We start from the raw sequence: 57671 nt of genomic DNA, 5'->3' as shown, positions 1-57671 counted from the left end.
CAGGAAGTTATTTTTGTTCATAAGGAAGATACCGAAGAAAGTTTGCAGCAAAAGATACATGAGGTTGAGCATAGGCTGTTAATTCGTGTGTTACAGGGTCTTAGCGAAGAATCCCAGTTAGGGATTTAAGGTAAGGGGAATCTAAACTAGCCAAACAGCGAGGCAAGCAACATAAGTAGAGCGTTCTCCTTCAGGATGAAGGAAAACGCTTTTTCGTGTTTGATTCGCAGCAAGGTGAGAACGACCCCAAACACCCAAAAGTATCTTTCCGCGACTTTCCCGCTCACCAACTGTTTGCCTTATTCATATGATAGAGCAAGTGGGCACGCACACAAGGAGGCGAACAACTGGAATGGCGGATATCGTATCCAATTTGCTTAGCAAGCTTAGTGAGCGAACAGGAAGAGAGTGGAGCATTCATGACATATATCGATTGGCGCAAAAGCTACCTGAAGTAAATAGTAAAAATATAACTTCAGTGCTAAATGAGATATCTGACATGGGATTGAACGTGTCCCAAGAGGCACGTGATCAGGTATTAAATAAAGTCAAAAACAAGGATTACACCGGTATTAAAAATGAAGTGCTAAATCACCCTGTTGAAGAGGTGGAATCACCTATCGAATGTAGTCTGGATAAGAAAGAAAAAAAAGCAAAGAACAAATCAAGTAAAAGAACAAAAGGAGAATATGCAAAGGTACCTTTGCATAAAAAATCAAGCAAAAGCTCTAAAAGTCTCTATCATAGTCTAAAAAAACTAAGCAATAAAAAAGGGAAAAAGAAGCGTGTATAAAATAAAAGAAAACCGTACAGCCCACATATGGGAGGTACGGTTATTCCCAGCAACAGTTCCTATAACGTATCCATTACCTCAGATAAGTTCTCTGCTGAATGTGCAACATGAGAAACAGCTTGATTCATTTCTTCAATGACGCGTGAAAAAGTGACAAGCTCTTGTTCAATCAGGTTGCTACGTTCCTTACTAATACTGACAGCTTTTTGGATATTGGCAAAAAAGCAGGTTATTTCGCTCATCGAAGACGTAGAGGATACAATCAATTCTTCTACACGGTCGAGAAGCGAAGACACTCTGGAGGTTTGATTATGTGTTTGCTCAATCAATTGAGTTACACCAGAGACCGACTTTTTCGTTTGTTCCGCGAGCTTGCGCACCTCATCTGCAACCACAGCAAAGCCTCTCCCTTGTTCACCAGCACGCGCTGCCTCGATGGCCGCATTTAAGGCGAGGAGATTGGTTTGTTCGGCGATACCCGTTACTACACTAACGATGCCTCGAATTTGCTCTGAAGTATTTTCCAGAGCTTTCATTTCAACGGAGATTTCTTTCATACTAGACTGAAGCAGATCAAATTGGCTAACCTGCTCGTCAAGCTTGGTGGTACCCTCTATGGACAAATTTTGTGCTTCAATAGAAGAAGCTGTTCCTTGCTTCGCATGAATCACAAATTCCCCAGCTTGGGCACTCAGCTCCTCGACAGAAGCGCTAGTTTCCTCAGAGATTGCAGCTAGTTCCTGAGCGGATTGGTTGACTTTTTCTCGGACAATCACTTTCTTATCTTCTTCTAAGCTACGTAAACGGTTGATCTCATCCTGGTACGCCTCCAGCACGATTTGCTGTTCGATACTTAATAACTTGGTAATGGCTTTTACTGATTTATGGTAATCAGATTTACTGTCTATATGTATGTCTAGCATATTGAACAACGAGATTGATAAATCCTGAAAGGCACATAAATACCATTTTGGTAGCAAACCAATTTTAACATGAGCGATTGCAATGCGCTTACGCTGTTGTAGGAAGTTCTCATCTATAATGCCGTTAAACAATTGTAAAATATGAGTACGCAGTGTTGCTTTTAAACGGTCAATGGAGCTGTGGCGTTCAATGATAACCATCAAGGAAGGCTCGTGCTTCAGATTCTTGTAAAATTGATCTACCATCTCATCGATATGCTGTTCAACGAGTGGCTGGAGACAGCGGGCAATTCGAAGATCGGATTCGGAAAGTTGAATCATTTCCAATTGTTTCACGACATCGGAATGTTTTGGCACGTTTAGAGATACATTCTTGGCATGCGCTTGCTCATCTAGTGAGAACGCTTTCTTGTTGTGGTTAGAACCAAAAAATACGGAAAAAGGTTTTGCGCACATGAAATACCCCCCGGAATAATGAGACAGCAGTTTTTGATCTGATTGTCCGTTGCAATCTCTTTTGATTGTAATATATATATTATAAAATAAGTGACCCCCATCATATAGAACTATACTAGCTACTATATAAAATTAATATATCCACTAGTTATATCGGTTCCTTTTTTGTAAAAAGTAAGGTGTTTATACAGTTTCAGTATTTTATTTGTAAATAAGAATGTCAAGTGGTCGTGAGGTGAGAACAGTGAACTCGTTTTGGCGATTTATTGCTTCCTATTTTGTTGCCACACTGATATGGGTGCTGATGTGGAATAACGCTGAGGGAATGGTACCTTCTATACAAGTAGCATGGTTTACCATCGGTGTTGTAGTTGGATCTATTTTAGTCATGAATGTAAAAAACACATCTCCAAGAAACCAACAAATCCTTTATCTGTTACTCGGATGGCTGAGTATTTATGCAACCATTCATTTATTCGAATGGAAGGTAAAGATGATAACCATGGCCTTTTGATGGCAAAGAAAAATCTGTTAGCACTTTTTGGATTCCTTTTTTTGCCTATCGATTACAAGTGCGAGGAAGGCTAGAACAGAGCTGATGAGACTAAGTATAGCAGCCCAAAATGCTAAATTATCTGACGAAACACCAAGATCCCCCACTAAATCGGATATTGCTGGCATGACTCCCCTCCTCTCCGACGACTTAATAATCAGTTTATGTTGACATACGTGACAAGGGACTAGGCAGGTATCTGCACTGTAGATTAGGATGTAGAAAAACGTGATTGAGCCATATCATGTATAAGAGATGAGTTGTACACATGATTTCCGATAATGCTTTGTTGGGCGGCTTGGTACATGCTATAGGCTACTTCTTCTGCAGGGATAGCACGATACGTTGCTAAGGGACCAATCAACAAGGGAGAGAGAAAAGGAACAAGCTTACCTGCCAAATGTTCGGAAATTCGATACTCATCACGTTTACCTAGTAATAAGGAAGGACGAAAGAACAAGGCAGTAGGCAATTGTAGATTTGCAATATCTCGTTCCAGCTTCCCTTTTATTTGATTGTAAAAGAAAAGCGAGTTTGCATTAGCACCTAAAGCAGAAACCAGTAGAAATTTTTCAGCGCCTTGTTGTTTAGCTAGGCCTGCCATAGCCAGTGGATATTCATAGTCAACTCGCTGAAATTGTTTCTTACTTTTTGCCTTTTTTCGTGTGGTGCCAAGACAGCAATAGATATCCGTAGATGAGAAAAGCGAGTCATATTGATCCAGATTTTCAAAAGAAAGAACAGCTTGTTCAAGTTTCGGATGATCAATTGGTAGCGCCTTTCGCCCAATCGCATAAATACGTTCGTATTCGGGAGCTTCTAATAAAAAAGTGAGTAAATGTCCTCCTACCAGTCCGCTTGCACCCGCAAGAAGGGCTGTTTTCTTTTGGAGCATGTCAACAATCCTTTCTGACTTATTCAATCTTTCTTATTATCTCCTATTTTTGCCAGAAAAAAAAGAACATCATGACAGAAAGTAATTAGAAAGTAAATAAAAGGTAATAGGCTATTTGAGCAGTAAAAATGTTGAAAAAAACGTACATTTATAATATGATTAGCATGAAATGTTCGTGTTAAACGAGTAATTACATGTCAGGAGGTTCTTTCCGTGGGGAAAAAGAGAGCACTGATTAGCGTATCTAACAAAACAGGCGTGGTGGAATTTGCAAGCCAGCTTGTCGAGCTAGGTTTTGAGGTCATTTCAACTGGAGGTACAGCGACTCTTTTAGCTGATGCAGGAGTTAAGGTAACAGGAATATCGGAGGTAACCCAATTTCCAGAAATGATGGACGGTCGGGTAAAAACCCTGCACCCAGCTATTCACAGTGGTTTGCTCGCGGTTCGCGATAATGAAGAGCACGCGGAGCAAATGGCGGCCCAAGGTTTTGAATATATTGATATCGTAGCGGTTAATCTTTATCCGTTTAAGGAAACAATTTCTCGTCCAGATGTCAGCTATGAGGACGCGATTGAAAATATTGATATTGGCGGGCCAACTATGCTGCGCTCGGCTGCAAAGAACCATGCATACGTGACTGTAGTTGTTGATGCTAATGACTATGAGCTTGTGTTGAATGAAATCCGCGAACAACAAAACACCAGTTTAGAAACGCGCAAACGCCTAGCAGCTAAAGTATTTCGTCATACGGCTGCCTATGATTCTCTCATTTCACGCTATTTAAGCGAACAAACAGGCGAGGAATTGCCAGAGAGCTTTACGGTTACCTATGAAAAGGCTCAGGAGCTTCGCTATGGAGAAAACCCTCATCAGAAGGCAGCATTTTATCGAGATGCTTTGTCCACTAGCGGCAATATCGCTTCGTGCAAACAACTTCACGGCAAAGAACTTTCCTATAATAATATTAACGATGCTAATGCTGCATTGGCTATATTGGCTGAATTCAGCGAGCCAGCAGCGGTTGCAGTAAAACATACCAATCCATGTGGGGTAGGTGTGGGAGTGACCATTCAGCAGGCTTATCAAAAAGCGTATGATGCTGATCCCGTCTCTATTTTTGGTGGGATTGTAGCGGTGAATCGCCCGATTGATCGTGAAACAGCTTTACTACTAAAAGAGGTATTCTTAGAAATCATTATTGCCCCAGCTTTTGAACCAGAGGCGTTGGCTGTTTTGCAGGAAAAGAAAAATGTACGTTTACTTCAGATGGACGAGATAGCCTCTACTGAGCATAAAGGTGCATTAGGTTCTGCTTATCAAATCACTTCTGTGCATGGTGGAGCGCTTGTGCAGGAATGGGATCGCAAATCCCTTGACCCTACTGCTATAATGGTCGTAACTGAACGTTCACCAAGTGAAGAAGAGCTAACTCAGCTAGAGTTTGCTTGGAAGGTGGTCAAACACGTTAAGTCCAATGCGATCGTTCTAGCTAAATCAGATAAAACTATCGGAGTTGGTGCGGGGCAGATGAACAGAGTAGGTTCAGCCCAAATTGCAATCACACAAGCTGGAGAAGAAGCTAAGGGAGCAGTTCTTGCCTCAGATGCATTTTTCCCAATGTCTGATACAGTAGAAGCAGCAGCTCAAGCAGGAATTACAGCTATTATTCAGCCTGGTGGCTCTATTCGAGACCAAGAATCGATCGATGCGTGCAATCGTCATGGCATTGCTATGATTTTCACAGGTGTCCGTCATTTTAAACATTAAGGGGAGGACAAATAGAATGAAAGTTTTGGTAGTAGGCAGCGGGGGAAGGGAACACACCCTCGTGTGGAAACTGGCACAAAGCCCTAAAGTGCAGAAAATATTCTGCGCTCCGGGTAATGGTGGAACCGCTGCTCTGGTGCAAAACGTTCCGATCCAGGTGACAGATTATGCGGCACTGGCACAGTTTGCGAAAGACGAGGAAATTGATGTTACCATTGTAGGTCCTGAAGATCCGCTTTTAGGAGGAATTGTAGATTTCTTTACTCTGCGTAATCTACCTATATATGGTCCAAGTGCAAAAGCCGCAAAGCTGGAAGGCAGCAAATCCTTTGCTAAATGTCTGATGAAAAAATATAAGATTCCAACTGCGGAATATGAATCTTTCCTCGATTTTGAATCTGCTATCGCTTATGTAAGAGAAAAAGGGGCTCCTATTGTTGTTAAAGCGGACGGTCTGGCACAAGGAAAAGGTGTCATTCTAGCTTTTAGCCTAGAGGAAGCAGAAGAAGCAATCCGTCAGATCATGCAGGATAGTAAGTTTGGTCAAGCTGGAAGTCGCGTTGTTATTGAAGAGTTTATGCGCGGGGAAGAATTGACGTTGCTCTCCTTTATTGATGGAGAGACTGTTAAGCCAATGATTCCTTCTCAGGATCATAAGACGGTATTTGACGGAGATAAAGGGCCGAATACCGGCGGCATGGGGGCTTATGCTCCTGTACCTCAAGTAAAGAATAGCGATCTACAGCATATCATAGATAAGATTGTTCAACCGATGGCGTCTGCTATGGTAAAGGAAGGTATCCCGTTTCGAGGTGTTTTGTACACGGGATTGATGCTTACCGAGGATGGTCCTAAGGTTGTTGAATTTAATGCCAGATTCGGTGATCCAGAAACACAGGTCATTCTGCCTTTATTGGAAACGGATTTAGTGGAGATTGTGATGGCCACAATAAATGGAACCTTGGCTGATTTAGATATCAAATGGAGTAAGCAGAGTGCGGTTACAGTTGTTATGGCTTCACCAGGATATCCGGGAGATTATCCTAAGGGAGCTGTCATAAGTGGTCTGGATGTACCTGTAGCTGATTCGCCTCAAGGAGACAGACAGGAAATGGTGTTCCATGCTGGTACAAAGCAGGAAGCTGGTCATTTTGTAACAAATGGTGGACGGGTGCTTGCCGTAACTGCTTTAGACGACTCCTTGCAACTAGCCAAAGAAAAAGCATACCAGGCTGTAACCAATATTTCCTTTACGGGTGCACATTATCGTAGAGATATTGCTGATAAAGCTTTTAAAAAGGTATAGACAGTCAGAGAGAATAAGTAGTCTGGATTGAACAAACAAAAGGGATTGGGCCTCTGTGGCCTGATCCCTTTCGTTTGATTTCACTTAGCATCATGATTAGACGCATTTTTATTCTTTGCTTGATCATGGTGTGAGTCTTCTTGCTGGGTAGATGGTTGAAGAGATGCTTGCTCACCTTGTTTTTCGCTTTCTACAAAGCTTTCGAATGCCTTGCGAGCAAGCTCTTCAACTTGCGTGTTTTCAGCGTTATGGTTTGTTGCCTGCTCATTCTGAGAATTTGCTTGGGTATGATCTGTGGAGGTTCGCTTGGTTACTCGGTTTTTCATCGACGACGTAGCTTCTCTAGTCTTGTTGTAAAGCGAAAGACCAGTTGGAATAATTTTATCCATCGCTTGACGTATTACATCCTCTTTTCTGGTACTGATACCAAACATCAAGAGGATTGGACAAAAGCGCGTGATTCCCTCAGCTACCTTCATAGCAGACCAAAGCAGAAGACCATAAGGTTTTTTACGATAACGATGATTTGACATTTTGCTAATAGCGCACCCTAAACCGATTAGCCCCAAGGTTATACGAATATAGGCGTCCAGCCTACCAACATTCTTTTTCATGCTCATCCAGCCTCCTTCCTCGTGTTAGTTTGTGTTGAGAAGCGATCGTCCACCCAAGGAAAAAATGGCAGAAAAGCAGGGATCCATGAGTGAGTCATATAAGTAGTAAATAACGATGCTAACAAGAGAGGAGAGGGAATGAGTGAGGGCAAGGAAACTAACAGAAATGGCTTACAAACAAATGATTCGTACTGCAAAAGGACTTGAAGCTGCTAGTGTGTGGATTACTGGAGGTACCATATTAGATGTATATACGAAGTCTTGGCGCCAAGCAGACATAGTCTTGTCCGGGGAGCGAATTGCTTATGTGGGAGAAAAAGCACCATTCGTAAATCAGGATACAATTTGTATAAATGCAAAAGACAAATATATCGTCCCGGGATACATCGAACCGCATGCCCATCCTTTTCAATGGTATAATCCGTTCACCTTAGCTGATTATGCATTGCAGACAGGGACCACGACGATGGTAAGTGATAGCTTGTTCTTATTTCAATTGTTGCCCTATGATAAGCTGTCTTCGCTTTTAGATGAGATAAATAAGCATCCCGTGAAGCAATTTTTTTGGGCTAGGCTGGATTCACAAACGCTGCCTGATCCAGAAGGAGTATTTCAGCGAGAAAGAATAAAGGAGCTATTAGATCATCCTCTAGTGATCCAGGCTGGAGAATTAACGGATTGGAGAGGAATATTGGATGAGCGAGAAGAGCTGTTAGAAGGAATGCGCTATGCTCTGGATTTGGGTAAACGAATAGAGGGTCACCATCCAGGGGCTTCTTATCAAACATTGGCTTTAGCGGCCGCTCATGGTGTAGGAGCTTGTCATGAAAGTATGACGGCCGACGAGCTGCTGCATCGCTTGCAAGTGGGGATGTATGCTACACTCCGCCATTCCTCCATTCGGCCCGATCTGCCCAAACTGATTAAAGAATGGAAGCAATTAGGCTTACCTTGGTCGCCTCGCATGATGCTTACCTCAGATGGAGCTACAGCGCCGATGCTTCGAAACGGAGTGATGGACTACACGATCCGAGTTGCGATTGAGGCCGGTATGCCTATGGAGGAGGCCTACGTAATGGCAACATTAAATCCTGCTACTTATTACCAAATGGATACGGAAATAGGTGGGATTGCTCCTGGACGTGTGGCTGATATATTGCTGCTTACAGAAAGAAGTAATCCAACGCCAGAAACGGTTATCGCAAATGGTCTTCTGATCTCTGAGGAGGGACAAGCTAAAGCAAAGATACCAAAAAGGCAACTAAGTGAGTTTATTTCTATTGGCTCCACCATGGAAGAAACGGTGTCTGATCATTGGTTTTTGTTTCCAGAGCAAGAACAAGAGCAAGCCCTTCACTTAGATTCTCTCCCTGTCATCTGTATGATGAATTCAGTTATTAGCAAATTAGATACAACAACTGTTATTCATAATTGGGAGGAGCTTATACAAATACCGGATGCGATGCTTGCAGTCTTAATTGACCCCAAGACGAAACAACTCACAAAGGCCATTTTACGAGGATTTGCTGTTGAGCTAGAAGCATTAGCGACCACCTTCCATGCATCCACAGAATTTCTCGTATTAGGTCGTAATCCGCAAGCGATGAAAGCGGCCCTTCAGGAGATCGCAGCATCAAAAGGAGGAGTGGCAATCATTGAAAAGGGAGAAGTGTTATTTCATATGCCCCTGCCTATAGGCGGGAAAATGACAGATGAACCGATGGAGCTTGTCATGGAAAAAAGCGAGCTTTTTACCATATTAATGAGAGAACGTGGCTATCGTTTTGATGATCCAATTTATTCCTTATTATTTTTTACCGCTACCCATTTACCCTTTGTTCGTTTTACTAAGGCTGGAATGTATGAAGTGAAGACAGGTACTATGATTTATCCTGCTAGTCCGATCTAAAAGTTTGGCTGATAGGTTATCAATAAAGCTTCTATTCCTTATTGATATGTGTAAAATAGTACCAATGGCGCGGTAAAATCGCTTCGATAAAAATTATTTTTTTCTTGTAAATTTTCTGAGTTATTTTACAATAAAAAATAATCATTAACACAAAACGAATCTTTCTACCCTATAGTTGTCAAAATCCTGACGATCTGAGAATAAACTGATTTAGTTGAAAGAAGAAAAATAAGGGGGATTTGATTCCATGAACAAGAAAGCTAGCATGGGACTCTTGACCGCCATATTGATTACTGGATTAGCTTTATCAGGCTGTGCAGGGGCAGGCCAAGGCACCGGAAAAGAGGTAATAAAAATAGCTACCCAAAGCCCGCTATCTGGTGCATACGCAAACATTGGAGACGCGATTAAACAGGGTGCAGGGTACGCCCTGCAGGAGCAGAAGGAAGAATTTGCGAAAATGGGATTCGATCTACAGCTCTTTCCACAGGATGATCAGGCTGATCCCAAACAGGGTGTTACCAATGCCCAGCTACTGGTTGCCAACAAGGACGTACTGGGAGTGATCGGTCACTACAATACCGGTGTTGCTGTTCCGTCCTCTTCTAAGTATGAAGCTGGCAAACTGGTCATGGTCTCTCCCGCTAACACAGGCACCAATCTTACTGAAGAAGGGAAGAAGACAGTCCATCGCATTTGCGCACGCAATGATGCACAAGGCCCCGCAGCAGCTAGATATGCCAAAAATACGCTTGGCGTAAAAACCGCATTCATTATTACGGATAAGACGGCGTATGGTACAGGATTAACTGACCAAGTAAAAGCTCAATTTGAAAAGGATGGGGTGGAAATACTTGGTTTCGAAGGCATTACTGTAGGGGAAAAGGATTATAGTGCTGTGGTTAATCAAGTAGTTACAAGCAAACCAGACCTAGTTTTCTTTGGAGGGATTTATTCGGAAGGAGGTCTGTTATTTAAGCAGGCTCGTGATAAAGGGTATCAGGGCATATTTATGGGCGGGGATGGAATTGATTCCTCAGAATTAGTGACGATTGCTGGCAGTGCTGCTGAAGGAGTGATCTATACATCGGCAGCAGGCGACGTTACCCAAACTGCTGAAGGCAAAAAATGGGCTGAAGCTTATGAAAAGGCAACTAATAAAAAGCTAGAAGCCTATTCCGTTTACGGATATGATGCGATGAAGGTATTACTGCATGGCCTAAAAAACGCTATTAAGGCAAATGGAAATAAGAAGCCTAGCAGAGAGCAAGTATTAGACGCAGTTCATAAAACGAAAGACTTTCAAGGTCAATTTACCAAAGTCACCTTTACAGAAAAAGGAGACAATGAATTCGCTCAGATATTCGTTTACAAATTTGAAAACGGCAAAGCCACGTATGTAGGCAAAGTAGAGTAGTAATTACAAAGGACGCTTTCTACCGTTGTAGTAAGGGGACGACACATAGAAGCGCCCTTCTTTTGTGAATGATTGAGGAAAAGCCCTATTTGCTTTTAGGGAAAATGATCTGCATTTACAGTAAAAATAAAAATATAAAGAAATGAGGAATGTACATGTGGCAGATCCTACCTCAAGTTTTGGTCGACGGACTTACCCTCGGCTTCATGTATGCAGTTGTAGCCTTGGGTTACACAATGGTTTATGGAATCTTGGAATTTATTAACTTTTCCCACGGAGAAATTTTTATGGTGGGAGCCTTTGTCGGAACAGAAGTGCTTCTGATTATGGATGCTAACGGTGTATTGCAAGGAATGAATCCATTTTTAGCTCTTTTTCTTGCTCTCATTATCAGTATGATCGTAACCGGTTTATTGGGTGTGGGGATTGAACGGGTTGCTTATCGACCTCTACGTAATGCCCCGCGGCTGGTTCCGTTGATATCTGCTATTGGTGTGTCCTTCTTCTTGCAGGATATCGTTCGTTTTGCAGAAGCGCTTCATCGGGATACCTTTTATTTAACAGGACCAATTTTATTCCCTGGAAAAATTGATATCGGAATTGCCCAAGTTCCCTCCAAAGCTGTCATTGTTGTTATCGTAGCTATCGTAATGATGATTACATTAACCTTTTTTATTAATAAGACAAAATGGGGTATCGCGATGCGTGCCGTTTCACAGGATCAATCCACAGCATCACTTATGACCATAAATGTGGACAAAGTTATCATGCTAACCTTCCTTATTGGCTCAAGCTTAGGTGGAGCAACAGGTGTGTTGTTTGCACAAAACTATGGAACGATTGATCCTTTCATTGGATTCATTTTGGGCATGAAAGCTTTTACGGCTGCTATATTAGGCGGGATTGGCAACCTTAGAGGGGCGATGCTGGGCGGAGTGCTTCTTGGTTTGGTTGAGTCGTTGGCTGGTGCATATATGGGGCCGTTAACAGGAGGAGCCTTCGGTGGAGAGTATAAGGATGTCATCGGGTTTGCCATTCTCATTCTAGTGCTTCTGTTCAAACCAGAGGGTCTGCTTGGAGAAGCCGTAAAAGAGAAAGTGTAGGTGAAAGAAATGGGAACTCTTAAAAATGTGCTAGCAAAGGAAAAACCAATCCCGCTTCTTCTTACGCTGGTGTGGATTGTAGCATGCTCTGTAGCGCTTTATTTATTACAGCAATCGGTAACAAGCTTTGTGGGGCTCATTTTTTCCGTATTGCTCATTTACTACACGAATACGAATAAATGGATACAAGTGTTTTTAGGGGTGTTCGTGCTGTTCGGTCTTATTCCATTACTAGCTTATGATAACAGCTATTATATGGAAGTGGCGACCAATATCGGCATTTATGTAGCGATGGCGCTTGGCTTAAACATTGTGGTTGGATTTGCAGGATTATTGGATTTAGGCTATATTGCTTTTTTTGCCGCTGGAGCATATGCATACGGCATATTTGCTACCGCACAGGCTAATCATTTTATTCCGGGAGATTTGTTCCCGTTAAGTGGAGAGTGGTTTTGGGCATTTTTAGTGGTTGGTTTGCTGGTTGCAGCTATTTTTGGAATTCTGCTAGGACTCCCCGTTCTCCGTGTAAAAGGAGATTATCTAGCCATTGTTACCTTAGGGTTTGGTGAAATTATCAGAATAATCTTTAATAATTTAGATAAGCCAATCAATATAACAAATGGACCTCAGGGGATAACGTCTATTAATGCCCCGCAAATATTGGGTGAACCATTTTCTGATGCTTTTCATTTCTATTTTATTGTCCTCGTGGTGATTTTATTGATTGTATTTGCCAACATTCGCTTGGAGCATTCCAAACTAGGGCGGGCTTGGATTGCGATTCGTGAAGATGAGCTGGCAGCGCAGTCTATGGGCATTTCTCTGTTAAAAACGAAACTAGCGGCATTTGCTACAGGAGCATCCTTTGCAGGGGTAGTGGGAGTTATCTTTGCGGCAAAGCAAACCTTTGTTGATCCTACCTCCTTTACATTGATGGAGTCATTTAGCATCTTGGTAATGGTTATTTTAGGTGGGAGCGGCAGCATTCCCGGCGTTATTTTAGGTGCAACGTTTGTTACACTGCTACAGGTTCAAATTTTAAAAGAGTTATCTAATTATTTACATGAGCTATCTCAGGCAGGAATCCTGTATCTACCCAGTCAGCTAGACCCGTCTAAGCTACAGCGGATGGTGTTTGGAATTCTACTGGTATTAGCGGCTCTCTATCGTCCAAACGGATTAATTCCAGCAAAAAGAAGGAAAGAAAATATGGAGTCCATTAAAAATCACGCTCAGGTTGAACAAAGGCAGGGCATTCTTGCTAAGCTGACTGGACGAAACAAAGCAGGCTAGAGGAGGGAGTAGCATGGCATTGCTAGAAGCGAGACATTTAACCAAGAAATTCGGTGGTCTGGTAGCTAATGAAGACGTGTCGATTGATATTGAAAAAGGAAGCATCACGGCAGTCATCGGTCCAAATGGGGCAGGTAAAACCACCTTTTTTAATATGGTGACAGGCTTTTACGAGCCAGACGAGGGGGATGTTGTACTAAATGGAAAGAGCATTAAAGGCCTTCAACCTGATCAAATAGCAACCCAAGGCATTACACGGACGTTTCAAAATGTCAGACTGTTCAAACAAATGACAGCGTTAGAGAACGTAATGATTGGGCAGCATGGACGTCTCCAAGCAGGTCTTCTGGGAATTTTGTTTCATTCAAAACGAGTGCGGGAAGAAGAGGAACGAGCACGGATTGAAGCTTATCAAATTCTTGAATATGTAGGGATTGAACAGATTGCTAATGAAACCGCGGGAAGCTTGCCGTATGGATTGCAGCGCCGGCTAGAGATCGCTAGGGCCTTAGCTACGAACCCTCAGATCATTTTGTTAGATGAGCCAGCGGCAGGAATGAATCCAAGAGAGACGGTGGAAATGACAGACTTCATACGCCAGCTCAAACGCGAATTAGAATTAACCATTATTTTAATCGAACATGATATGAAGCTGGTTATGGGACTGTCCGAGTATATTCATGTTCTGGATTACGGAAGGAAGATTGCGGAGGGTACTCCAGACGATATCAGAACAAATCCAAAGGTAATTGAGGCGTATCTGGGCAAGAGCGCAACAGAAGCTTCGTAGGAGGGAAGAGCGATGGCATTATTGGAATTGAAGGAGGTTCATACCTATTACGGTGGCATCCATGCGTTAAAAGGTCTAAGTATTACGGTAGAGCAGGGAGAAGTTGTAACTCTTATAGGCTCTAATGGAGCTGGAAAATCAACTACCTTAAAAGCCATATGTGGTCAAGTACGTACCAAAGAAGGCCAAGTGTTATTGAACGGGCAAGCAATTACCGGTAAAAAACCGCATGATATCTCAGCATTAGGAATTGCCCATGTTCCGGAGGGAAGGCGGATATTTCCAAAATTGACTGTTAAGGAAAATTTGGAGATGGGGGCCTTTTCTATCAAGGATAAAAAAGTGATGGAAGAGGGTATCGAACGAGCCTTTCATTATTTTCCACGCTTAAAAGAACGAGTATCTCAAAAAGGTGGCACGATGTCAGGCGGTGAACAGCAAATGCTGGCTATCGCTCGTGGATTAATGATGAAGCCCAAAATCCTGATGTTAGATGAGCCATCTATGGGGTTAGCTCCCATTTTAGTTGAGCAAATCTTCGAGATCATCACGGAATTAAATCAAGAGGGTATGACCATCCTGTTGGTAGAACAGAATGCAAATCAGGCGCTTGCCATTGCACACCGAGGCTATGTCATCCAGACGGGTGAGATCATTTTGAAGGATGATGCAAAAAATCTGCTATCAGATCCTCAGGTGAGAGAGGCGTATTTGGCATAGAATAGCAACAAAAACCTTGAAATCTACTCTAGAATTCAAGGTTTTTGTTGTGTACAGGGCTTGCCCTTCATTAATGAATCGTATCTGTTTTCCAGACATCAATTTGATTGGAAAGGTTATCCCAAATGGTTGGGTCCTCTAGTCCCAAGCGCCAAAGGGCTATCCCAGCCAGATCATATTTCTCAATTAAATCTAGCTTGGAGCGGGTGCTAAAAGAGTTTTCAAACCAAACGATGTGCATATTCCCGTCTTCATCCATGTATTGCATATGGGGGGAGAGGCGTTCCTGATCCCAATTAAGAGTGGCTCCGTGGATTTTGCTTAGCTCCATAAGGCTTTTATAGGATTGATACTCGGCTTTTTCACCGCTGCTGTTCCAATTCCAACCATACCCAGCAACCCCAAGTAAGATTTTTTGAGCAGGAACCCCCTGTGAGAGTGCATAGCGCACCGTATCTTCAACCCATTGAATGGAGGCAACAGGTCCTGGTTTGGTTCGCGGATTATGCTCGTCATAGGCCATGATCACCAAGCGATCAGCGTAGCGACCCAGTAGCTTATAATCAAACCAAGGAGACCATGCATTGGAACGTTCATCGCCTGTATTAGCAGGAACACAGACTGTGACGGTCTTGCCATACCGGTGCATCAATTGCGTTACATTTTTTACCAACTGAGTGAATGCAAACTTGTCTTCTAGATATAGATTTTCAATGTCCAAATTAACGCCGTCATAGCCCATGGAAAGCACTTCACGTTCTAAATTACGCAAAAAATAACGCTGATTCTTAGGATTGCGCAAGATATCTCGCGCAACATCCTTTCCTTTTTGGATAGAACCATAGAACAGATTATGAACTAACAGATAGACTTGAACTTGATTGGCATGTGCCCGATCTATGATCTTTTGCTGCTCTTCTTTTGAAAGGGTTGTTTTTAAATATCCAGGATTTTTATCATCCAGCTTATACCAAAAGGGTACGATTGTACTAAGCTGTTCATGCTGAGCTGATAAGGTCGGAAGAGATCCAGGATAAGGTTCCTCCGATTCTGTATAAAACCCAATCATCTCTCTGGGTCTGGTGCTAGAAATTACGTTTTGTATAGTAGGAGTCTCATGAACGGATGCAAAGTGGGGAGAAGTATTTCGAGCAGAGGTAGCAGATTTATTTTGATACGGTGAACCGGATTGACAAGAAGCTACCAGCATAGAGCTAATCACCAACAACAAGATGAAGACGCGTGAGAAGAGACGTGGCATTTCTTCTCTCCTTTCTTAGTCATAAAGGTAGTTTTATCCTGATTGTTAGTTTTAACATGTGGCAATTGACAAAAAGTTATACACGTTACTTGCGAGAATAGGCTCATGCTGGAAGAGCTTAAAAAACGGTAACCGGGAAATTTCCTCCCGATTACCGTTTTGTTATCCTAAATGAGATTGCTTTTGCGGCAAGGTCGCAATAAACATAACCCCCTGCTGCTCAGAAATATTTTTAGCCGTAATCGATCCTCCATGCGCTTCCAGAACAGCACGTGCAATAGCGAGACCTAAGCCGTGCTTACCCGTTTTCCCTTTGCGGAAACGTTGGAATAAATAAGGCATGACGCTTTCCTCAATAGGCGGACCGTCATTAGAAATAGCGATTTCGATTTGTTCTTGTACCACTTTGGCTGTGATGGTGATTGTGGTTTTGGCGTATCGTAGCTGATTTTCCACAATATTAGTAAAAGCACTGTAAAGCTGTTCACCATCGCCCTTCATTGGCAGGGTTTCCGGTATCTCAATCTGCCATGCTAAATGTGGGTGCAGAAGATGATAGCGTTGATGTAGCAGTCCTATCATTTCTGTTAAGTCTAATGAAGTAAAGGTCATCATTTTATCAACTGATTCTACTTTGGTTAAATACAAGAGTTGTTCAACCACAGTCTCCAAACGGTTGCTTTCCTCCATAATAATGGACAAGCCTTTTTGGGCCTCAGCACCTTGAAAAACGCCGTCTATCAAGCCTTGTGCATAGCCTTGAATCGCCATAATTGGCGTTTTTAATTCATGGGAAATATTTTGCACAAAGTGTTGCTGAGATTCGTCATGATCCTTCAATTGCTTTTTCATCATGTCAAAGGAGCGAGCCAACTGACCGATCTCATCCTTGCGATCAACCATTAGCGGAATGTCAAATTGACGGCGCGCAATCTTTTGGCAGGATTCTTCTAAACGGCGTAAGGGGGTACTCAAATACCCGCTAAACCAACCAGCTAATAACAAGCTGACAAAGATAAAAAAGGCAAAAATAATGAAGAATCTTTTGGTAAGCATGTTATTGATTTGAATGATTTCGTTTTCCTTTGTAAATATCACGAGGTAATAAGGGAATCCAAAATAATCCATTTTTTGGCTTACCATCAAGAAATTTTCATTATCCCACTCGGTGCTTCCTTTATAAGGGGTTGAGCCTTTGTGAGCAGAAGCTTCTTTAAAAAGTCCAGCTGCAACCTTCAATGGAACGCCTTTCTTGGGCAGATGCTGGAACCCGATTAGTTGACCATCTGTACTAAACACCATCATCTGAAAAGAATAGTTATAGTCTTGTAACAATAACCTCAGCATTTGTGGAGAGGTGAAAGCTGGCAGCGGTACAAGCTCGTGCTTTTGCGTAAAGGAGATTTTCTCTGACACCTTCTCAATTTCATCTTCAAGCAATGAATACGTATTATCCAGTAGAATCTGCTTTAAGGTATAAGGATAAAGAATGGCTACACTTGCCCCAAGCAAGATTGTCAAGGATAAAAACAGTAAAAAAATCTGTTTGGCTAACGGCATGTTCTGTAACGAAAATTTTCCTATCATTTCGTCATCCGGTAACCAAAGCCATATACCGTCTCCAATGGAAAATCAGGCATCTTTTTACGAATGCGTTTTACCAGATCATCCACAGCTCGATCTGATCCGATATAGTCATCGCCCCAAACAGCGGTAAGGATTTGCTCGCGCTGCAAAGCTTGGCCCTGATTTTTTATAAAGTAAAGCACCAAATCAAACTCTTTTGTCGTTAAATCAATCATTTGCTCGTTTTCCTTAACCAATCTGCCTTTTTCTGAAATGAAATAGGAAGAGACATTTATCCAGTCCTCATACACTGCCGGAGATTGGGCAGTTGTTGTTACAGATCGTCCAGTCTTTTCATAGGTGCGATGCAACAAACGCTGTGTGCGAATGACTAGCTCACGAGGCAAAAAGGGCTTTGCCAAATAGTCATCGCTGCCTAGCTCTAGCCCGATAATTTTATCAATATCCTGATCCCGAGCAGAAATGAACATGATCGGAACGTCTTCCCACTTATTTCGGATTAGTCTAAGAAGCTCGTATCCATCTATATCAGGCAACATAATATCAAGAATCCATAAGTGCGGTTTGGTATCGTCAAGAACAGCTAGAACCTCTTCTCCGCTCTGAAAGGTTTTTACTTCAAAACCTGCCCGGACAAGATAGGAGCGCAATAGCTCTAGCAAATTCGTTTCATCATCAACCAGATAAACCAGATAAGGTGTGGTCTGAGTCATGGTCACCCTTCCTTTCTATCTATCATAGTACCATAGCTTGCATAAAAACATGTGGGAACCAAATAGAAGGAATGTGGGAAAGTTGTGGCAGGAATTATGCGGAACTTGCTCGAAAAATAGTAGGGACAAAAAAGGAGTGAGGCATATATGACACATTTCTGGAAGTATGCGGTTGTCGTTGTGACAGCATCAGCCTTATTGGCATCATGTAACCCGTTAGCAAATAAAGAACAACCACCGCAAACAAATCCGGTGACGCCACCAGTTTCTGAACCTTTACAAGAAAAGACATTTCCTTATACAGCTCCGCTAACAGGGATGGGGGTGGATGAGCGAATTGATCATCGTCCCGTAATGGTTATGATTAATAATCATCCAAAAGCTAGACCGCAATCTGGACTGGATAAAGCTGATATCGTGTACGAAGTGCTGTCGGAAGGTGAAGTGACACGCTTTTTAGCTATTTTTCACAGTCAAACTCCTAAAACGATTGGACCAGTAAGAAGTATTCGTCCGTACTTTATTAAATTGGGCAGAGGCTTAGATTCCATTCTGGTGCATGTAGGTGGAAGCCCGGATGCTCTTTCCATACTTAAAGGCGCAGATGACGATATTAATGAGATCAGCAACAGTACGTATTTCTGGAGGGAAAAATTCCGTTCCGCTCCTCATAATGTATATACCGATCTAAGCCGTATCGAAAAAGCGATGCAGGCGAAAAATATGCGTTTGACCTCTGATCTACCGTTTTTCCCCTTCCTGCCTAAAGATACCAAAATAGAGCAAGGACAGCCTGCGGCAGAAATTAAGGTCAAACCGCATCCGCAATACTCGCTTAGTTACAAATATGATGCGGATAAGGGGAAATATTTACGCTTTACACAAGGTGAGGTTCATAAGGATCTAACATCAGACAAACAACTTGAAATCACGAATGTACTGGTGATTTCAACTAAGCATAAGGTGCTGGATAATGAAGGCCGGCGTGAGGTCGATGTAAATGGCCCTGGGGAAGGTTATCTGTTCCAGCAAGGAAAAGCAAAACCAATCAAATGGGCAAGAAAGGATGGCGTTATTCGAGCATTTGAGGACGCTGCTCTAACGAAGGAAATCCCTTTGCTCCCGGGCAATACATGGGTAAACATCGTGCCGAATACACCAAGCCTAGACCAGCATCTTAGCTTTCAATAACCAAACTTTAGGAAACAGGTAAAATTGATAAACATCGTCTTGCACAGAGAAGTCTTTTGCTCTATCATGAAAGCAGAACTTTAGTACTTAAAAACTTTACAGAGAGAAAAAGTTCCCAAGACGATCACGGGGTGATTTTTCATGCAATTAGAGAAATTGAAGGGTAAGGGAATTGAACAACTTTTTGAATCAATCTTGTCCTTAAAAGACATGGAAGAATGCTATAAATTTTTTGATGATCTATGTACGGTAAATGAGATGCAGTCACTTGCTCAACGCTTGGAAGTGGCGCGCATGCTGCGTAAAGGATATACCTATAACCACATTGAATCGGAAACAGGTGCGAGTACAGCGACGATCTCTCGTGTTAAGCGATGCCTCAATTACGGTAATGATGGTTACCAACTGGCATTGGATCGGATCGGTAAATAAAGCGGAGGTATCAACGTGATTGAATTTAGCAACTGGCGACATGTTTTTAAACTGGACCCAGAAAAGCCTATTGATGACGATCAATTGGAGCAAATCTGCGAGTCAGGTACAGATGCGATTATTGTGGGGGGAACCCTTGGTGTCACATTTGACAACACGCTTGACCTAATGTCGCGTATTAGACGCTATGCTGTACCGTGCATGCTGGAGGTCTCCAATTTGCAGGCCATTGTTCCAGGCTTTGATGGATACTTTATCCCTATCGTTTTAAATGCAAGCAATCCAGATGTGATTTTCGCTCCGCATGTAGAGGCGCTAAGCTCACTGGGAAGCTATATACATTGGGATGATATTGTAGCGGAAGGGTATTTGGTGTTTAATCCGGATTCGGCGGTAGCTGAGGTAACCAACGCTCGTGCCATTTCGTCAAAAGCAGAAGCGAAGGCTTACGTGCAAACGGCTACGAAATTATGTCGTTTGCCAATCGTGTATATCGAATACAGCGGTACATATGGCGACCCGCAGATGGTTGAGGCCTGCAAAACAGCGTTGGATGAAGGACACCTCATGTATGGCGGCGGGATTACGGATGCAAGCCAAGCTCGTGAAATGGCAGCAATCGCTGATACAGTGGTTGTTGGCAATATCATCTATGATTCTCTGGAACAGGCTCTATCTACTGTTGCTGCGGTAAAAGAGACAGAGCGTCGTTTCTAGTTTAGTTTTACTCACACATGACTTACAGGAAACTCCTTGAGCCAATGCCGAGGAGTTTCTTTTCTTTCAGATAAAAAATGGAATAAAAAAGGAGTCTTTTTTCCTAAAAGAGTGAGTGGCATAACAGGGAAAGTTATGACAAAATAGGAACATATGCTTTCTTTTGGGACGAAGGAAAAGAAGCAAAATGAAAGGTGGCTTACGGCATGTTAACTCAAGATAATTTTTTCGCGGGTTTAAATCCTGAACAGAAAAAAGCAGTGGAGACCACAGAGGGACCAGTGCTGATTCTGGCAGGCGCAGGCAGTGGTAAAACCCGCGTTCTTACCCAACGAATTTCATATCTAGTTGGATATAAGCAGGTGTTTCCTTGGAGCATTCTTGCGATTACCTTTACGAATAAAGCGGCTCGTGAGATGAAAGAGCGTGTGGAAAGAATGGTTGGTCGGGATGCTGGAGCGGATGATATTTGGATTTCTACCTTCCATTCTCTGTGTGTACGCATTTTACGAAGAGATATAGATCGGATTAACATTAGCCGTAATTTTACCATTTTGGATGCAGGCGATCAGTTGACTGTGGTCAAGCAGTGTATGAAAGAACTAAATATTGATGTGAAAAAATTTGAACCACGGTCTATTTTAGGCGCAATTAGTGGAGCGAAGAACGAATTGCTTGATCCAAAGCGTTATGAGCAAGTAGCGGGAGATCAGTTCCAGCGCATTGTAGCACAAGTGTATGAGTTGTACATGAAGAAGTTGAAAACGAACCAATCGCTTGATTTTGATGACCTAATCATGACGACGATTCGTTTATTTAAAGAAGTGCCGGAAGTGTTGGAATTCTATCAGCGCAAGTTCAAATATATCCATGTAGATGAGTATCAGGATACAAACCGAGCCCAATATATGCTGATTAGCATGCTTGCCGACATGCACAAAAACATTTGCTGTGTGGGTGATGCAGACCAGAGTATTTATAAATGGCGCGGTGCTGATATTTCGATCATTCTTAACTTTGAGAAGGAATATCCTCATGCGAAATTAATAAAGCTGGAGCAAAACTATCGCTCGACGAAAAATATCTTAGAAGCAGCTAACCACGTCATTAAAAATAATAAGAACCGCAAAGAGAAAAATCTTTGGACCAACAAAGAAGCAGGAGACAAAATTTATTGCTATCAGGCTGAATCAGAGCATGACGAAGCCTACTTTGTTGTGGATATGATTCGAGAACAACTGAAAACCTATAAACGATACGACAAATTTGCCATTTTATATCGTACGAATGCCCAGTCGCGTGTACTGGAGGATGTGTTGGTTAAATCGACTATTCCTTATACCATTGTCGGAGGCACGAAGTTCTACGATCGCAAGGAGATTAAAGACGTACTAGCTTATTTGCGCTTAGTATCCAATCCTGACGATGATATCAGCTTGACCCGTATTATTAATGTACCAAAGCGTAATATAGGGGATACTACGGTAGAAAAGCTGCAAGCCTATGCCAGCGCACATGGTTTGACACTCTTTCAAGCCACCCAGGAAGTAGCGTATATGGGGCTTGCCTCTCGAACAACCAATGCTATTTTAGCCTTCTCGGATATGATAAAAAACCTGATGCAGATGGTGGATTATTTAAGTGTAACCGAGCTTGTTGAAGAAATCTTGAAGCAATCGGGCTATCGTGAATCGTTAAAAGAGGATAAATCACTAGAAGCAGCGGCTCGCTTAGAAAACATCGACGAGTTTCTGTCTGTTACGCAAGAATTTGAGAAAAAGAGCGAGGATAAAACCTTGCTGGCTTTTCTAACTGACCTAGCATTGGTGGCAGATATTGATTCACTTGGCAATGATGATACAGAGGAAGCGGTACCAGATGATGGACAAGTCGTGCTAATGACCTTGCACAGCGCTAAGGGCTTGGAGTTTCCTGTTGTCTTCCTAGTGGGTATGGAGGAAGGAGTTTTCCCTCATAGTCGTGCTCTGTTTGATGACAGTGAAATGGAAGAGGAACGACGTCTGGCTTATGTGGGAATTACTCGTGCCGAACAAAAATTATTTATGACACGAGCAAGAATGCGTACGCTATATGGACGTACAAATATGAATATGCAATCCCGCTTTTTCAATGAAATGCCAGAGGAACTACTTACTGGTGACCTCGGTTCAGGCGGTGGGTCTGAAGGTGGTTTTGGTTCAAGTGGCGTCTTCGGCTCAGGCTCAGGATTGGGCGCTGGCCGCAAAGGTCAAACTGGTCGATTTGGAGCAGGAGGACGTACAGGGGGTACATTTGGACGTTCCCCTAAACCTACAGAATCAACTGTCTCAATGCAGCCAAGCGCATTTCGTGGCTTGAACCAGGCAACAAAATTGCCGGCACACGGAGCAGCCTCACAAACAGATTGGAAGGTAGGAGATAAGGCTAAGCATGGTAAATGGGGAACAGGAACAGTGGTTAGTGTTAAAGGTGCAGGTGACAACACCGAGCTGGATATTGCCTTCCCTAGCCCAGTAGGAATTAAGAAATTACTTGCTAAGTTTGCTCCTATTGAAAAAGGTTGATTTTGAACGAACGGAAAGGATGAAGAGATACGTGGATCGTGTTGCTGCAGAACAACAAATTGCCAAACTAAAGAAACGGATTGAAGAGGAAAGCCGTCATTATTATACAGAGGATAATCCGCAGATTACGGACCAGGAATATGATCAAATGATGCGTGAATTGCAAGATCTGGAGGACCAATGGCCGGATATGGTTACTCCTGATTCTCCTACCCAGCGTGTCGGAGGTATGCCATTGCCTTTTTTTGAAAAGGTTGTGCATAAAACACCGATGTTAAGTCTTGGGAATGCTTTTGATGAGGATGATTTACGCGATTTTGATCGTCGTGTGCGTCAGGGCTTAGGAAACCAAACTGTTCGCTATGTCTGCGAATTAAAAATTGATGGGCTAGCTGTCTCTCTTCGTTATGAAAACGGACTTTTCGTAAAGGGAGCAACACGTGGAGACGGGACTACCGGGGAGGATATCACCCAAAACCTGAAAACGATTCGCTCTATTCCGTTGCGTTTACCAGAACCAATTACCATGGAGGTTCGCGGAGAGGCCTTTATGTCAAAAATTGCTTTTGACCGCTTGAATAAAGAACGGGCGGAGCGGGAAGAAGCATTATTTGCTAATCCGCGCAACTCAGCGGCAGGCTCCTTGCGTCAGCTAGATCCTAAGATTGCAGCCTCTCGCTCTCTTTCCACGTTTATTTATCAGATCGGTGAAGTAGAAGGGCGTCAGATTGATTCTCACAGTGAGGGCCTTACTTTCTTAGAACGGCTAGGCTTTTCGGTGAATCAGGAACGCCGTACCTTTGATGACATAGAAGAAGTGATTGAATTTGTGCAAAGCTGGACGCTCAAACGCCCAGAGCTCTCTTATGAGATTGATGGTATGGTGATTAAGGTAGATAGCTTTGCTCAGCAACAGGAACTTGGCTTTACAGCGAAGAGTCCACGCTGGGCGATTGCTTATAAATTCCCGGCTGAAGAGGCCGTGACACAGTTAAAGGATATTGAGGTGTCAGTTGGGCGTACCGGAGTGGTGACACCTACAGCGTTGCTTCAGCCTGTCATCTTAGCTGGAACTGAGGTAAAACGAGCATCTTTACACAATGAAGACATTATTATGAAAAAAGGACTACTCTTAGGTGATTACGTGCTTGTAAAAAAAGCAGGTGACATTATACCTGAGATTGTAGAAGTGTTAAAGGAACGACGCACGGGAGAAGAACGTCCATTTATGATGCCAACTCACTGCCCGGAGTGTGCGAGCGAATTGGTTCGTCTACCGGATGAAGTGGCATTGCGTTGTATTAATCCAGAATGTCCAGCCGTTATTCGTGAAGGAATGTCTCACTTTGTATCCCGGCAAGCGATGAATTTAGATGGACTTGGAGAGAAAGTGGTAGCTTCACTATTTGCCGCAGGTCTCATTACAAGCGTCGCCGATTTATATTATCTGCACGATAAGCGGGAACAACTGTTACAATTAGAGCGAATGGGTGAGAAATCTGTCGATAAGATGCTACAAGCAATTGAAGCTAGCAAGGAAAATTCTGTGGAGCGCCTACTTTTCGGATTAGGAATTCGATTGGTGGGAGCCAAAGCAGCGAAGGTACTTGCTGAGCAATTCGGTGACATTGATCATATCATGCAGGCGACAGCAGAAGAACTGATCGCTATTGACGAGATCGGTCCCAAAATGGCTGAAAGTATCTTAACCTATTTCTCCATGCCGCAAGTACAGGAATTGATTGAGAAGCTCAAGAATGCTGGCGTGAACATGAAATATAAAGGTGTTCGTGTCCAAGCAGGTGAGGACCTTCCCTTCTCAGGTAAAACAGTAGTCTTAACCGGTACACTGACGCAATTAACACGGCAGGAGGCAGAGGAAAAGATTGCTATGCTTGGCGGCAAAGTAACAGGGAGCGTTAGTAAAAAAACCGATCTCGTAATTGCTGGCGAAAAAGCAGGCTCCAAATTAGAAAAAGCTGAAAAATTGGGTATAACTGTACTGGATGAAGAGGCATTTTTAGCGCTATTATCATAGGTGGGCTGAGGAGATATTAAGCAAAGGTGTGAAGGTGATGGATAGATTCACGCTTAAACAGATGGGAGCAAGCATTAGTGTGCTCCTTTTGCTCAGCGGTTGTGCTACTGCAACACATAAGTCAGTTGAAACAGAAATCGTAGATGCGGGCCAGACGATGGAAGAACCGGTTGTGAAACAATCGGTGAAATTGGCTCAGATCACAGGTGAACTGACGTACCAGGATGTGTTGCAAAAAGGGGACAGTATCAATTCATTGGCCCTAGATCAAGGGGGAGAACAAGTCTGGCTGGCAACGCATGCGGGACTCTATGCATCTGCCGATCATGGATTATGGGGAGCAGTTGCAGAAGAGTTGGAACAGGCGGATGTCAAGACGATCTTTTTTGATCCGAAGAAGCCGAAACAGATATATGTAGCCGGCGCAAAGGTTTGCAAGGTATCCAAGGATGGAGGTAAATCCTGGAAACGGATAGAGGGAGGATTGCCACAAGGGTATGACATTCAATCTCTAATTGGAGTTCCAACCGATAAAGGGACATTCCTCTATGCATTTGTGAACCGTGAAGGCGTATATGAATCAACAGATGCCGGTGCGAATTGGCATTTACGATTCCCTATTGATTCAGTAGAAGGGTATGATTTGGATTATGTACCCAGTGAGCAAAAATTGTACGTACTCACTCAAAACGAACTGTTATCAATAGATATACATGATGGCGATTGGCAGGTTGAATGGCGAGAAAGCGATTCGCACATTTACTCAATTGCAGCAAATAAATCTACAGACACCCTATATGCAGCAAGTGATAAAGGTATTTTAATTAAGGCTGGCAAGGAGTGGACTCTCCTATCCTCAGACCTTCCAGAAAAACTGATTAATATCTCCTACGGTACAGCCGATACACCTATCATCGGAATTGGAGAATCAGCCCAAATCTATAGATACAGCCAAGAAAAGTGGAAAAAGTGGGAGTAACAAGTAAGGAGTTTGCAATATGAAAACGAAAAGAAAGCTTGTACGTTGTCTTTGCATCCTGATAGCTTGTTCGGTGCTGTTGTCAGCATGTTCATTGTTACCGGGAAAGAAGGATAGCGCGGATCCGGTAGCGCCTGCCGTGTCTTCTGTTTTACAGGTGGACGAAAATTACTACGGCAGCGCCGCCATGCCTTATCAAAAGAACCAAACACGAGGCATGCTTAGCTCTAATCCTAAATATCGCATTGATTTTAGTCACTTAGAGTACGGCATGATGGAAATTGCAAAAGAAAGCTTTTCTCCGAGTTCGTACTTGTTTCAGGAAGGCCAGCGAATCTCCCGCAAGCAGGTAACCACTTGGATTGAATGGGAAAAGAAGAACCCGGAAGGTTTAAATCCGGATAAAGCCAATAAATTGCTTGTCAATGTGCTGGAGCATAATTATCTGGATAAAAAAGACCAAAAGCTGGCGGGTATAGTCTTAGGTCTATCTTTATCCCCCATTTATCAAGATCCGTCTGGTTTGGAAAAACGGTTAAGTGTGGACGAGCTCCGGTCGAAGGGGCAACAAATCGCTGCCAAAATCGTCATGAAGGTAAGAGCGGAGAATCCACAGATACCGCTTGTTGTAGCGATGTATCAAGTGCCAGAATCAAGCTCTAACCTAGTACCGGGTAATTTTATCATGTCTGGTATCGTGAATGCGAATGACAGCAGTGTTGCGAAATGGCAGCCCATCAATGAAGAATATTTCCTGCTGCCAGGGGATGCGGCATACAGTAAGTATCCACAGGCCTCCTTGCAATTCGAGAAATTGATGAAGCAGGGACAGAGCTTCTTCCAGGAATTTGTGGGAATGACAGGTACGGCACGCTTCTTAAATGGGGATTTGACAGAATTGACCATCAATGCAACCGCAGAGTATGATTCTCGGACAGAAGTAATTCAGTTCACACAGATGATTGCTCAAGCAATAGATCAATATATAGATAAAAGGGTTCATGTAAACTTTTATGTTCAGTCCATCAATCAACCATTAGCAATTTATGTGCGACCGGCTGATGGAAAATCGTACATGCATATCTATCGAAATTAACACATGTGTACAAACGGAGTGAGACACCAATTAGACAGAACTGTTCAATTGGTGTCTTTTTTCGTACGTTTTTACAGAATTATAAAGAATGGCATATATCTTGCATAGATTATTTGGTGTAACAAGTTGATCATGGAAGATGAAGTAGGAGGCGAACCTAAGTGCAAGTAGAATTCAAAAATGAACCGTTCGTTAATTTTAATCTGCCTGAAAATAAGCAAGCATTTCAAGCCGCTATGGATAAAGTTGAAAGCGAACTTGGACGTGAATATGATCTCATCATTGGTGGAGAACGTATCAAAACGGAGAAGAAAAGCCGTTCCATGAACCCTTCCCAAAAAGATGAATGCATCGGGGTTGTTTCTCAAGCTGACCAAGAATTAGCAGAGAAAGCCATTCAAGTAGCAGCCAAAACCTTTGAAACCTGGAAACGTGTTGCTCCTACTGCTCGTTCTCGCTATTTGTACAAGGCAGCAGCTATCCTGCGCCGTCGTAAACATGAATTTTCAGCTTGGTTGGTAAAGGAATCAGGCAAAAGCTGGCCTGAGGCTGATGCTGATACAGCAGAAGCAATCGATTTCATGGAATACTATGCAAGACAAATGGATCAATTAGGTCAGCGACATTCACTGCCGCGCATTCCTGGTGAAGATAATGAGTTGTACTATATTCCATTGGGTGTAGGAATCGTTATTCCTCCATGGAATTTCCCGCTTGCTATTATGGTAGGCATGACCACGGCAGCGTTGGTAACAGGAAATACCGTTGTTTTGAAGCCAGCTTCTACTACTCCGGTCATTGCAGCTAAGTTCATGGAGATTCTTGATGAGGCAGGCGTTCCTGCTGGTGTTGTTAACTTTGTGCCAGGCAGCGGAAGCGAAATCGGTGATTATTTAGTAGAACATACATTGACTCGTTTCATTTCATTTACAGGCTCCCGTGATGTAGGTCTGCGTATTAATGAGCTGGCGGCCAAACACCGTCCAGGTCAAAAATGGATGAAGCGTTTAGTGGCCGAAATGGGCGGCAAGGACTCGATTATTGTTGATAACGATGCTGATCTGGAATTAGCCGCACAAGCGATTACAGCATCTGCGTTTGGCTTCTCTGGTCAAAAATGCTCGGCTTGCTCCCGCGCAATCATTCATGCAGATGTATACGACGAGGTACTGGCGCGTGTTGTTGAGCGTACAAAAGCATTAACAGTAGGAAATGTCAGCAACCCTGAGTTCTATACAGGTCCAGTGGTGGATGAAAAAGCATATAATAAAATTTTGGAATATATCGAGATCGGAAAACAAGAGGGTAAATTAATGGCTGGTGGAGCAAAAGGGCCGGAGGAAGGCTACTATATTATGCCAACTGTATTTGCTGACGTGGCTCCAGATGCTCGAATTATGCAGGAGGAAATCTTTGGCCCGTTTGTGGCTTTCTGCAAAGCTAATGATTTTGATCATGCTTTGGAAATCGCTAACAATACAGAATATGGACTAACTGGTTCTGTTATCAGCCGAAATCGTGCTCATTTAGAACGCGCACGTGAGGAGTTTCATGTAGGCAATTTGTATTTCAACCGTAAATGTACAGGTGCACTAGTAGGTGTACATCCATTCGGCGGCTTCAACATGTCAGGAACGGACTCCAAAGCAGGCGGTCCTGATTACCTCCTGCTATTTACACAAGCAAAATTAGTGTCTGAATTATTATAAGCATCCTGACAAAAAGAGGGGGCCTTCAGTAGATAAACTACTTGGGCTACCCTCTTTATTTATGAGTAAGATCGAAAACGAGTTAACTAGATGTAGGCAGGATAGCTTGGCTGCAGCTACTGTCCAAGACATGATCGAGCCAAGCTATGCTACTTGAAAGCATCTGATTTGAATCAAAGTGCAGATAACGTTATACCGGAAAAGAATTATGATATATACTGTTCGTACAGATAGTAAAAGGAATCTATCTTGCCAAACCTTAAGTTTATTTTAGCTAATAAGGCTAGTCCTTTTAGCAAATAACGCTGGGATTTGTACTCATTAAAGTAATGTAGGGCTTCTTCTAAATGTGACAGCGCCTCAGAGCCTTTTCCCATTTCACATAAGATAGAAGCATAGACTAACTTGGCCTCTGCATATGCATGTTCATTTATTGAATGCTCAAAGATTTCTAAGCATAGCTGGCTAGCCTCCTCATAGCGTAGCAAGCCTTTGAGGATATTAGCATGTTCAATCTTTGATTCAATCAGTTTCGCATGGTCTTGAGGGGAGTGAAGCGCCATAGCCCGCGTGATATATTCATGTGCTAGCTGATAATGCTTTTGCTCGGTATAAATGACGGCTAAATTGTTGTAAATATTAGCCTCTAAAGCAAGAGAAGGAGAGATTTTTAGAATATCTAACGATTTTTCGTAGTAGCGCTGGGCTACTTCGTACTGCTTTAAAATTTGATGGCAAACTCCTAATAATAAATAAATGGACTCCATCCGATATATGGCGCGTAGGCTTTTGCATATCTGTTCCGCTTGCCTAAGATGTTCGATTGCCGAATGGATTTCACCCATGGAGACGTGCATATAGCCAGCAGCATGTAACAGGGTAATATGTAATAAGCCATTAATTTGGTAACGGTTGGTTAATTGCATGGCTTCGTTTAAATAGGGAAGGGCTTTATCTGCTTTCTTCGTCTTGCAATAATGAAAGCCCAATGAAGTAAGGATACGTACTTGCCACTCATATTTATCAAGTTCACGGGCAATTTTAATGCTTTCTTGAAAGAGGGATTCCGCAATATCGAAATGACTTCTATTCTCCGATAAGACAGCTTTCGACCAGAGATACATACACGTTTGCTCAAGACTCATTTCAGCGCCTTCTAATTTATTGAACCATTTTTGGGCGATCTCCCAATCCTGTGTATCAATGCTATTTACCAGATGGCGAAAGTTATTTTCAATTTCAATTTTGGTAAAGGCTGGTTTGACAGTTGGAGTAAAAATAGTGGAGAGATCGGTCTGTAACTTCTTAGCTAGTTCTTCCAGGATTTCAGGAGACGGAACGACATCTCCTTTTTCTATTTGGCTAATATAACTGCGATTGCAAATACCTTCAGCTAGCTCACCTTGGGTTAGGCCTAGCTTCTTACGATATTCTCGAATTCCTTTTCCGATTTGATTGCTCACCTTACCTCACCCTTTTTGTCAGAATTATTCTATTGTTTATTATACAAGAATTTTCACTATTTTTACATTTCTTATCCTTGATCTTCATATTCTTTTTGTTAACTTAATCGACAAATATGATGAACCGTCAGTTTTTGTAAAAAATGCTTGAATGATAACCGATTTGCTCCATTTTTTAAATTTTTACAAATATCTTTCGATAGAACTATGAAATTCTTGCATCTATGGTACGATAAGTATGGTATATAAATAAGGAATCATACTTTATACCTGTTTTCTTGTGCATGAAATACATAGAATCTAGGTAAGCCGATCTGGATTGGCTCCGCACAGCACGACCTACAAAACTATAGATCCGTTGGCTGTTGGGATTGTACTATTTAATTTGTTATCGTCAGAGGCGTTCTGTATGACATCATATTCCTCTGGTGGTGTAGGGAAAAGGAGAGCTGCGGGAATGATCAATAGGTTGATCAATGGAACAATTGATGTAGTACGAAATACGTTGACAAACAAAGAGGGATTTATGATCTTCCTTTTATGGGACCATCTTTGGCTGTCAATCATCTACTCATGGTTTACAGGTATATCCATGTGGAACCTTACATCGGTAGGACTCATTGTGACATTGCTTGTGTCACCCTGGTATTTTATCAAGAAGGATAGCATTTGGTTGCGTTATTTGGTTGCAGTAGGATTTGTCTTTTATTCACTATCCTTTGATCATTTTACACCATATCCAGAAATGGCGATCCTGCCAATCGTAGTGTTGGCATTGATGTCTGCTTATTTAGATTATAAGGTAGTGTTATTTACAGGTCTTTTGTATATAGCTTCTATGCTAATTGGTTATCAAACAGATTGGTATACCTTATTTAAAAGTGAGCATGATCTTATTAATCTGGGTCTTCGTCTTGTTGGTGTCGTATTCACTACAATTGTTTCGATATATTTATGCTTGTCGGGGCGTGCATCCTTGCAGTGTGTAGAAGAGGCTCGTCAGGAAGCAGAGGTGAAAGAAGCTCAGCTAACCGAGCTATTGTCCCGCGTCTCAACTATGATAGAGAACCTGGATGCGACCTCTAACCAAGTGAATGAAAATGCTGATATCACGAAGCAAAACACGGATGAAATGCTGGTTGCCTTTAAAGAAGTGGCAACAGGCATGGAACAGCAGGCACAGTCCACTGTGAAGGTGGAAGAGGATATTCAGTCCATTGATCATGAAATAAAGAAAGTAAATGAACAAGCAAATGAAATGAAAGAGGAAGCCTTGCGCAATAATCGACGTCTTTCTGAAGGCATTGATATGATGACTGATCTTACAGCTCAAATGCAACATATTGTCAGTACGGTCGATATGGCGTCAAATACGATTCATAAGTTAAATCAACAGGCTGGCCAGGTAGAAGCTATTGTGGAGACGATTAATCAAATTGCTACACAAACCAACCTTCTAGCCCTAAATGCTGCTATTGAATCAGCGCGTGCAGGCGAACATGGTCGAGGCTTTGGTGTAGTGGCAGATGAAGTTCGTAAGCTGGCAGAGCAGAGCGCAACGGCTACACAACAGATCGCTAGAATTTTGGAAGCGCTGCATCAGGATACACAAACCGCTGTAGTTCATATGAAAGAGGGCGAAAGCTCTGTTTCCAAGGGGCAGGAACTAGCCAATAAGACAGTTGAATCCATGGAAAAAGTGCGTACAGGAATGGCGGGCTTTATGGGCTCAGTTGAACTGGTACAGGTCAGCATGGTGCAAGTAAAGCAACGATCTAGCGAGGTAACAAATGAAGTTTCGAATATTACCTCCATCACGGAGGAATCTGTAGCTAGTTTAGAGCAGCTATTCGCTTCGGCTGAGACACAGCGTGATAAAATCAGCAGTATTACGGAGGAAATTCACCAATTAAACGAGCTTTCACACTCTTTACGTCAGTCTTTGCATTAAGGCTCATGCAGAAGGCCTCTGCTAGTATTTGCGGGGAGCCTCCTGTCGTGGTAGAGTAGCAATGTATACCATGAGTAGGAGAGGTCTTATGAAGAAACGTGTGTTTCAAGGGCTAATAAACAAACTTCCGCAAAACGTAATGTCCAGACAAATGGGAAAAGTGGCTAGCTCCCGTTTCAGCCGTTTTGCCATCCAAAAATATATCAATCATTATCAGATTGACGTGTCGGAAATTGAAAAGCCTGTTCGTGAGTATCGCTCGTTAAAGGAATTTTTTACACGCCGCCTGAAACCTGAAGCGAGACCTATCGATATGGATGCTGAGATAGTCAGTCCCGTTGATGGGAAAGTATCCCAGATGGGAGATATTCAACAAGGAACACTCATCCAAGCAAAGGGTAAAACGTATACGGTCAGCCAATTGCTAGGCAATGATGAACATATGGCATGCCGCTTCAATGGTGGCTCCTTTATGACCATCTATTTAAGTCCGCGTGACTATCATCGCATTCATATGCCAGTTGAAGGCAAGCTGTTTAAATACTCCTACCTGCCAGGGAAGCTTTACCCTGTGAACAATATGGGAGTTGAGCATGTTGAACAGCTTTTTGCACGAAATGAAAGACTGATCACTTATGTTCAGAGTAAGGCATGTGGAAATGTAGCGGTGGTAAAGGTGGGAGCATTATTTGTAGGTAGCGTAAAAGTAACGTATAATACGCAAACCACGAACGTAAAAAAAGGAAAACAAGTTTGTGAAGCGATTGGTGGCACTCCCCTCTTTGAAAAAGGAAGAGAACTAGGCTGGTTTGAATTCGGTTCCACCGTTATTTTGCTGTTTGAAAAAAGCAAGATGAATTGGGCAGAAGGAATTCAAGAAGGCAGTGTGCTAAAAATGGGGCAAAAAATCGCAAGTAGCGTAACTGTAGAATAAGAACACGTAAAAAAATCCTTTTTGCTGCTTATCTTGATGATAGGTGGGGGCAGAAGGGATTTTTTGTGTTTTTCTATAGATATAGAGGTGATAGAGTTGGAGGCCCTGGTCGTTTGCAGCATACAGTCAGCCTAGTTTGTAATAGGACGAGGAGCGAGGCTCTTACTAAGCGAAATTGTTCCATAATTTGCTGAGGCAATTTTTATTCGATATACTGGAAGATACATATATCGTTTTGGCTTTCGAGTAACGACATAATATGGCAGGAACAGATTTCAGAGACGAAATCGACCAAATAAGATTACACATCGAGAAAAGGAGAGTTAATAAGCTATGGAGATCATTTGGCATGATATTAAGGACATTACGTCACCATTAATCCCTCAAGCATTAGAATTGTACGAGCAAATGTTTACCGAAGATCTACGTGAGCCTAATGAGATATTGTTAAAAGGGCTAACGGATAAAGGCCCAACAGCACCAGATGCTTTTCATCTATTAGTAGGAACCAATGAGAATCAACAAGTGGTGGCTGTTAGTACATTTCATTACCTAGCAGCATGGAATCTCGGATTTATTGTATATATGATGGTGAATCCTGCTATTCAAAGCGGTGGTGTAGGTAGTAAAATGATGGATAAAATTGAGAAAATTCTGCAAGAGGATGCCCGTAAGCATGGTGCTGAACTGACTGGTTTTATACTGGAGACAGAGCGTGAAGAGGATGCACATGATGAGGAAGAACAGATATTGACTCAGCGCCGATTGCGGTTCTTCAGCCGAAATGGCTTGGTACCTGTGAAAGGTGTTCCTTACAAGCAGCCACCGTTATGGGAGAATACGAAAGAGGTTCCACTACATTTACTAGTAAAATGGACAAAGGATACGGATGGATTCTTACAAAAAGAATGGTATCGTTTTGTTCAAGATGTATATAAGGAAAAATACGGAAAAATAAATAACGTAAAAGCCGAAATTTTGCATGAAATGGAAGCTGAATTACTTGCTAATCTTCAAGTTTAGCAAAATACTACCATTAAATTAAGATAATCTTAAGGTTTGTGTAAGATTGATGAAAGAGTAACCATGTATCATTGTACATGTAGGGACGGCACGAGAGATTAGGTAAGAGATTGCATTATCTTGCGTGCCTCCTCAACAACAATTAGATGAAGTGGTGTTGAACATGGGTGTACCGATGCACGCTAAAGCTCAGACAACTGAATACTATGAGGATCGCGAATTCCATGAATTGTATGATGAGTTTTTTGACCGCGTAAATCGTTATTTGCGTTGCCGCGTACATAATACCTGGGATGCCGACGATTTGACGACTGTTGTATTTATTAAGGCTTTGGAAAAATTCCAACAATATAGCCGTACAAGTCCGTTCGCCGGATGGATTTTTAGTATAGCCCATCATACATTTATTGATTTTTGTCGTAAAAAGAAAGAATTACCGATGGATCATACGGAGTTCTTTGAGAGCAGTATTGATAATACATGGAATCCGGAGGAACATGCTCTCTCAAATGAAGAGACGCTCCTTCTTCGTGAAACATTAGAAAAGCTGACACGCGACCAGCGTGATGTTTTGTCCTTGCGTTATTTCGGCGATCTTCGCATTGCACAAGTGGCTGACATTCTAGGAAAAACAGAAGCAAGCGTTAAAACAATTTCCCACCGTGGATTAAAAGAGTTACGTAAATTATATACAGGAAAAAAGCTGAAATAGGAGACTCATAGGCAGGGTCTTCTATTTTTTTATCAATTTTGCTGGGGTTGGGCAAAACTTTTACTATAGAAGTTCTAGGGACTATCGGCTTTATCATAAGGCACTATTTTATGTTACAATAATTGAATATAAATCAAATCCGGCTTCTAGCGATAAACGTTACTAAAAGATGAATAGGGAGTGCCTCTCTAAGCATCATATATGAATGAAGAAAGTGGAGGGACTATCTTTGTCAGAAATTGCAATTATAACAGATAGCACCAGTTATATTCCAAAAGAGCTCCAAGATGAATTACAAATTACAGTAGTGCCTCTGCAAGTGGTTTATGGAAACAAAGCGTATCGCGAAGAAGTAGAATTAACGGAGGCTGATTTTTACTCAAAGCTAAAAACGAGTGACCAGTTGCCGACGACATCTCAGCCACCTGTAGGCGAGTTTGTGGAAGCCTATATGAAATTATCCAAAACTCATAAGCGAGCAATTGCTATCCATATGTCTAGTGGTATTAGTGGCACCTATCAGGGCGCGGTAACAGCGACCACGATGGTTGATGATTTTCCTGTTGATGTCATTGATTCTGAGATTACTACATATGCATTGGGTGCTGTTGTCGTGGAAGCAGCTAGAATGGCACAAGCTGGTAAATCACGAGAAGAGATTCTTGAGCGTATCGAATACATACGTACGCAAATGAAAACGTACTTTTTAGTTGAGGATTTAGATTTCTTGTACCGCGGAGGTCGCTTGTCAGCGGCTCAATTGATGCTGGGCAATATGCTTAAAATCAAACCGATTCTAACGTTTGAGAATAAAAAGATTGTTCCATATCAAAAAGTCAGAACACGTGCCAAAGCCAAGGCCGGGATTATGGAATTATTTGAGGCAGAGGCCAAAGCAGGCAAACCTATACAGCTTTCCATCATCCAAGCGCAGGTTCAAGAAGAGGCAGAGGAATGGAAGGTTTACATTGAAGCGACCTATCCACATGTAACGGTTAAAATCAGTCATTTTGGACCAGTTATTGCCACTCATGTGGGTCCTGGAGCCATTGGATTAACTTGGTATAATAAATAAGGATGCCATAATGCCGTTTTGCTGAAAGGAGAGCAAACGGCGTTTTTTTAACAGTTCGGAAATGCTCAAGGATAGTCGGAACCTCTTTTATGCTTTAATGATAAAAGGAAAAAATGGGAGGTCAAATTGACTAACCTTGGATTTTTCAAGTAATATCAATGTTATGTAGAAACGTACAACTAGGACATTTGGAGGTGGACAATAGATGAGTAGGATTTCCCGACAAGAAGTTGAGCACGTGGCTAAACTGGCTCGACTACGTTTAACAGAGGAAGAAGCAGAGCGCTACACGCGTGAATTAGATGCGATTTTAGACTTTGCTGCACAATTAAACGAATTGGATACGACCAATGTGAAGCCGACTAGTCATGCATTTGACGTACGTAACGTTATGCGCCCTGACGTAAACCGTCCTTCCGTATCCAATGAAGAAGCACTGCGCAATGCACCAGATCAAGAAGACGGACAGTTCAAGGTACCGGCTGTTTTTGAATAGGAGAGAAAGGGGGAGACATTGTGTCCCTATTTGATAAACGCTTAGCTGATATACATAGCGAGCTAAAAAAGAAAGAGCTATCTGTTACAGATTTGGCTAATGAATCGCTTGCACGTATCCGTGAAGTGGACAAGGATGTACAAGCGACTTTGCTCGTTGACGAGGAAGCTGCTCTTAGCCAAGCAAGAGCTTTGGATGAAAAGCTAGCTAAAGGAACGGAGGATCTCGGCCTCTTGTTCGGTCTACCGGCTGGTGTGAAGGATAATATCGTAACAAAAGGCTTACAAACAACATGCGCAAGCAAGCTGTTGTCTACCTATGATCCCATCTATGATGGAACCGTTAGTCAAAAGCTAAAGGAAGCTGACGCACTCGTATTTTCTAAATTAAACATGGATGAATTCGCGATGGGTGGTTCCAATGAAAACTCTGGCTTTTACCCAACTCGCAATCCGTGGAATTTAGAATATGTACCAGGCGGTTCTAGCGGTGGGTCTGCTGCTGCGATGGCTGCTCGTCAATTTTTCTTTACACTTGGATCGGATACAGGTGGCTCTATTCGTCAACCGGCTGCTTTCTGCGGAGTAGTTGGTCTGAAGCCAACTTATGGACGTGTATCCCGTTATGGCTTGGTATCATATGCATCGTCATTAGATCAGATCGGACCGTTGACGAAGAACGTAGAGGATTCAGCTTTTGTTTTACAGGCCATTGCAGGACATGATTCATACGACTCCACCTCGGCTGATGTTGAAGTCCCTGATTATCTATCTGCTCTGACAGGTGATGTCAAAGGCTTGCGCATTGCGGTACCAAAAGAGTTGCTTGGAGAAGGAATTGATCCACAGGTTCGCGACGCGGTATTAGCAGCCTTGAAGCAATTGGAAAGCATGGGTGCTGTTTGGAGCGAGGTATCAATGCCGCACACAAAATATGCCGTGCCAGCTTATTACCTATTAGCTTCATCAGAGGCTTCTTCTAACTTAGCGCGCTTTGATGGTGTTCGTTATGGCGTACGCGCTGATAACGCAGAAAATCTATTGGATTTATATATGGAATCTCGTAGCCAAGGCTTTGGTGCAGAGGTCAAACGCCGCATTATGCTGGGGACATATGCCTTGTCTTCTGGTTACTATGATGCTTTTTATAAAAAGGCACAACAAGTGCGTACTTTGATTATCCAAGACTTTGAAGAAATCTTTGCGAACTTTGATATTGTGTTGCATCCGACTACTCCTTGCCCAGCTTTTAAACTTGGTGAGAAAGTGGATGATCCGGTGCAAATGTTCCTAGAGGATATTTGTACGGTAACGGTTAACTTAGCTGGTCTGCCGGCTATTTCAGTTCCATGCGGATTCTCTGATAACGGGCTGCCAATTGGTTTGCAAATGATTGGGAAAGCCTTCGATGAAGCCACGATTCTACGTGCGGCACATGCGTACGAGCAATCAACTAATCTGTTCCCAAGCAAGCCACAATTGGGAAGGGAGGAAGTGTAACATGAGCCAAAAATTCGAAACGGTCATTGGTTTGGAGGTTCACGCTGAACTATCGACTAACAGTAAAATCTTCTGCGGTTGCAAAACCGAATTTGGTGCGCCGCCTAATACGCACACATGCCCTATTTGTTTAGGACATCCAGGTGTATTGCCTGTATTGAATCAACAAGCATTAGAGTTTGCGATAAAGGCTTCCTTAGCAATTAACTGTGAAATTTCACGTGATACAAAATTCGATCGTAAAAATTATTTTTATCCTGATCTTCCTAAAGCATATCAAATCTCGCAGTTTGACCAACCAGTGGGTAAGAACGGTTGGATTGATATTGAAGTGAATGGCAAAACCAAGCGCATTCGCATCAATCGTCTTCATTTAGAAGAAGATGCTGGTAAATTGACACACTGCGAATACGGAAGCGGTACGATGATGGACTACAACCGTGTAGGTGTGCCGTTAGTAGAGATTGTTACAGAGCCAGACATTAGTTCACCTGAAGAAGCAAAAGCTTATTTGGAGAAATTAAAAGCAATCATTCAATATACGGAAGTATCAGATGTAAAAATGGAGCAAGGCTCCCTGCGTTGTGATGCCAACGTATCAATTCGTCCTGTAGGAGAAACCAAATTAGGTACAAAAACGGAATTGAAAAATATGAACTCCTTCCGTAATGTACAGGCTGCCTTGGAATATGAAGTGAAACGTCAGGAAGAAGTAATCGAAAGCGGCGGAGAAATTAAGCAGGTAACGCTACGCTGGGATGATGCGAATAAGAAAACCATCGTAATGCGTTCTAAAGAAGAAGCGCATGATTACCGTTATTTCCCAGACCCTGATCTGGTGAATGTTACGATTACTGACGAATGGATTGACCGTATAAAAGCCTCTATCCCTGAATTGCCAGATGCTCGTCAGGCACGCTATGTTGAGCAATATGGACTGCCTGCATCTGACGCTGAAGTTATCACGATGACACGTGATTCAGCCGATTTCTTTGATGCCGCAGTGGCAACAGGCGCTGATCCAAAGACGGTTGCTAACTTTTTAATGGTAGATCTGTTTGGATATTTGAATGCAAACAATCTGGAGTTCTCAGACGTGAAAATGACGCCTGAGGGTTTAGGAGAAATGGTGAAGCTGATCGAAAAAGGAACCATTTCCATTAAAATTGCCAAGACAGTCTTTACAGAAATGCTGGAAACAGGCAAGGACCCAGCAACGATTGTTGAAGAAAAAGGATTGGTGCAAATAAGCGATGAGGGCGAACTAAAACGCATTGTCGATGAAATCATTGCAGCTAATCAGCAATCGGTAGAAGACTACAAAGCGGGTAAGAAGCAGGCAATTGGCTTCTTAGTAGGACAAGTTATGAAACAGACCAAAGGAAAAGCTAATCCAGGTGTGGTCAATAAATTATTGGTAGAATCACTAGAAGCATTGTAAACAACAAAAGCTCCTCTTTGCATCTGAAATTGGCAGGAGGAGCTTTTTTATTTGATTATTCTATGCTTTACTTATATCTTATCTTACCCGTTCAACTTTCCTAGCTCCATCTTAAATGCTCGTCGCATGATCAATCCAAGTAACAGGCTTGTAATAAGTATTCCCGAAGCTACTATATATGCCATAGCCGCGCCATAGACCGCCACCACATTAGTTAGGATAAGTACGGATAAGCCGTAGCCTACATATTCCACTGTGCTTTTGGCCGATAGAACGTTAGGCAAATAAAGAGAGTCTACGTTTCTCTGAAAGTAGGTTTGCTTGCTAACATATTGAATTTGTGTGGCAGGTCCCAAAAGAAATGATAGGAATAAGGCAACCCAGGCGCTATGCGTAACTCCTAAGCCTAAAGTTACTAGGGCAGAAAATAGCCCAGCTCCTAACAAAAAAGAAAGAAAATAACGAGATACATGAGTCGCAATAACGACTAACAGCAGGCCTCCTGCAATCATTCCGACAAAGTAACTGGCGTTGAGGTATCCCCACCATTCCTGACCTTTTCCTAGAACATCAGACACATAAAACAGCATGATAGCAGCTACATAGATGGCCCCTGCCAAGGATTCAAGAACATCCATACAAGTAAGTGTGAAGAGCGCGCGGGAACGGAGAATATAATTCCAGCCGCGAAGTAGTGCTTCTTTTTTGGAGGAGCTATCCGTACGCGTTGTTGCTTGAGAGATTGGATCATGTAAATAAGCCATACAGACTGTTGAAAGGATGAATAATCCAAGACTAACAGCAAAAAGGTATGTGATTCCTAAAAAAGCTACGAGCATGCCGCCTAAAGCCCAGCCCACAAATTGGATGACTTGATCTGTGGTCGCAAACAAACTATTTAATCGCAGTAAATGAACAGGCTGTGCGATCCGTGGCAGCAGGGCATTACGTGCAGGAGTAGCCCAACCGTCCAAAAAGGAAATGAAAGACGCAAGACCTAAACTTAAAAGCAAGGGTAAGGCCGACCATTGTGTTACAAAAACAAGCAGACCCAACAAGATTGTTTTGGCAAATTGAGATAAAAACAGCAGGGTAGATAGGGAAAAGCGGCGTTGCATAAGGGGCGCGAGAAAGCCGCTTACGGTTTGCGCTAGGATAATGGTAAGCGGTACAAAGCCGGTATAGACAGCAGAATGTGTCTTTTCAAAAACGAGGGTAAGTAGAGAGATAATATAAAAAACGTCTCCTGCGTTGGCAAGCATTTGGCCAACCCAAAGAAAGCGTACTTGTTTGGTAAGCATGTCAAAAAAACCTCTTTTCATGAGAAAGATAGACAGAGCTATTCTGCCTTCAACAAACGATATTTCCATTTGTTTTTTCTTTTTCTTGAAAAGGGCTTTACAATGGAATCGACTCCGTATCATGAATTTTCAAGCATTTTATACAGCGTAGCAATAAAAAGCAAACATGTCAAAGAATAAAATAGATATTTTGTAACGAACCCCTAAGAGCTTCGTCCTATTTATGGCTAGTTTTGTATAAAGCATTTCTCAACAAAAATTTAGTAGAGTGCAAGAAAATAATGTTACTTTTTGGCCTACTAAAGCGTCTTTTCAAAGAGAAACTTTTTCCTGTACATACGTGGTCAAAACAACAATCTTTCTGTGTGGAGGATGATGTTTTTTGAAATAAAGGAAAAATTATCTAAAATTTTAGGAAGAGGGAAGCTATGAGGTGAAGAGAAAGTGAGTAATAGCATTGGTGAATTAACGGTACGAGATGTCAATCATTTTTATAAGGCAGGTAAGCTTCAGGTTCCCGTTTTGCATGATATCAACCTGCATATTGGAAAAAGCGAATTTATTTCGTTATGCGGAACATCTGGTTCAGGGAAATCAACGCTGCTGAACCTGATGGCGGGGTTAACACGTCCCGAGCAAGGAACCATTCATGTAAATGGGGAAGAAATTTCTAAATTTAACGAGAATCAGCTATGTTTGTTTAGACGGCGTTGCTTAGGATTTGTCTTTCAATCGTTTAATCTCTTGCCTAATTTGACAGCAGTTGAAAATGTGGAACTGCCGCTTGTCTTTTCTGGAGTCAGTCCTCGTGAGCGACGTAAAAAAGCGATAGAGATTTTAAACCGAGTAGGACTGGAAAATCGAGAGCACCACAAGCCGAATGAACTAAGTGGTGGTCAGCAGCAGCGTGTCAGTATTGCGAGAGCGCTGGTCAATGAACCGGGAATTGTGCTTGCGGATGAGCCAACTGGGAATCTGGATACAGCAACAGAGGAAGAGATTTTACAGCTCATGCGTCAAATGAATCGGGAAAGTGGTACAACCTTTGTGATTGTCACACATGATCAGGAGGTTGCAAGTCAATCTGATCGCACCATTTTTCTGCGGGATGGCTACATTCAGCAATAAAGGGGAAGCGGCTATACTCAGGCCTACAGCGATGACTAGCCTGAGCTTTCATGTAATAAGACAAGAATTTATATGCTCTTATCTGTTAAAAAGGCAAGGGGAAAAATGAGGTGTAATTTGTGAAACTGCTTGATTCGCTACGTATCGTCTGGCGCAATCTTTGGCGTATGAAGCTACGGACGGTACTGACATCGGTTGGGGTTATGATTGGTACCGCTGCTATTGTGACCATGCTATCGCTTAGTATTGGTCTAAAAGAGAATGCGGTTAAGAGTCTAGAGAACTTCGGTAACTTAACTGAGCTTGAAGTGTATCCAGCTTATATGATGCCAGATGGAACCACTGAGAGAACGCCAGATCAAATGAAACGCTTAGATAGTAAAAGTATACCGGAAATAAAGGCTATTCCTGGAATTGAGGCGGTTATGCCACATAAAACTTTTAGGGGGGATGCCATTTTAAAGCTAGGTCGTAGAGAGGCAAGGTATATGGAAATTGTTGGGGTAGATCCACAACAAGAAGGACCTGTGAGAACCAAGGAGCTGGAAAAGGGTGAGTATCTCACTGGGGCAAACAATGAAATTGTCATTTCCTACGAAGTACCCAGACAAATGAGAGATGTGGAGAAGGATCGCCGAGAAGCTCGAAAACGTAATGCTAACCAGAGTGGAAATAAAGCCAGATTCGATATGGAGGGCTCTAAGGAACCGGGAATCATAGAAATGGTTGGGAAAACGGCGATATTAGAGCTCAGACGCGAATACACCATCGATAACGAAACGAAGTATGAAAAGAAGGAAATACGTGTTCGTGTCGTCGGTCAGATGCAAAAGGATGAAAAGGGCTATCGAGGTACTACTATTTATGTTCCGATGAAGATGGCTAATGAACTCAACACCTGGATGGAGCAAAAGAGGGAACAAAGCGATTATGAAATGGAAATGGGTATAAATAAACCGAACCGTTCCAAGAATCGCAATCAGAAGCCGGCTGTGGAATATGATTCCATCAATGTAAAGGTAGGATCAAGAGAAGCAGTAGAGCAGGTCGTTAAGGATTTACAGCAAATCGGCTATGATAACTATTCGCCAGCACGTCGTCTTGCAGAACTAAATAAGTTTTTCTTTGTTATTCAATTAGTGCTTGGTGGTATAGCAGCTATCTCTTTATTAGTTGCAACGATTGGTATCGTAAATACCATGATCATGTCCATTCTGGAGCGAACCAAGGAAATAGGAATTATGAAGGTTATTGGTGCTACTGTGTATAATATTCGTTGGCTCTTTTTGATTGAATCGGGTTCAATCGGTTTAATAGGCGGGCTGACTGGTTTGGGTCTTGCTTATGGAGCTGTAGCGGTCATTAATTATCTCGGTAAAAACAGCGAGTTTTTAGATAACTTTGGCATGGGCATGGGAGGAGGTATGGGAGCAGAAGAAGAGGTAGCAGCACAAATTGCATTGGTGCCACCTTCTCTTGCTATATTCGCCATCATTTTCTCAGTTGTAATCGGGTTATTAGCGGGGATTCTTCCTGCCATCCGTGCATCCCGTCTAAGTCCATTGGAGGCTATTCGCTCTCAGTAACGTTACAGTGATTTTTGCTTAGGTGACTGCTTTGGCAAAGAAAGATTTTTTAAATATAAACGGAAGAAATGTGGGGAATTAACGCATGGCTATGAAGAAAAAAGTGATTATTTCAGCCATCACCGTGCTCGTACTAGCGGGTGGAGGTTATGGAGGGTATAAATATTTTGCTCCAGCTACGGATGCATCACAGGAGGTTGTTGAACCACCTGCGCTTCAGACTGTAGGGGTAGATATGGGCGAAGTTAAGAAAACAGTGTATTCGACAGGTACAGTTGAAGCTACGGCTCGTCAGGAAGTGAAGCCGGATGTCAGTGGTAAAGTAGAGAGTCTAGTGGTTAAGGAAGGCCAGCATGTTAAAAAGGGTGATTTGTTATTTACCATGGAGGCTACAGATACTGGCTTCGAAATTGAGAAACAAAAATTATCGATGTCTCGTATGGAGAAAGAGATAAAGGATTTGAAAGCTAGAAAAGACAAAATTGAAGCGAATGCCGGCGGGGTTGTCAAAGAGATATCGGTTAAACGTGGAGACAGTGTATCGCCTGAGATGGTCATTGCAAAGGTAAATGACCCCAATTATTTAAAAATTACAGGCTACTTCTCCCCTTACGAAGCCGAATTGCTGCGGGAAGGGCAAAAGGTGAAGGTATTTTTACCAAGCTCAATGACGTATGTAGATGGTGAAATCGACCGTATTGATATGGAAGGTACCAAGCAAGACGGAAAGATGGCACAGCATGCTGTAGAGGTTTTGGTCAAAAATTCTGGAGCCTTGTATGTAAATGACCTTGGCTCTGTTGAGTATACGGATTCGAAAGGCTTGAAATACGCAAGCCAGGGAAATTCTCCTTTTACCAAAGCGGACGATATCGAAATTTTGGCAGGCACCACTGGTAAAGTTGGCGAGGTTCTGTTTAAAAAAGGAGACACCATTAAAAAGAATCAGCTCCTAGCAAAAATGGATAGAGAAGCAGATAAATCAGAGATCGAAGAGAAGGAATTAAATTGGAAGGAAGCCCAGCTTGGGATGGACCAAAAGATGCGCGACCTATCTAAGCGAAGAGTAGTTGCTCCAATTAGCGGAGAGATCACGAAATTGAATGTGAAGGTGGGAGAAGCGCTTGGCAGTGATCCTGCGGCAATCATTATGGATACTTCCTCTGTCACCTTTAAAGCAGCCGTGGATGAACTAGATTTCCCACAAGTGAAAGTCGGACAAAATGTTGATGTATTTATCACAGCCTTTGGAACAAAAGCATTTAAGGGTACGGTAACAGAACTGCCGAAAGAGGGAAGCAAGCAGGATAAATCGGTGCGTTTCGAAGTGAAAATCGCTGTTGAGGATAGCAGTCAACTGAAGCATGGCATGAGCGGTGATTGTGATATCTATATTCATAAGAAAGACAATGTCCTGCGTTTGCCGGTTAATGCTGTAGAAGTAATGGAGGAAGGCAAAGCTACGGTTATGGTTAAGGACCCAAGTGGAAATCCGATGCCAAAAGACGTGGGAATAGGCATTGAGGGGGCCGAATACGTGGAGATTGTGAGCGGTTTGAAAGAGGGAGATGAAGTAGTGCTCACAAATGGAGAGGGTATGTAGATAGGTAACCCTCAATTTTAGAATGATCCTATAGAATGAGAAACTAGCCTGCAAAGTTCGTTTTTTCCTGACTTGGAAAGAAAAAAACGGTACTTTGCAGGATTTTTTTACCTATAAAACCTAGAGATTATAGTTGATATTAGGTAAAATGGATGACGTATTAGAAAAATGGACAAATCATTTAACAGAAGGTACAAGAATGCTTAGGGGAGGCAGATATGGAACAACAGGCAATCATTGCACTTGTAATCTTCTTGGTTACGTATGCCATTATCATTTCAGAGAAAATTCACCGCACCATTATTGCGATGGTGGGAGCGGTATGTATGGTTATGCTAGGAATTGTTAGCCAAGAAACCGCATTACATCATATTGATTTTAATACGCTTGGGTTATTGATCGGAATGATGATTATTGTTGCGATTACTGCCAAGACAGGATTGTTTAAAGCTATTGCGATCTGGGCAGCTAAAAAGGCAAAGGGCAGCCCGCTGTATATTTTAATTGCGTTATCGCTGATTACTGCTGTAGGTTCTGCCTTTTTAGATAACGTAACTACCGTCTTATTGATGGTACCTGTTACGTTTAGTATTACACGAAAATTAGAGGTATCTGCGTTTCCGTACCTGATGTCAGAAATCCTGATGTCAAATATCGGAGGCACAGCAACTATGATCGGTGATCCGCCTAACATCATGATTGGAAGTGCTGTCAAGGAGCTTTCCTTCGTGGCCTTTATCAATAATTTGACCCTTATCTCTATGTTTATCGCTGTGGTTACGATTGTAGTGCTTGCTTTTATGTTCCGTAAGCAACTGCATACAAAAGAAGAGCTGCGCCAAAAGCTTATGAAGCTGGATGCAGCTGCTGAAATTACAGACCGTACGTTATTAGTAAAATCATTGATCGTTTTAACACTGACGATCATTGGCTTCTTTTTACATCAAGTACTTCATCTTGAATCAGCAACAGTAGCTTTAGTCGGTGCCTTTTTATTGTTATTAATTACGGGCGAGCATTATTTAGAGGAAGCCTTGACTAAGGTCGAGTGGACAACCATCTTCTTTTTCGTAGGATTATTTGTACTTGTTTCAGGACTTGTCGAGACAGGAATTATTGCATCTCTTGCACAGGAAGCGGTTAATCTAACAAAAGGAAACGTTACCGCAACGGCTTTGCTAATTCTGTGGCTGAGTGCCATTGCATCTGCTTTCGTGGATAATATTCCGTTTGTTGCAACTATGATCCCAATGATTCAGGAGATGGGGCGAATGGGTATAGACAACCTGGAACCCCTATGGTGGAGTCTGGCGCTAGGAGCATGCTTGGGTGGCAATGGTTCTCTAGTTGGAGCGAGTGCTAACCTGATCGTTGCCGGCATTGCGGCTAAGGAAGGAGAAAAGATAACATTCCTTGGCTTCCTGAAAATTGGTTTTCCACTTATGATTCTATCCATTGTGATTTCAACGCTGTATATTTACTTCCGCTATTTAATCTAGTATTTGTGACTGGAAGTTGTTATATGAATGTACGGAAACGAATGCCTGCTTCGTCATAGACGAGGTAGGCATTTCTGTTGTTTCAACTAAATGGATGAGGAAAGGCATTTTTGATGTAATAAAGTTGGAATATCCAATGGAAATTTCTGAACTTTTTCCTTTACAAAAAAAGTAGATTTTGCTAATATGGAAATCTTGACTGATTTTTCAGAATAAAAATTAGGTAGATAAAGGAGGGAGGCTATGGTTTATTATGTACTGGCTGTTAAAACCTACAAAGCAAGCATTCAGTACCGCATGGCTCATTTTATTAACACGCTAGGAAGCTGTATTTTCAGCTTTGTCATGATGGCGATTTGGACAGGTGTCATGAATGGAAAAGAAGCACTCAGTCCTCTTGCTTTACATGATGTTCTCTTTTATTTGGTTCTCACCCAATGTATGCTATGGATCACTACTTTTCTTACTCCAGGACTTTCTGTACCTGAATGGGTTCGTACGGGACAAATCTCCCTACATATCATGAAACCCATTCATTTTTATTTTTATACAGTGAGTCAGGAAATAGGCCGGGTTATTTATAATTTTTTCCACCGATTTCTTCCGATTTATTTGATTCTTTCCTGTGTTGTTGGCTTTTATGTGCCTATGAATTTCATAACCTTAGTATGGTTTTTCCTATCGGTTTGCTGTGCGGTGGGGATTGGTCTTAATTTATATTTTATGGTAGGTATTTTGGCTTTTTGGAGTACTGAAGTAAAATGGGCTCACTATTTAAATCAGTCCTTCATGCTATTACTAGGTGGTCAAATGTTACCCTTGGACTTTTTCCCTCGTTCTGTTGAGATGATCCTATCTTACTTGCCCTATGCAGGTATCCTCTATTATCCAAGCATGATTCTACTAGAAAAGCAGGCTCCACAAGCTATCTTTATCCAGGTGGTCTGGGTTATTTTGCTGACCTTATGTAATATGATCTTGGCTAGATTCGCACAAAAACACTTGGAAGTCCAAGGTGGTTAGGAGGGAGAGCGAGCCATGCTGAGAATTTACGGACGTTTACTGCGGGCAAGTATCCGCTCACGGATGCAATATAAATGGAATTTCATTATTTCGAATGTGATGATAGGGCTCTTGCTTTTAGTCGATTTTCTGGGAATAACCGTGTTATTATGGAAGTTTACTGACATCCAAGGGTGGACTCTCTATGAATTAGGGTTAATTTTTGGTTTTGCTAGCATTTCAGAGGCGTTGTTTCGAATGTTTGCTTGCGAAATTCATGAGTTTGAAAAATACATTCTACAGGGAGAATTCGATCAGTTATTAATTCGTCCCATCTCTCCATTGGTTTTGCTTTTAAGTCGCAATATTGATATTGGAAGACTAGGACAATTAGGACAGGGTATGCTTGTTTGTGGCTACTCTTTTTTTCAACTGGTGAGGCATGGACAGGATATTACAGGTATCCTGATGTGGATGCCTATTATCATTATAGGAGGAGCGCTCATCTGTTTTTCTTTGTCGCTGATCGTAGCTACATTCAGCTTTTGGATGGGAAGAATCAGTGATTTACAGGTTTTCTTATTTTATGCTCCCATGAATGCTTCTAAATATCCGATCAGCTTGTATACCGGATGGTTAAAAGCATTGTTCTTTACATTAATGCCGATTGCGTTTGTTAACTATACCGCTCTTTCCTATTTACTAGACAAGGGAGGAAGCTTGATACAAGTGTTGGTTAGCCCTCTTGTTGCCCTTGCTTTCCTTGGAGCGGCTATTTCCTTTTGGAATTTTGGTATCCGGCATTATCACAGTACAGGCAATTAATAGAGGAAGGAAAGGAGGAATTGCGATGATCATAGCACGAGGAATACATAAGCATTTTGAGCTGGCAAAGCCGAAAACGGGTCGTTTTTCCTCGATTCGCAGTCTTTTTTCACGGGAAAAACGAATTGTACATGCCGTTCATGATATTTCTTTTGAGATTGGCAAAGGAGAAGCGGTCGGCTACATTGGCCCAAACGGAGCAGGAAAATCTACAACCATTAAAATGCTTTGCGGCATTCTGCATCCTTCTTCCGGCGAAATCAGGATCAGCGGTCTGCATCCAGAGCGTCAGCGAAGAAAGCTAGCTCATCAGATTGGCGTAGTATTTGGGCAACGTACCCAGCTATGGTGGGACTTGCCTGTCCGTGATTCTTTTGAAATTATCAAGGAAATGTACAAGGTTGAGGAGGCGCAGTATCGTTCGCGCTTATTGCAGTATGATGATCTTTTACATATAGAAGAGTTTATTGATACACCTGTACGTAAACTATCATTAGGACAACGCATGAGAGCTGATCTGGTGGCTGCCTTGCTACATAATCCGGATGTATTATTTTTAGATGAACCGACAATCGGGCTGGATGTGGTTGCAAAAACCAATATTCGGACTTTTTTACAGCAGATCAATAAACAAGAGCAAAAAACGATTCTCCTCACCACACATGATATGGATGATATAGAATCTATTTGTTCCAGAGTGATGATTATCAACCATGGTACGATCATTTCAGATGGTAGTATCGATCAATTGCGTGAACAGATTGGATTACCTAGCATGTTACAGGTTGAGTATAAGACAACTCCTCAACCATCCCCATTACCAGCAGGTGTTACCTACGAGATGATAGATAAACAAGTAACGTTTCTTTACGACAAACGTTTGGTTACTGCCATAGATTTAATTACTAGCTTTGGCAGATGGGGGGAAGTTGGAGATATATCCATGCATGAAGCTGAGGTGGAGGAGCTAATTCGGAAGGTATATGAGCGACCATTGACTGTCATCTAAAATGTCGGGATTTATTTCCCAAGAAATGACACGCTTTGCTAAGGAGTCACTTGTGTGTCGGTTTACTCTGAAATCGAGTGTATAGGACGACAAGAATCAACACTGCTACTGCTTAGCAAGGCGAGAATGTAAATGAATGAATTTGGATGTAATACCCTTCCTGCTAAAAAATTGCCCAAACTGGATATTATGAGATGAAAAGACGCTTGTAATGGGTTAAAAAGGAGTGAACTAGTTTGTGGAAATAGTCACTCTATTCTATAATAAAGGATATAGGTCTACGAGTATGCGAATAAAAGGGGAAGAGATAATGAAAATTCTGTCTGTTATAGGGGAAAGTGTGCCCGCTGGAAAAGGAGGCTCACCTGCTGATACCTTTGAACGATCAGTTGTCATTTATCAAGTAGGGACAGAAACGAAAACGCTTACTGTTACCTATGTCCGCTATTTCGAGAAACTTCTAGCCCAACAAGGAGTGTACGATCAGGAGAAAGAAGGAGTGCCTGTCAATCAAGTAGCAGCTACTCTTTTTTTAGAACAAAATCCTCAGGCCAAAGAATCACGCCACTATTTTAATGATGCTGAATCATTCACTAAGCTATTCGCAACGTTTTCTATAGAAAAGTGGAAAGAAAAATACTCATCACTGGTATGAGATGTCAAAATTTCGTCGAAACAGAGTAGAAATAGACATATTTTTGACCAAAATATCACATTTTTGTGACAACACGTGTTTATGACACTTGAATGATTGCAGTTCCCCTCGAATTTTTGCATAATAGAATTTGTATTATTTGATAACTATTCTTATTTGGCGATTACATGATTACAATCGCAAACAAGAAACGACATAGATAGAGGGGCGAAGCACGGAATGAAACAAGTCGGAGTACTCATAATAGGTCATGGTTCCAGCAGTGCAGCATGGGTAGAACTCGTGGATCAAGCAGTTGCTAGTTTAGACATCCGGGTACCTCACACCACCTGTTTTCTGGAAATGGTAGAAGGACGCCTCATTGAGGATGGTCTACGAGAACTTGAGGCTCGCGGTGTAGAAAAAGTCATTGCGATTCCCCTTTTTGTTGCAGAAGGCAGTACACATATTGATGAGATCGGCTATTTGTTAGGTGCTACCGATAATAAATTGGATGATGAGTGGGAAAGATTGCACACACCAATGGAAATGATTTATTGCCCACCAATGAACGATCACCCGTTTATTCTAGATATTTTAGAAGATCGGATTCGCGAGCTTTCCTCAGACCCACAAGAAGAGATCCTGTTCCTAGTTGGACACGGAGCAAACGAAGGTGAAAATCATCGGAAGTGGGAAGAAGTATTACAGAGCATGACCAAGACTCTGAAGGAGCGCTTGAAATTCTCTGAGGCTACATATGGAACTTTGCATCCGGACAATCTTCGTTCTCGGGCGGAGGAAGCAATCAATCAAGGCAGAACGATTGTGATTCCGTTATTCTTAAGCGAGGGATATTTTACTAAGAAGGTTATCCCCTCCAATCTGAATGGCTTAAACTATGCCTACAGTGGTAAAACATACCTGCCACATCCTTTTGTAGCGAAGTGGCTGCAAGAAGTTGTAGATGAACAGATGCATAATGCGTAGCGGTTAGAATAATCTACAAGAAGGCTCATCAATAGAGGCCTTCTTTTTTCTTGTGTAAGGCAGGCGGAGAAACTTGCGGTAAAATAGGAGAAGTGAAACAAGAATCCCTGCAAGCTTTCATTGTATCTATTTATGAAAAAAATGCATAGTCACGAAGCAAAGGGATGCTTACATAAAATAAAAAAGTTGGGGAAACGAGTAAAATTAGGCAGAACCGCGTTTTTTCAAGAAAGAGAGGGTATCTATGATTGAAGTACAGAATGTGACAAAAGCATTTAAAGATGTCGTTGCTGTCGATCGACTATCGCTTCTGTGTCGACCTGGAGAGGTACTGGGTCTTTTAGGGGAAAATGGGGCGGGTAAGACTACTACGATGCGCATGATGGCGACAATTTTGACCCCTACCAGCGGTGATATTGTCATGGATGGTTATTCGGTTAAAACGCATCCGATGGAAGTCCGCAAACGCATTGGATTATTGTTTGGCGGAGATGTGGAGCTGTACGCTAGGCTGACAGCAAGGGAAAATATTCAATACATAGGAAAGCTGCATGGGCTGGACCAGAAGCTCTTAGACCAGCGGATTGAACAGGTTAGTAAGCAATTGGACATGAGTGAATTCTTGGATCGTCGTGTGGGGCCTTTTTCCCGTGGAATGCGACAAAAGGTAGCGATTGCCAGATCGTTAGTGCATGATCCTAAGGTAATTTTATTTGACGAGCCTACTACGGGATTAGATATTACAGCAGCTAGTGTATTTCGACGATTAATTAAAGAATTACAGCAGCAGAACAAAACGATTCTATTTTCCACGCATAACATGGGGGAAGTAGAGAAGCTATGCTCCAGAGTAACGATCATGCATAAAGGAAAGATGATTGTGGAGGGCACCATCTCGGATTTGCGCAAACGCTATGATCTACAGGATATGGACGACATCTTTATGCGAGCGGTCGGAGGTGAGAAGGAAAATGAATAGACAGCATATCTGGATTGTCTTTCAAAAGGAAATGACCGACCTCATTCGGGACCGTAAAACGTGGATTGGAGCGTTAGTCATTCCTTTGGTGGTGGTTCCATTACTTGTATTTCTAATGTCTTTTTCTATGAATGGGGTAGCCAAAGAGGCGCAATCCTTCGTGCCGCTGATTGTTAATGCAGACAGTCAGCATCCATTTGTGAAAATCTTACAAAAAAATGTTAGTGTAAAAATGATACAGGTAGAAGATCCTCTAGCAGCAATTAAGAATGGCGATGCAAGAGCGTTCATTAAATTGCCGGAGCATTTGCAGAGTAAGCTGCAAGCTGGTGAGCCTGTTGATATTACAGTCTGGTACGATCCGTCTAACCAAAAGTCTACTTATGCGAAAACGTTAATTGAAAAATCCATAAAGGAATATGAAAAAGAGGTTGTCTCCAAGCGTTTACAGCGTGTGGGCTTGACGATTGAAGCGATTGAGCCAATGCAAACTACATTTGAAAGCGTAGCAAGCGATGAGAAGGTGTCTGGGAGTATTTTATCTGGGGTTCTAATTATCCTTATGATTGCTTCGCTTATCTCTGGAGGCTTGCCAGCCGCGACAGATTTAATTGCGGGAGAGAAGGAACGAGGTACTCTGGAGACATTGATAAGTGCCCCGATAACAGCTAATAGCGTATTAACAGCGAAGTTATTTACCGTCATGATTATGAGCGGCGTCAGCTCGCTGGCTTCGGTGATTAGTGTATCGGTAATTTTTTCGTTCATCCCCATTAATCACGATGCGGGAGGACTCTCCTTGCAATTTTTCACCACTAGCTCGCTTATCGTGTTGTTTGTGGTGCTAATATTGCTGGCAGCTATGTTTGCTGGCGTCATGCTAAGTATTAGTTCCTTTGCTAAATCCTTTAAGGAAGCACAGACATACATGACACCACTCGTCTTGGTAGGATTAGTACCGGCTTACCTGATGATGCCTCTTAATCCGATTGATATTCCATATGCGTACTATTTGCTGCCGATCTTTAATGGAGTGGCGATTTTTAAAGAGATTTTCTATGGTGAGCTTCAACCCATGCATGCTCTTCTAGTAATGTTCACCTCGCTTTGCTATGTAATCATTGCAATTAAAGTGGCAGCGAAGTTCTTTAAACGGGAGAATTTATTAGTGAAATAAAAAATAGCTTGGCTCTTAGTAGGAGCCAAGCTTGTATAATAGTTATAACCGATCAGCAGAACTGACAGAAATCACAGAATCAGGATAACGATTCTAACAGTCATCGCCATCTAATAGTTATTGATAGAAATCACTACTGGATTTACTTGGATTCCCCTTGCTTTACTAGCCATCCAGCCCCAATCACACCGGCGTCATTACCCAGTGTGGCAGGCAGGATTTCGCATGAATCCGCGGCAATTTTCCATGTGTAGGAATCAAAAGACTTACGGATCAGAGCGAATAGGGTGTCTCCTGCAGCAGAAACACCGCCACCGATTACGATTTTGGCAGGGTTCAGTAGGTTGGCTATGTGTGAAAGGCCAAATCCGGTATAAAACGCAGCCTGGTCAATGACCTCCTGAGCCGCTAAATCCCCTTCTGCGGCTGCATCAAATGCATCCTTGGCAGTTAAGGAGCCTTTCTCTGCTAGTTGTTTGGCTAAATACGTACTGCGACCTTCCTTCGCCGCTGTCTCTATCCCTAAAATAATGGCTGTTGCTGAACCATATCGCTCCATGCAACCCTTTTTACCGCAATTGCATAGTGGGCCATCTGGGTTAACGGTTACGTGACCGATTTCGCCGCCTACTCCTTTTACACCATGGACGATCTTGCCGTCAATAATGATTCCACCGCCAATACCTGTACCGAGTGTAATAGCAACCAGGTTATCGGTCCCTTGTCCAGCGCCGCGCCACATTTCACCGAGAGCGGCTGCGTTGGCGTCGTTTTCTACATATGTGGGCAAACCAGTTAAAGCTTCTGTTTTAGCCTTCAACGCAGTATCCTTAAGACCCAGATTCACCGCTTCATATACAAAGCCCGTGTCCGTATCTACCGGCCCAGGCACACCAATGCCAATTCCATAGGCTTCTTCTTTGGTGAAACCCTGCTCGGCCATCAGTTGGTCAATCGTGTTTGTCATCTGCCCAATAATAGCATCTTCTCCCTCAGGAACAGGAGTAGGGATTTGTGTTTTTGTAATAATTTCCCCATTCGGATCTAGTAAAGCTATCTTAATCGTGGTTCCCCCGATATCTACTCCTACAATCATACGCTTCGTCAAACTGCATACACCCCTCGTACAAGTCGTCTTTTCACTAATAGTACCATGAGCAGAGCGGATAAAATAGGCAAAATCATGTGACAAGCCGCATAATGATTCCCAAAAATGGTCATACAGGATATGATGGGTATGGTATCATGATAAAATTCAAAAATATATACGTAACGGAAGAAGGGGACGCGAGTGAAGAGAGCACGTCTAATCTATAATCCGACCTCAGGGCGTGAAGCTGTTCGCCGTCAGTTGCCAGAGATTTTAGAGACGCTGGAAAGGGCCGGATACGAAACGTCTTGTCATGCTACCAAGGGGGAAGGGGACGCTACCAAAGAGGCTGCCCGAGCCGTATCCAGACAGTTTGACCTTGTTATCGCAGCCGGTGGAGACGGTACTATTTATGAAGTAATCAATGGCATGGCGGAAAAGAAAAATAGACCTAAGCTGGGGATTATTCCTGCTGGTACAACCAACGATTTTGCCCGAGCCTTAGGTATACCAAGATCGTTAAAAAAAGCAAGTCAAATCATCGCGGCCGGTCACACGCAAAAAATAGACGTTGGCAAAATGAACGACCGTTATTTCATTAATATAGCTGGCGGTGGAACACTAACCGAACTAACCTACGAAGTGCCAAGCAAATTAAAAACCGTGGTGGGACAGCTTGCCTACTATTTAAAAGGAATAGAAAAGCTTCCATTTATCACGCCGACACATATTCGCATCGAGACACGTAATCAGGTCATGGTCGATGAGGAAGTTATGCTTTTTCTTATTTCGAACAGCAATTCTGTAGGTGGCTTTGAGAAGATAGCCCCTGCAGCCAGTCTTTCAGATGGAAAGCTCGATTGCATCGTCTTAAAGAAGGCAACCTTGCCAGAAATCGTACGTATCGTTACCATGGCAATCAAAGGGGACCACATTAAAGACCCCCATGTTTTATATTTTCAAGCGGATTATATCAAAGCAACAACCAGGGACAAACAACAGGTACTTCTAAATCTGGATGGAGAATTGGGTGGAGAATTACCGTGTGAGTGCTACACCCTTGCCAATCATTTTGAGATTTTTGTACCATGACATAGATTTATGCAATGTTAAAGGAGCTAGACAGAGTGAGAAAATCAGGAACAGGAAAATCGCAACGCGGCAATAAACAGAGAAAAGAAACGAATCGATTAAAGGAGCAACAGTCTAAGAATCACCCTGTGCAGCTAGAGCAGGTGGTGGACATAGAAATAACCGGTCTGAACCATGAAGCGGAAGGGGTCGGCAGATATAACGGCTACACCTTATTTGTGAAAGGCGCATTGCCTGGGGAAACCGTCAAGGCAAAGGTCGTTCATGCCAAAAAAAGCTTTGGCTATGCTCAGTTGCTCGAAATAACGGCTACAAGCGAGCATCGAGCGAAGCCGCCCTGTCCGGTCTACGATCGTTGTGGCGGCTGTTCCTTACAGCATTTCGTATATAGTGAGCAACTGCGACACAAGCAGCAGATCGTCATGGATAACCTGCGCCGAATTGGCGGGTTCTCTATCGAGGGTGAGCAGCAGAAGAGCTTGGCTGGAAAAGGAGAAGCAGACGCTGCAGCTAGTGGACAAAGCGTGGCAACAAATACCGTATCCAGGAAAGCGGCTACAGCAGAAGGAATGGCGAATGGTGAAGCTTCATTTTCTGAAAAAGCTTCCTCTCATTCAGCCGTGGCTACATCACATAACGATGAACCACCAAAGACTGTGAAGGTACTTTCTACCCTAGGAATGACAGATCCGTGGCGGTATCGTAACAAGGCACAGGTGCCGATTGGAGAGGAAAACGGTGCGCTAATCGGTGGCTTCTATGCTGAAAAATCGCATGATATTATTGATATCAACGAATGCCTGATCCAGCATCAAGCCAACGATGAAGTGGTAGCCACGGTGAAGCGGATCGCAGAGCGTCTAGGAATTGAGCCATACAACGAGGTAAAGCACACAGGCTTATTGCGCCATGTCGTAGCAAAAGTAGGTGCCAAAACAGGAGACCTCATGGTAGTGCTTATCACGACAGAGGCGTTCCTGCCGGAAAGAGAACAGCTTATCCAGCTCATCCGTGCGGAATTGCCAGGAGTCAAAAGCATCGTCCAAAACATTAACGAGCGCAGAACCAACGTGATTTTCGGAGATCAAACCTTCACGTTGTGGGGCGATGACGTTATTTACGACTATATTGGACCAATTAAGTTCGCGATCTCCGCCCGCTCCTTTTATCAGGTGAACCCTGAACAGACAGATGTGTTGTACAGCAAAACACTGGAATACGCAGGGCTAGAAGGAAATGAGACCGTAATTGATGCCTATTGCGGTATCGGAACGATCTCGCTGTTCTTAGCTCAGAAGGCCAAGCGCGTGTATGGTGTAGAAATTGTACCAGAGGCCATTGCTGATGCGAAAAAAAATGCAGAGCTAAATGGTTTGGACAACGTCAGCTTTGAAGTGGGGCCTGCTGAGGTCGTGATTCCCAACTGGCGCAAGCAAGGGATTGTCGCCGACGTGATCGTCGTAGACCCGCCGCGCAAAGGCTGCGACGAGGCCTTATTAACAACCATTTTGCAAATGCAACCGAAAAAAGTGGTATATGTGTCCTGTAATCCGTCTACGTTGGCGCGGGATTTGAAGGTGTTAGCGGAGAAGTATGAGGTTGTGGAAGTGCAGCCGGTGGATATGTTTCCGCATACGGGGCATGTGGAGAGTGTGGCTTTGCTTACCTTGATTTAATAGGGTTTTGTTAAGCTTAAATTGCTGATTGACAACGAATTGACAACCAGCAATTTAAGTTTCTTTTTTATGCATAAAATTTTCAAATCGCTGTGCAGCTTCTTTTTGCATATTAGGTAGTACGTGGCTGTAAGTATCCATTGTCATCTCAATACCGAATGTCCCAGACGTTCGGAGGCGATTTTTGGGTGCGGCGCGTCGGATTTACGGAAAGAACTGTTTGGTCTGGAACAAAGTACACATGGGCATGGGGTGGCAATACCGCTATCAGCACGAATTTATTATTTTTGCTGTAAAGGGGAAGAACAAGGCCCGTCGTGTTTCGAATCGTCGAGCTACGGACATCTGGCCAATACCAAAAGTAGCAGGACAAAAAATGATTCACCCCACCGAAAAGCCGGTTAAACTTATGGAGAGTATCATTCTGAACAGTAGTCAGGAAGGCGAAACGGTAGCCGATTTCTTTTTAGGATCTGGCCCAACAGTAGAAGCGGCAAACAAGCTTGGCCGTAAAATAACAGGTTTTGAAATAAATGAGGTCTATTTTAATTTAGCGAGACAAAGATAATGTGAAAGCCCTCTGACGAAAGTTATTGATATGCTCCCCTTGTGGTAGACAGTTGAAATAATATAACTGTTTCCTTACAAGGAGGAGCA

At 42.6% G+C, this 57671-nt stretch carries 51 protein-coding genes (1 of these 51 running past the window's edge); 41 read left to right on the top strand and 10 right to left on the bottom strand.

Going from position 1 to position 57671, the window contains the following annotated elements; genetic code table 11:
- On the top strand, nucleotides 1–129 hold the end of the coding sequence (gene purN / locus AYJ08_RS07655) for a phosphoribosylglycinamide formyltransferase (protein WP_064017226.1). 453 nt of this gene lie to the left of the window's left edge; 129 of the gene's 582 nt are visible here — the last part of the coding sequence; its start codon lies off the left edge, out of view; its stop codon occupies nucleotides 127–129.
- 223 nt (nucleotides 130–352) lie between these two features.
- Nucleotides 353–793, top strand: a complete 441-nt coding sequence (locus AYJ08_RS07650) for a hypothetical protein (RefSeq protein WP_064017225.1) — start codon at nucleotides 353–355, stop codon at nucleotides 791–793.
- A gap of 59 nt (nucleotides 794–852) precedes the next feature.
- Here the strand turns inward: AYJ08_RS07650 and AYJ08_RS07645 are convergent, their stop codons facing one another.
- The gene (locus AYJ08_RS07645) at nucleotides 853–2172 is read right to left on the bottom strand and encodes a globin-coupled sensor protein (RefSeq protein ID WP_064017224.1); all 1320 of its coding nucleotides are present in this window, start codon (nucleotides 2170–2172) and stop codon (nucleotides 853–855) included.
- Nucleotides 2173–2407: 235 nt separating this feature from the next.
- Here AYJ08_RS07645 and AYJ08_RS07640 point away from each other — a divergent pair, with 235 nt between their 5' ends.
- Entirely contained in the window at nucleotides 2408–2686 is a 279-nt protein-coding gene (locus AYJ08_RS07640) for a hypothetical protein (RefSeq protein ID WP_231929050.1), read from the top strand.
- A 17-nt stretch (nucleotides 2687–2703) separates the two neighbouring features.
- On the opposite strand, the gene AYJ08_RS23930 is transcribed toward AYJ08_RS07640, so the two are convergent.
- Nucleotides 2704–2853, bottom strand: coding sequence for a hypothetical protein (locus AYJ08_RS23930; RefSeq protein ID WP_197490610.1), 150 nt, complete (start codon nucleotides 2851–2853; stop codon nucleotides 2704–2706).
- 83 nt (nucleotides 2854–2936) lie between these two features.
- Nucleotides 2937–3647 carry an NAD-dependent epimerase/dehydratase family protein gene (locus AYJ08_RS07635; RefSeq protein ID WP_231929049.1) on the bottom strand — a complete coding sequence of 237 codons (711 nt, stop codon included), beginning with the start codon at nucleotides 3645–3647 and terminating at the stop codon, nucleotides 2937–2939.
- 186 nt (nucleotides 3648–3833) lie between these two features.
- Here AYJ08_RS07635 and purH point away from each other — a divergent pair, with 186 nt between their 5' ends.
- Together purH and purD are read left to right on the top strand one after the other, a co-directional pair.
- Nucleotides 3834–5390 (top strand): bifunctional phosphoribosylaminoimidazolecarboxamide formyltransferase/IMP cyclohydrolase, encoded by a 1557-nt coding sequence (gene purH, locus AYJ08_RS07630; protein ID WP_064017223.1) that lies wholly within the window; start codon nucleotides 3834–3836, stop codon nucleotides 5388–5390.
- 16 nt (nucleotides 5391–5406) lie between these two features.
- Nucleotides 5407–6696, top strand: a complete 1290-nt coding sequence (purD, locus tag AYJ08_RS07625; protein WP_064017222.1) for a phosphoribosylamine--glycine ligase — start codon at nucleotides 5407–5409, stop codon at nucleotides 6694–6696.
- Between the two features lie 80 nt (nucleotides 6697–6776).
- Here purD and AYJ08_RS07620 read toward each other — a convergent pair whose 3' ends face one another.
- Complete coding sequence (locus AYJ08_RS07620; RefSeq protein ID WP_231929048.1) at nucleotides 6777–7310, bottom strand: YgaP family membrane protein; 534 nt, start codon at nucleotides 7308–7310, stop codon at nucleotides 6777–6779.
- Between the two features lie 142 nt (nucleotides 7311–7452).
- On the opposite strand from AYJ08_RS07620, the gene AYJ08_RS07615 reads away from it, so the two are divergent.
- The 6 genes from AYJ08_RS07615 to AYJ08_RS07590 all read left to right on the top strand — a co-directional run bounded on the left by AYJ08_RS07615 (nucleotide 7453) and on the right by AYJ08_RS07590 (nucleotide 14542).
- Nucleotides 7453–9219 (top strand): adenine deaminase C-terminal domain-containing protein, encoded by a 1767-nt coding sequence (locus AYJ08_RS07615; protein ID WP_064017220.1) that lies wholly within the window; start codon nucleotides 7453–7455, stop codon nucleotides 9217–9219.
- A 247-nt stretch (nucleotides 9220–9466) separates the two neighbouring features.
- Nucleotides 9467–10636, top strand: coding sequence for a branched-chain amino acid ABC transporter substrate-binding protein (locus AYJ08_RS07610; RefSeq protein ID WP_064017219.1), 1170 nt, complete (start codon nucleotides 9467–9469; stop codon nucleotides 10634–10636).
- A gap of 155 nt (nucleotides 10637–10791) precedes the next feature.
- Entirely contained in the window at nucleotides 10792–11739 is a 948-nt protein-coding gene (locus AYJ08_RS07605) for a branched-chain amino acid ABC transporter permease (RefSeq protein WP_064017218.1), read from the top strand.
- A gap of 9 nt (nucleotides 11740–11748) precedes the next feature.
- Nucleotides 11749–13032, top strand: coding sequence for a branched-chain amino acid ABC transporter permease (locus tag AYJ08_RS07600; RefSeq protein WP_064017242.1), 1284 nt, complete (start codon nucleotides 11749–11751; stop codon nucleotides 13030–13032).
- Between the two features lie 13 nt (nucleotides 13033–13045).
- Nucleotides 13046–13822: an ABC transporter ATP-binding protein gene (locus AYJ08_RS07595; protein WP_064017217.1), complete on the top strand. Its 777-nt coding sequence runs from the start codon at nucleotides 13046–13048 to the stop codon at nucleotides 13820–13822.
- A gap of 12 nt (nucleotides 13823–13834) precedes the next feature.
- Nucleotides 13835–14542 carry an ABC transporter ATP-binding protein gene (locus AYJ08_RS07590; protein WP_064017216.1) on the top strand — a complete coding sequence of 236 codons (708 nt, stop codon included), beginning with the start codon at nucleotides 13835–13837 and terminating at the stop codon, nucleotides 14540–14542.
- A gap of 70 nt (nucleotides 14543–14612) precedes the next feature.
- Here the strand turns inward: AYJ08_RS07590 and AYJ08_RS07585 are convergent, their stop codons facing one another.
- The 3 genes from AYJ08_RS07585 to AYJ08_RS07575 all read right to left on the bottom strand — a co-directional run bounded on the left by AYJ08_RS07585 (nucleotide 14613) and on the right by AYJ08_RS07575 (nucleotide 18103).
- Nucleotides 14613–15803, bottom strand: coding sequence for a glycosyl hydrolase family 18 protein (locus tag AYJ08_RS07585; protein WP_064017215.1), 1191 nt, complete (start codon nucleotides 15801–15803; stop codon nucleotides 14613–14615).
- 162 nt (nucleotides 15804–15965) lie between these two features.
- On the bottom strand, nucleotides 15966–17390 hold the full coding sequence (locus AYJ08_RS07580) for a HAMP domain-containing sensor histidine kinase (RefSeq protein ID WP_064017214.1): 1425 nt from the start codon (nucleotides 17388–17390) through the stop codon (nucleotides 15966–15968).
- A complete protein-coding gene (locus AYJ08_RS07575) occupies nucleotides 17387–18103 on the bottom strand; it encodes a response regulator transcription factor (protein WP_064017213.1) in 717 nt (238 codons plus the stop codon). The genes AYJ08_RS07580 and AYJ08_RS07575 overlap by 4 nt, the downstream gene beginning before the upstream one ends.
- Before the next feature lie 147 nt (nucleotides 18104–18250).
- On the opposite strand from AYJ08_RS07575, the gene AYJ08_RS07570 reads away from it, so the two are divergent.
- The 8 genes from AYJ08_RS07570 (at nucleotide 18251) to pruA (ending at nucleotide 28829) form a co-directional block, all read left to right on the top strand.
- On the top strand, nucleotides 18251–19294 hold the full coding sequence (locus AYJ08_RS07570) for a DUF3048 domain-containing protein (protein WP_064017212.1): 1044 nt from the start codon (nucleotides 18251–18253) through the stop codon (nucleotides 19292–19294).
- 141 nt (nucleotides 19295–19435) lie between these two features.
- Nucleotides 19436–19726 carry a YerC/YecD family TrpR-related protein gene (locus AYJ08_RS07565; RefSeq protein WP_003335673.1) on the top strand — a complete coding sequence of 97 codons (291 nt, stop codon included), beginning with the start codon at nucleotides 19436–19438 and terminating at the stop codon, nucleotides 19724–19726.
- 15 nt (nucleotides 19727–19741) lie between these two features.
- Nucleotides 19742–20443 (top strand): heptaprenylglyceryl phosphate synthase, encoded by a 702-nt coding sequence (gene pcrB, locus AYJ08_RS07560; RefSeq protein WP_064017211.1) that lies wholly within the window; start codon nucleotides 19742–19744, stop codon nucleotides 20441–20443.
- A gap of 206 nt (nucleotides 20444–20649) precedes the next feature.
- Complete coding sequence (gene pcrA / locus AYJ08_RS07555; RefSeq protein ID WP_064017210.1) at nucleotides 20650–23007, top strand: DNA helicase PcrA; 2358 nt, start codon at nucleotides 20650–20652, stop codon at nucleotides 23005–23007.
- A 31-nt stretch (nucleotides 23008–23038) separates the two neighbouring features.
- Nucleotides 23039–25045 carry an NAD-dependent DNA ligase LigA gene (ligA, locus tag AYJ08_RS07550; protein WP_064017209.1) on the top strand — a complete coding sequence of 669 codons (2007 nt, stop codon included), beginning with the start codon at nucleotides 23039–23041 and terminating at the stop codon, nucleotides 25043–25045.
- Between the two features lie 37 nt (nucleotides 25046–25082).
- Nucleotides 25083–26024 carry a WD40/YVTN/BNR-like repeat-containing protein gene (locus tag AYJ08_RS07545; protein ID WP_064017241.1) on the top strand — a complete coding sequence of 314 codons (942 nt, stop codon included), beginning with the start codon at nucleotides 25083–25085 and terminating at the stop codon, nucleotides 26022–26024.
- Nucleotides 26025–26043: 19 nt separating this feature from the next.
- The gene (locus AYJ08_RS07540; RefSeq protein ID WP_064017208.1) at nucleotides 26044–27120 is read left to right on the top strand and encodes a CamS family sex pheromone protein; all 1077 of its coding nucleotides are present in this window, start codon (nucleotides 26044–26046) and stop codon (nucleotides 27118–27120) included.
- A 161-nt stretch (nucleotides 27121–27281) separates the two neighbouring features.
- Complete coding sequence (gene pruA, locus AYJ08_RS07535; RefSeq protein WP_064017207.1) at nucleotides 27282–28829, top strand: L-glutamate gamma-semialdehyde dehydrogenase; 1548 nt, start codon at nucleotides 27282–27284, stop codon at nucleotides 28827–28829.
- A gap of 206 nt (nucleotides 28830–29035) precedes the next feature.
- Here pruA and AYJ08_RS07530 read toward each other — a convergent pair whose 3' ends face one another.
- Complete coding sequence (locus AYJ08_RS07530; RefSeq protein WP_064017206.1) at nucleotides 29036–30292, bottom strand: helix-turn-helix transcriptional regulator; 1257 nt, start codon at nucleotides 30290–30292, stop codon at nucleotides 29036–29038.
- Between the two features lie 457 nt (nucleotides 30293–30749).
- Between AYJ08_RS07530 and AYJ08_RS07525 the strand changes: the two genes are divergently transcribed.
- From AYJ08_RS07525 to gatB, 8 genes are all read left to right on the top strand, one after another.
- Entirely contained in the window at nucleotides 30750–32243 is a 1494-nt protein-coding gene (locus tag AYJ08_RS07525) for a methyl-accepting chemotaxis protein (protein WP_064017205.1), read from the top strand.
- Nucleotides 32244–32331: 88 nt separating this feature from the next.
- A complete protein-coding gene (gene asd / locus AYJ08_RS07520; RefSeq protein WP_064017204.1) occupies nucleotides 32332–33177 on the top strand; it encodes an archaetidylserine decarboxylase in 846 nt (281 codons plus the stop codon).
- A 333-nt stretch (nucleotides 33178–33510) separates the two neighbouring features.
- Nucleotides 33511–34200 (top strand): GNAT family N-acetyltransferase, encoded by a 690-nt coding sequence (locus AYJ08_RS07515; RefSeq protein ID WP_031412066.1) that lies wholly within the window; start codon nucleotides 33511–33513, stop codon nucleotides 34198–34200.
- Nucleotides 34201–34363: 163 nt separating this feature from the next.
- On the top strand, nucleotides 34364–34912 hold the full coding sequence (locus tag AYJ08_RS07510) for an RNA polymerase sigma factor (RefSeq protein ID WP_031412065.1): 549 nt from the start codon (nucleotides 34364–34366) through the stop codon (nucleotides 34910–34912).
- A 205-nt stretch (nucleotides 34913–35117) separates the two neighbouring features.
- Complete coding sequence (locus AYJ08_RS07505; protein ID WP_064017203.1) at nucleotides 35118–35987, top strand: DegV family protein; 870 nt, start codon at nucleotides 35118–35120, stop codon at nucleotides 35985–35987.
- 205 nt (nucleotides 35988–36192) lie between these two features.
- Complete coding sequence (gene gatC / locus AYJ08_RS07500; protein ID WP_064017202.1) at nucleotides 36193–36483, top strand: Asp-tRNA(Asn)/Glu-tRNA(Gln) amidotransferase subunit GatC; 291 nt, start codon at nucleotides 36193–36195, stop codon at nucleotides 36481–36483.
- Nucleotides 36484–36503: 20 nt separating this feature from the next.
- Nucleotides 36504–37982, top strand: coding sequence for an Asp-tRNA(Asn)/Glu-tRNA(Gln) amidotransferase subunit GatA (gene gatA, locus AYJ08_RS07495; protein WP_064017201.1), 1479 nt, complete (start codon nucleotides 36504–36506; stop codon nucleotides 37980–37982).
- Between the two features lies 1 nt (nucleotide 37983).
- Nucleotides 37984–39423: an Asp-tRNA(Asn)/Glu-tRNA(Gln) amidotransferase subunit GatB gene (gatB, locus tag AYJ08_RS07490; protein ID WP_064017200.1), complete on the top strand. Its 1440-nt coding sequence runs from the start codon at nucleotides 37984–37986 to the stop codon at nucleotides 39421–39423.
- A gap of 83 nt (nucleotides 39424–39506) precedes the next feature.
- Here gatB and AYJ08_RS07485 read toward each other — a convergent pair whose 3' ends face one another.
- The gene (locus AYJ08_RS07485) at nucleotides 39507–40724 is read right to left on the bottom strand and encodes an MFS transporter (RefSeq protein ID WP_064017199.1); all 1218 of its coding nucleotides are present in this window, start codon (nucleotides 40722–40724) and stop codon (nucleotides 39507–39509) included.
- 444 nt (nucleotides 40725–41168) lie between these two features.
- Between AYJ08_RS07485 and AYJ08_RS07480 the strand changes: the two genes are divergently transcribed.
- The 11 genes from AYJ08_RS07480 to AYJ08_RS07430 all read left to right on the top strand — a co-directional run bounded on the left by AYJ08_RS07480 (nucleotide 41169) and on the right by AYJ08_RS07430 (nucleotide 53156).
- Nucleotides 41169–41852, top strand: coding sequence for an ABC transporter ATP-binding protein (locus AYJ08_RS07480; RefSeq protein WP_064017198.1), 684 nt, complete (start codon nucleotides 41169–41171; stop codon nucleotides 41850–41852).
- Between the two features lie 119 nt (nucleotides 41853–41971).
- Entirely contained in the window at nucleotides 41972–43438 is a 1467-nt protein-coding gene (locus AYJ08_RS07475; RefSeq protein ID WP_064017197.1) for an ABC transporter permease, read from the top strand.
- A gap of 85 nt (nucleotides 43439–43523) precedes the next feature.
- On the top strand, nucleotides 43524–45041 hold the full coding sequence (locus tag AYJ08_RS07470) for a permuted SH3 domain-containing protein (RefSeq protein WP_064017196.1): 1518 nt from the start codon (nucleotides 43524–43526) through the stop codon (nucleotides 45039–45041).
- A 218-nt stretch (nucleotides 45042–45259) separates the two neighbouring features.
- Nucleotides 45260–46540, top strand: a complete 1281-nt coding sequence (locus AYJ08_RS07465; RefSeq protein WP_064017195.1) for an ArsB/NhaD family transporter — start codon at nucleotides 45260–45262, stop codon at nucleotides 46538–46540.
- Between the two features lie 243 nt (nucleotides 46541–46783).
- Complete coding sequence (locus tag AYJ08_RS07460; RefSeq protein ID WP_064017194.1) at nucleotides 46784–47563, top strand: ABC transporter permease; 780 nt, start codon at nucleotides 46784–46786, stop codon at nucleotides 47561–47563.
- 15 nt (nucleotides 47564–47578) lie between these two features.
- The gene (locus AYJ08_RS07455; RefSeq protein WP_064017193.1) at nucleotides 47579–48367 is read left to right on the top strand and encodes an ABC transporter permease; all 789 of its coding nucleotides are present in this window, start codon (nucleotides 47579–47581) and stop codon (nucleotides 48365–48367) included.
- A 25-nt stretch (nucleotides 48368–48392) separates the two neighbouring features.
- Complete coding sequence (locus AYJ08_RS07450) at nucleotides 48393–49376, top strand: ABC transporter ATP-binding protein (protein WP_064017192.1); 984 nt, start codon at nucleotides 48393–48395, stop codon at nucleotides 49374–49376.
- Between the two features lie 310 nt (nucleotides 49377–49686).
- A complete protein-coding gene (locus AYJ08_RS07445; protein WP_031412049.1) occupies nucleotides 49687–50031 on the top strand; it encodes a hypothetical protein in 345 nt (114 codons plus the stop codon).
- A 219-nt stretch (nucleotides 50032–50250) separates the two neighbouring features.
- Nucleotides 50251–51000 carry a sirohydrochlorin chelatase gene (locus AYJ08_RS07440; RefSeq protein WP_064017191.1) on the top strand — a complete coding sequence of 250 codons (750 nt, stop codon included), beginning with the start codon at nucleotides 50251–50253 and terminating at the stop codon, nucleotides 50998–51000.
- Nucleotides 51001–51244: 244 nt separating this feature from the next.
- A complete protein-coding gene (locus AYJ08_RS07435) occupies nucleotides 51245–51979 on the top strand; it encodes an ABC transporter ATP-binding protein (RefSeq protein WP_064017190.1) in 735 nt (244 codons plus the stop codon).
- On the top strand, nucleotides 51972–53156 hold the full coding sequence (locus tag AYJ08_RS07430; protein ID WP_064017189.1) for an ABC transporter permease: 1185 nt from the start codon (nucleotides 51972–51974) through the stop codon (nucleotides 53154–53156). The genes AYJ08_RS07435 and AYJ08_RS07430 overlap by 8 nt, the downstream gene beginning before the upstream one ends.
- A 142-nt stretch (nucleotides 53157–53298) precedes the next feature.
- On the opposite strand, the gene AYJ08_RS07425 is transcribed toward AYJ08_RS07430, so the two are convergent.
- Nucleotides 53299–54264 (bottom strand): ROK family glucokinase, encoded by a 966-nt coding sequence (locus tag AYJ08_RS07425; protein WP_197490609.1) that lies wholly within the window; start codon nucleotides 54262–54264, stop codon nucleotides 53299–53301.
- 183 nt (nucleotides 54265–54447) lie between these two features.
- Between AYJ08_RS07425 and AYJ08_RS07420 the strand changes: the two genes are divergently transcribed.
- The 3 genes from AYJ08_RS07420 (at nucleotide 54448) to AYJ08_RS07410 (ending at nucleotide 57582) form a co-directional block, all read left to right on the top strand.
- Nucleotides 54448–55338 (top strand): diacylglycerol kinase, encoded by an 891-nt coding sequence (locus AYJ08_RS07420; protein WP_064017188.1) that lies wholly within the window; start codon nucleotides 54448–54450, stop codon nucleotides 55336–55338.
- Between the two features lie 35 nt (nucleotides 55339–55373).
- Entirely contained in the window at nucleotides 55374–57014 is a 1641-nt protein-coding gene (gene rlmD / locus AYJ08_RS07415) for a 23S rRNA (uracil(1939)-C(5))-methyltransferase RlmD (RefSeq protein WP_064017187.1), read from the top strand.
- Between the two features lie 184 nt (nucleotides 57015–57198).
- On the top strand, nucleotides 57199–57582 hold the full coding sequence (locus AYJ08_RS07410) for a DNA-methyltransferase (RefSeq protein ID WP_064017186.1): 384 nt from the start codon (nucleotides 57199–57201) through the stop codon (nucleotides 57580–57582).
- Nucleotides 57583–57671 lie beyond the last annotated feature (89 nt).

The organism is Brevibacillus sp. SKDU10, assembly GCF_001645205.1.
Lineage (GTDB): Bacteria > Bacillota > Bacilli > Brevibacillales > Brevibacillaceae > Brevibacillus_B > Brevibacillus_B halotolerans.
Note: the sequence above shows the minus strand (reverse complement) of the source record. Positions and strands in the feature narration are given on the sequence as shown.

Bases quoted from the DNA above. Each gene is read 5' to 3' on its own strand.
- AYJ08_RS07570 (WP_064017212.1), top strand. From the start codon at position 18,251: ATGACACATTTCTGGAAGTATGCGGTTGTCGTTGTGACAGCATCAGCC.
- pcrA (WP_064017210.1), top strand. From the start codon at position 20,650: ATGTTAACTCAAGATAATTTTTTCGCGGGTTTAAATCCTGAACAGAAA.
- gatC (WP_064017202.1), top strand. From the start codon at position 36,193: ATGAGTAGGATTTCCCGACAAGAAGTTGAGCACGTGGCTAAACTGGCT.
- AYJ08_RS07620 (WP_231929048.1), bottom strand. From the start codon at position 7,310: ATGAAAAAGAATGTTGGTAGGCTGGACGCCTATATTCGTATAACCTTG.
- AYJ08_RS07450 (WP_064017192.1), top strand. From the start codon at position 48,393: ATGATCATAGCACGAGGAATACATAAGCATTTTGAGCTGGCAAAGCCG.
- AYJ08_RS07515 (WP_031412066.1), top strand. From the start codon at position 33,511: ATGGAGATCATTTGGCATGATATTAAGGACATTACGTCACCATTAATC.
- AYJ08_RS07590 (WP_064017216.1), top strand. From the start codon at position 13,835: ATGGCATTATTGGAATTGAAGGAGGTTCATACCTATTACGGTGGCATC.
- AYJ08_RS23930 (WP_197490610.1), bottom strand. From the start codon at position 2,853: ATGCCAGCAATATCCGATTTAGTGGGGGATCTTGGTGTTTCGTCAGAT.
- AYJ08_RS07455 (WP_064017193.1), top strand. From the start codon at position 47,579: ATGCTGAGAATTTACGGACGTTTACTGCGGGCAAGTATCCGCTCACGG.
- gatB (WP_064017200.1), top strand. From the start codon at position 37,984: ATGAGCCAAAAATTCGAAACGGTCATTGGTTTGGAGGTTCACGCTGAA.
- AYJ08_RS07595 (WP_064017217.1), top strand. From the start codon at position 13,046: ATGGCATTGCTAGAAGCGAGACATTTAACCAAGAAATTCGGTGGTCTG.
- AYJ08_RS07445 (WP_031412049.1), top strand. From the start codon at position 49,687: ATGAAAATTCTGTCTGTTATAGGGGAAAGTGTGCCCGCTGGAAAAGGA.
- AYJ08_RS07470 (WP_064017196.1), top strand. From the start codon at position 43,524: ATGGCTATGAAGAAAAAAGTGATTATTTCAGCCATCACCGTGCTCGTA.
- AYJ08_RS07565 (WP_003335673.1), top strand. From the start codon at position 19,436: ATGCAATTAGAGAAATTGAAGGGTAAGGGAATTGAACAACTTTTTGAA.
- AYJ08_RS07645 (WP_064017224.1), bottom strand. From the start codon at position 2,172: ATGTGCGCAAAACCTTTTTCCGTATTTTTTGGTTCTAACCACAACAAG.
- AYJ08_RS07540 (WP_064017208.1), top strand. From the start codon at position 26,044: ATGAAAACGAAAAGAAAGCTTGTACGTTGTCTTTGCATCCTGATAGCT.
- AYJ08_RS07525 (WP_064017205.1), top strand. From the start codon at position 30,750: ATGATCAATAGGTTGATCAATGGAACAATTGATGTAGTACGAAATACG.
- AYJ08_RS07545 (WP_064017241.1), top strand. From the start codon at position 25,083: ATGGATAGATTCACGCTTAAACAGATGGGAGCAAGCATTAGTGTGCTC.
- asd (WP_064017204.1), top strand. From the start codon at position 32,332: ATGAAGAAACGTGTGTTTCAAGGGCTAATAAACAAACTTCCGCAAAAC.
- AYJ08_RS07430 (WP_064017189.1), top strand. From the start codon at position 51,972: ATGAATAGACAGCATATCTGGATTGTCTTTCAAAAGGAAATGACCGAC.
- AYJ08_RS07650 (WP_064017225.1), top strand. From the start codon at position 353: ATGGCGGATATCGTATCCAATTTGCTTAGCAAGCTTAGTGAGCGAACA.
- AYJ08_RS07575 (WP_064017213.1), bottom strand. From the start codon at position 18,103: ATGACTCAGACCACACCTTATCTGGTTTATCTGGTTGATGATGAAACG.
- AYJ08_RS07585 (WP_064017215.1), bottom strand. From the start codon at position 15,803: ATGCCACGTCTCTTCTCACGCGTCTTCATCTTGTTGTTGGTGATTAGC.
- AYJ08_RS07505 (WP_064017203.1), top strand. From the start codon at position 35,118: ATGAAGAAAGTGGAGGGACTATCTTTGTCAGAAATTGCAATTATAACA.
- AYJ08_RS07440 (WP_064017191.1), top strand. From the start codon at position 50,251: ATGAAACAAGTCGGAGTACTCATAATAGGTCATGGTTCCAGCAGTGCA.
- AYJ08_RS07510 (WP_031412065.1), top strand. From the start codon at position 34,364: ATGGGTGTACCGATGCACGCTAAAGCTCAGACAACTGAATACTATGAG.
- AYJ08_RS07485 (WP_064017199.1), bottom strand. From the start codon at position 40,724: ATGCTTACCAAACAAGTACGCTTTCTTTGGGTTGGCCAAATGCTTGCC.
- AYJ08_RS07460 (WP_064017194.1), top strand. From the start codon at position 46,784: ATGGTTTATTATGTACTGGCTGTTAAAACCTACAAAGCAAGCATTCAG.
- AYJ08_RS07580 (WP_064017214.1), bottom strand. From the start codon at position 17,390: ATGATAGGAAAATTTTCGTTACAGAACATGCCGTTAGCCAAACAGATT.
- AYJ08_RS07605 (WP_064017218.1), top strand. From the start codon at position 10,792: ATGTGGCAGATCCTACCTCAAGTTTTGGTCGACGGACTTACCCTCGGC.
- AYJ08_RS07465 (WP_064017195.1), top strand. From the start codon at position 45,260: ATGGAACAACAGGCAATCATTGCACTTGTAATCTTCTTGGTTACGTAT.
- AYJ08_RS07600 (WP_064017242.1), top strand. From the start codon at position 11,749: ATGGGAACTCTTAAAAATGTGCTAGCAAAGGAAAAACCAATCCCGCTT.
- AYJ08_RS07610 (WP_064017219.1), top strand. From the start codon at position 9,467: ATGAACAAGAAAGCTAGCATGGGACTCTTGACCGCCATATTGATTACT.
- AYJ08_RS07435 (WP_064017190.1), top strand. From the start codon at position 51,245: ATGATTGAAGTACAGAATGTGACAAAAGCATTTAAAGATGTCGTTGCT.
- purD (WP_064017222.1), top strand. From the start codon at position 5,407: ATGAAAGTTTTGGTAGTAGGCAGCGGGGGAAGGGAACACACCCTCGTG.